This is a genomic window from Enterococcus sp. DIV1682a (assembly GCF_051711005.1).
GTDB classification, from domain to species: Bacteria; Bacillota; Bacilli; order Lactobacillales; family Enterococcaceae; genus Enterococcus_B; species Enterococcus_B hirae.
In genome coordinates this window covers 1,629,388-1,687,058 of record NZ_JBIOLT010000001.1, presented here as the reverse complement: position 1 = coordinate 1,687,058, position 57,671 = coordinate 1,629,388, and the positions used below count along the sequence as shown (strand labels likewise).

The following is a 57,671-nucleotide window of genomic DNA, read 5'->3' as shown; positions in this document are numbered from 1 at the left end:
AGTTACTATGAAGAAATTGCAGCTAAGTGTTATGTAGCTTATCAAAAAGAATTACAATATAACCAATGTATGGATTTTGATGACTTGATTATGAATACCATTCGGTTATTTGAAGAGCATCCTGATTCTTTGACTTATTATCAAAATAAATTCCATTACATCCATGTGGATGAATACCAAGACACGAACCATGCACAATATACTTTAGTTAATCTACTCGCCCAAAGATTTCAAAATTTATGTGTTGTGGGGGATGCTGATCAAAGTATTTACGGTTGGCGTGGCGCTGATATGCAAAATATTTTGGATTTTGAAAAAGATTATCCGAATGCCACAGTCATTTTATTAGAGCAAAACTACCGTTCGACTAAAACAATTTTAAGTGCTGCCAACCAAGTGATCGAAAATAATAGCAATCGAAAGCCGAAAAATCTTTGGACAGAAAACCGGGAAGGAAATAAAATCACTTACTACCGTGCAGATAACGAGCGAGATGAAACACGTTTCATCGTGGATCGTATGCAAGAGCAAATTCGTGAAAATCAACGGAATTATGGCGACTTTGCGATTTTGTATCGAACTAATGCTCAGTCTCGTGTGATGGAAGAAACCTTACTAAAAGCGAATATTCCTTATAAAATGGTGGGCGGACATAAGTTCTACGACCGTAAAGAAATTAAGGATATTTTAGCGTATTTGAATGTGATTGCGAATCCTCAAGACTCAATCAGTTTTGAACGGATCGTTAATTCGCCTAAACGCGGGATCGGACCTGGCTCAATCGAGAAATTAAGAAGTTTTGCGACGATCCACCAATGGCCACTCCTTGAAGCGGCGCAAAATGTTGATTTAACTAACATTGGTGGAAAAGCCGGTCAACAATTAGCAGTTTTTGGCGACATGATCAATGACGTCACACAAATGGTTCCCTATCTAACAGTGACCGAACTGACAAAAGAAATCTTAGAACGTAGTGGGTATCTAGAGGACTTAAAAATTCAAAATACTTTAGAATCACAAGCAAGAATCGAAAACTTGGAAGAATTTTTAACCGTTACTCAAGAATTTGATAAACAATTTGAAAAACAAAATGAAGAAAATGCGGATGCACCAGAAGAAAAATTAACTGTATTTTTAAATGACTTGGCCTTAGTTTCTGACATCGATAATTTAGAAGAAGAAACCACCCAAGTGACATTGATGACTTTGCATGCCGCAAAAGGTCTTGAATTTCCAGTCGTCTTTCTGATTGGTTTGGAAGAAGGGGTTTTCCCATTGTCACGAGCCTTGATGGAAGAAAGCGAATTGGAAGAAGAACGAAGACTTGCTTATGTCGGGATCACGAGAGCAGAAGAAGCACTCTACCTGACCAATGCTTTTTCCCGTACCTTATATGGCAGGACACAATATAATCGACCTTCTCGCTTTGTAGAAGAAATCGATCAAGAATTATTAGAAGTCCAAGGCATGCGGCCAACGCCAAAACAAACGAGTCCTTTTACGAGCAGAACAGCTAAACCAGCCTACAAACAACCAGTAACAACTGTTGTTTCTTCAAAAACAGCAACTGGTGGAGAAAGCAATAGCTGGAAAGCAGGCGATAAAGTCAATCATAAAAAATGGGGGATCGGAACAGTGGTAAGGGTAAATGGTACTGCCAAAGATTTAGAATTGGACGTGGCATTTCCTAGTCAAGGTGTGAAACGGTTGTTAGCAGCATTTGCGCCAATTGAAAAAGTTTAAACAGGGGGGATAAACGATGGAACATGAAATGACAATTGATGAAGCTGCAAAACGAGCAGAAGAACTACGATCTCGGTTAAATCGTTGGTCCAGAGAATATTATGTTAATGATAAACCAACTGTCGAAGATTATGTTTATGATCAAGAATATGCTGAATTAGTAGCAATTGAAGAGCAATATCCTGATTTAATCACTTCGGATTCACCAACTCAGCGAGTAGGGGGGAAAGTTCTCAGTGGGTTTGAAAAAGTGACTCATGATATTCCGCTTTATAGTTTGAATGACGTATTTAGCAAAGACGAACTCTTTGCCTTTGATCAACGTGTCCAAAAAGCGATTGGTCGCCCTGTTGATTACTGCTGTGAGTTAAAAATTGATGGTTTATCGGTTTCCTTGCGCTATGAAAATGGCGAATTTGTTCGTGGTGCAACAAGAGGAGATGGGACGGTTGGCGAAAATATCACAGAAAATCTAAAAACAGTTCGTTCTGTCCCATTGAAGTTGAAAGATGCTATCAGTATCGAAGTCCGCGGCGAATGTTTTATGCCCAAAAAATCATTTGTGCAATTGAATCAAGCAAGAGAAGCAGAAGGAAAAGATATTTTTGCAAATCCTCGAAATGCAGCTGCAGGATCACTGAGACAACTGGACTCTAAAATTACTGCAAAACGTAATTTGGATACTTTTTTATATACGGTAGCGGATTTTGGACCGATGAAAGCAACAACCCAATATGATGCTTTAGAAGAATTAGAACAGATCGGTTTCCATACGAATCACGAAAAGCGTTTGTGTCATTCGATTGATGAAGTTTGGTCATTTATTGAAGAATACCATGAAAAACGAATGGACTTAACCTATGAAATTGATGGAATCGTCATCAAAGTGAATGAATTTTCTTTACAGGACCAATTAGGTTTTACTGTCAAAGCACCTCGTTGGGCAACAGCGTATAAATTCCCACCGGAAGAAGTAGAAACGAAGATCGAAGAAATCGAATGGACGGTTGGGCGGACTGGTGTTGTGACACCTACAGCGATTATGACTCCGGTACGAGTGGCTGGCACGACAGTTAGTCGAGCAAGTCTGCATAACGGTGATTACATCAAGTTAAAAGATATAAGGTTAAACGATATTGTTCGTATCTATAAAGCAGGAGATATTATCCCTGAAGTAGCACAAGTCGTGTTGGATCAACGACCTGCTGATAGCGAACCTTATGTTTTACCAACACATTGTCCGATCTGTCATAGTGAATTAGTTCATCTTGATGAAGAGGTTGCTCTTCGTTGTATCAATCCGAAGTGTCCAGCCCAAATCAAAGAAGGATTGAATCATTTTGTTTCACGTAACGCCATGAATATCGATGGCCTAGGACCAAGAGTATTGGCACAGATGTATGATAAACAACTAGTTACAGATGTGGCTGATCTTTACAAGCTAACGGAAGAGGAATTGCTGACGTTAGATAAAATCAAAGAAAAATCAGCCAATAATATACTGACAGCGATCCACGATAGTAAGGATAATTCGGTCGAAAGATTGATATTTGGCTTAGGGATTCGCCACGTCGGCTCCAAGGCAGCGAAGATATTAGCAGAGCATTTTGGCGATCTGGAAACATTAAGTAAAAGTGACTTTGAATCGATCATTGCGCTAGACACGATTGGCGATACAATTGCTGATAGCGTAGTGACTTATTTCAGTAATGAAGAGGTCCATGACTTGATGTCCGAACTAAAACAAGCAGGTGTCAACTTTGAGTATAAAGGGATTCGTTCTTCACAGATTGAAACGATCGACTCACCTTTTAAAGAAAAAACAGTGGTTTTAACAGGGAAATTGACTCGTTTTACGCGTGAAGAAGCAAAAGAAACCATTGAAAATCTTGGAGGTAAGGTTACTGGCAGTGTGTCTAAGAAAACCGACATCGTGGTAGCAGGTGAAGACGCTGGTAGTAAGCTGACCAAAGCACAAGAACTAGGAATCGACGTATGGTCAGAAGAAAAAATGGCAGAAGCATTAGCTGACAGTCATTTTAATTAAGAAAATCTGATTTTTTTCAGACAAATTTCAAGAAACAATTTCAGATGGGAATCACTTATGTTAAAATAGAGAGCAAAGTTTTTAACTCGTTTAGAAAGAAGGGGTAGTATGGCGATCAGTGAAGAACAAGTAAAACACGTTGCCAAATTAGCAAAACTTGCGTTCGCAGATGAAGAACTTGCAAGTTTTACTGATCAATTAGGGAAAATCATTGATATGGTGGAAATGCTTGAGGAAGTTGATACAGAAGGTGTTCCATTTACATCAAATGTGGTTGAAACAGTGAACGTTATGCGACAAGACCGAGCAAGTGCTGGTTGGGATCGCGATGAATTGTTGAGAAATGTACCAGAAAAAGAAGATGGCTTTATCAAAGTGCCAGCAATTATTGACAATGGGGAGGCTGGCGCATAATGACAAAACTATATGATCTTTCTTTAGAAGAATTGCACGCATTATTGGTTTCTAAAGAAATCACTGCACAAGATTTAACAAGAGCAACCTTTGAGCGAATCAAAGAAACTGAGCCAGAGATTGAAGCTTTTATTACATTGAATGAAGAAAAAGCTCTGGCACAAGCCAAGGCGTTAGATGAAAAAGGAATTGACGAAAATAATGTCTTAGCTGGGATTCCAATTGGGATCAAAGACAATATCGTTACCAAAGATCTGTTGACGACTGCAGCTTCCAAAATTCTTTATAATTTTGATCCTATCTATGATGCTACTGTCATGGACAAAGTGTATCAAGCAGATATGATTCCAGTTGGTAAATTGAACATGGATGAGTTTGCGATGGGAGGAAGTACAGAAACTTCTTACTTTAAGAAAACAAAAAATGCTTGGGACCATTCGAAAGTTCCTGGTGGTTCTTCTGGTGGTTCGGCTGCTGCAGTCGCTGCTGGACAAATCCCAGTTTCCTTAGGTAGTGATACAGGCGGAAGTATTCGCCAACCAGCTTCATTTAATGGAATCGTGGGAATGAAACCTACCTACGGACGTGTGTCACGTTTTGGTTTGATCGCCTTTGCCTCATCACTAGATCAAATCGGGCCAATGACTCGCAACGTCAAAGATAATGCATTAGCTTTAACAGCAATCAGTGGCTATGATGAAAAAGATGGCACATCTTCTGGTGTTTCTGTTCCTAATTTTGCCGAAGGATTAACTGGCGACATCAAGGGGATGAAGATTGCTTTACCAAAAGAATATCTTGGCGAAGGAGTCGCTCCTGGCGTAAAAGAAAACATTTTGAAAGCGGCAGAAACTTTCCGTTCATTAGGCGCAACTGTAGAAGAAGTAAGTTTGCCACATTCAAAATATGGGGTAGCAGTCTACTATATCATTGCCTCATCAGAAGCAAGTTCCAACTTACAACGTTTTGATGGTATTCGTTTCGGTTACCGTTCAGAAAATGTGAAGAACTTAGAAGATGTATATGTGAATTCACGTACTGAAGGTTTTGGCGAAGAAGTCAAACGTCGGATCATGTTGGGAACATTCTCATTAAGTGCTGGATATTATGATGCTTACTTTAAAAAAGCGGGTCAAGTTCGAACATTGATCAAACGTGATTTTGAAAAAGTCTTTGCAGACTACGATTTGATCATCGGCCCATCTTCTCCAACAGTGGCATTTGGTATCGGTGAAAACATTAACGATCCAATCACGATGTACATGAGTGACATCTTAACAATTCCTGTTAACTTAGCTGGTTTACCTGGAATGTCAGTTCCTGCGGGATTATCTGAGAATATGCCGGTTGGTTTACAAATCATTGGTAATTATTTTGATGAAAAAACAATGTACCAAGCAGCCTATGCTTTTGAGCAAGCAACACAATTCCATAATCAAAAACCAGCAATTTTAGGAGGGAAAGGCGAATGAACTTTGAAACAATCATTGGGCTTGAAGTCCACGTTGAGTTAAAGACCAACTCAAAAATTTTCTCTCCAGCTCCTGCACATTTTGGAGCTGAACCAAACAGCAATACAAATGTGATCGACTGGGGATATCCTGGTGTTTTACCAGTAATGAATAAAGCAGCATTAGAATTTGGTATGCGAGCAGCACTCGCTTTGAACTGTGAAATTTCTAAAGACACACATTTTGATCGTAAAAATTATTTTTACCCAGATAATCCAAAAGCTTACCAAATCTCACAATTTGATCAACCCATTGGGCATGACGGTTGGATCGAGATCGAAGTTGAAGGTAAGAAAAAGAAAATACGGATCGAACGAGTTCACTTAGAAGAAGATGCTGGTAAGAACATGCATGGTATTGGTGGCTATTCTTACGTTGACTTAAACCGTCAAGGGACACCATTGATCGAGATCGTTTCTGAAGCTGATATGCGTTCACCAGAAGAAGCCTATGCTTATCTAGAAGCATTGCGTTCAATCATCCAATTTACTGAAGTTAGTGATGTGAAAATGGAAGAAGGTTCTATGCGCTGTGATGCCAATATTTCTTTACGACCTTATGGACAAGAAGAATTTGGAACAAAAGCAGAGTTGAAAAACTTAAACTCCCTTTCATTTGTTAAAAAAGGTCTAGCCTTTGAAGAAAAACGTCAAGCAAAAGTCTTACTTTCTGGTGGAGAAATCCAACAAGAGACACGACGTTTTGACGAAACAACTAATAAAACGATTTTGATGCGTGTCAAAGAAGGTTCTAGCGATTATCGTTATTTCCCTGAACCTGATATTCCTAAATTTTTGATTGACGATGAATGGATCCAAAAAGTGAAAGCAAGCTTGCCGGAAATGCCTGCCTCTCGTCGTCAACGTTATATCCAAGAATTAGGGTTACCAGAGTATGATGCAATGGTTCTAACTCTATCAAAAGAAATGTCTGACTTCTTTGAAGCGACTTTAGAGAATGGTGCGGATGCAAAACAGGCATCTAACTGGTTAATGGGTGAAGTATCTGCTTACTTGAACAGTGAGAAACTAGAATTAGCTCAAACGAACTTGACTCCTGAAAATCTAGCAGGCATGATTCGTCTGATTGCAGATGGTACGATTAGTTCTAAGATTGCGAAAAAAGTATTCCGAGAATTGATCACAAATGGTGGCGACGCACAAGATGTTGTTGAAAAAAATGGTTGGGTTCAGTTGTCTGATCCAAGCAAACTATTACCAATTATTAACGAAATCTTAGATAATAACCAACAATCAGTAGATGACTTCAAAAACGGAAAAGATCGTGCGGTTGGTTTCTTAGTAGGACAAATCATGAAAGCAACTAAAGGTCAAGCCAATCCAGGTGTCGTTAATAAACTGTTGCAAGAAGAATTAGCAAAACGCTAGGAGTAGATCATGAAAAAAGCTCGTGTTATTTATAATCCAACTTCTGGCAAAGAATTGTTGAAAAAAAATCTAGCGGATATCCTCCAAGCTTTGGAGGATTCTGGCTATGAAGCAAGTGCGTATGCGACAACACCAGAAAAAAATTCTGCCAAAAATGAAGCAAGAAGAGCAGCAGAAAATGGATTTGATCTGGTGGTAGCTGCGGGAGGCGATGGGACAATCAATGAGGTTGTTAACGGTATTGCACCGCTTGAGCATCGTCCTAAAATGGCGATTATCCCAGCAGGTACTACTAACGATTACGCACGTGCGTTAAAGATTCCACGGGATGATATCAAAGCCGCAGCTGAAGTTATCAAGAAGAATCAGACGGTTAAGATGGATATCGGTCAAACGGAAGATAGCTACTTTATCAACATCGCTGCAGGTGGTTATTTAACGGAGTTAACTTATGAAGTTCCTTCAGAACTAAAGAGTATTTTCGGCTATTTGGCATATTTAGCTAAAGGAGCAGAGATGCTGCCTCGAGTGAAACCAATCAAAATGCGCTTGAAATATGATGAAGGAGAATACATCGGGAATGCCTCTATGTTCTTTTTAGGACTCACTAATTCAGTCGGCGGGTTCGAAAAGATTGCTCCTGATGCCAAGCTAGACGATGGTAAATTTTCATTAATTATTGTCAAAACAGCGAATATTTTTGAAATTTTGCATATCGCAGCCTTGATGTTGAATGGTGGGCGCCATGTAGATGATTCTCGAGTGATTTATACGAAAACCAGCAGTTTGTATGTCGAAACAGAAGACGATATCAACCGACCGGTCATGATCAACTTAGACGGCGAATATGGTGGAAATGCACCTATGCACTTCCAAAACCTTCATCAACATATTGAATTTTATGCAAACATCGACCAAATTCCAGATGAAGCAATTACTGGTTCCGAAGAGGAGTTAGAAGAGGTCAGCAAAGAATTTGTCAAAGAAGTTGAGCGTTTGACTGATGAAGACATAGACGGTGACGGCAAGATTGCAGATAAAGAAAAATGACGTAAAGGGTGGGACAAATGATCGTTCCACCCTTTCGTATGATAAAAATTAATTCTTATTCATTGAAGATCATTATGTAACAGTATGTTATTTTTCTTTGTTGAGTCTAAAGCAGGCGAACGAAAGATTGACAATTGGATCGTAAATGAAGTGAAGGCATCAAGTGAATAAATGGACTTGCCAAAAAAAGGCTCTATGTGCCTAAAAAAAATGTCCTGAAGCAACCCGGTACCAAGTCCCTATCCAATAAAACACAAATGATCGTTTTTTGGATATGACCGTAGTACTAAAAGCAAAATTGCTTCAGTTACAAACCTAAATGAGGAGTTATTATGAAAGAGAAACTATCAGTTAAAAAAAATGAACGTTACACATTAGATATTATCGATTTAAGTTATGAAGGTATGGGCGTAGCTAAAATCGATGGCTATCCTTTGTTTATTGAAAATGCATTACCAGGTGAACGAGTGGAAGTGCTAGTAGTAAAAGCTGGGAATAAATTTGGTTATGGAAAAGTAGAAAAATGGCTAACCGAATCACCAGACCGTCAACCATTAAAGGATAATCGCCTTCTACGGACAGGAATTGCTCCTTTAGCACATTTGAACTATGAGCAACAATTACTTTTTAAACAAAAGCAAGTGGAAAATGTCATGAGCAAGATCGCCAAGATGCCAGAGGTTGACATTTTACCTACCATCCCAATGGAGAATCCTGTTGGCTATCGTAACAAAGCACAGATTCCAGTGAGAAGAATAGATGGTCGTCTAGCAACTGGTTTTTATAAAAAGAATAGTCATGAACTAGTTGAAATCGAGGATTATTATATTCAAGATCCAGCAATCGATGAAGCCATCAAACGTGTGAGAGATATTTTGCAACGTTTCCAAGTACGTGGTTATAACGAGGCGAAAAATGAAGGACAGATCCGTCATATTATCATCAGAAGAGGTCATTACTCACATGAAATGATGGTCGTTTTAGTTACACGAAAAGAAAAATTCTTTAAAGGTAAGGAAATTGCGTCTATTATTCATGAAGAATTGCCAGAAGTCGTTTCAGTCGTTCAAAATATCAACGAAGAGAAAACAAACGTGATATTAGGCGATAAAGAGAAGGTTCTTTATGGTAGAAGTTATATTGAGGATCAACTATTGGGAAAAACTTACCGTATTTCCTCAAAATCATTCTATCAAGTGAATACTGAACAAACGGAAAAATTGTATCAAACAGCCATTGAATTTGCAGCGTTACAAAAAGAAGATACCGTCATTGATGCTTACTCTGGTATTGGAACGATCGGTTTATCTTTAGCTGATAAAGTTAAAGAGGTCTATGGAATGGAACTTGTTCCGGAAGCGATTGAAGATGCACAATTCAATGCATTAACAAACAAAATTGAAAATGCTCATTACGAAGTGGGTAAGGCAGAAACAGTCATGAAGAAATGGCAAGACAAAGGGATCAAACCATCTGTGATCGTTGTCGACCCGCCAAGAAAAGGATTAGATGCACGTTTTATTGCGTCAGCCATTGACATGGAACCTGCGAAATTAGTGTATATCTCTTGCAATCCAGCAACTTTTGCCAGAGATGCAAAGTTATTTGCTGAGTCAGGCTACGAAGTGAAAAAAGTACAACCAGTCGATTTATTCCCACAAACACATCATGTGGAATTAGTGGCGCTATTAGCACCTAAGGGATAATTCAAACTTAGTGAATCATGTAAAAGAATCAGAAAACTAGAAAATGATAACGTAGCTGACAATCATGAAGAAAGAGGTACAAGATGGATACAAAGGAAAAAATGCTTGAATTGATCAAAAAGAAACAAGGCGGCGGACGTTCAAAAAAAATGGCTGAGCCTAAAAATGATCGACGGAATATGCGAAAAGGACCAAAAATCTATAATAAATAATTAAAAAGAATCAACGCGAAACAGAATACGGCTCCTTGTCAATAAGGACTGATGAGTTGTGTAAAATCAAATCTGGGTTAGAAAGAACCTCATTCTGACTCAGATTTTTTTGTGTTTTGAAAACCACCTGCTATGCAGGTAGTTCCGGAAAGTTTCCAGCGAGGTATAAAAAAAGCCTCCTGAACTGATAAGATGAAGTAGGTTTCCCGACCACCACATCAAAAAATTTACGAGGTATCTTTTTATGAACAAGGCTACAGAAAGTTTATCACACACTGTTTGGAAATGTAAGTATCATATAGTGTTCGCTCCGAAATATCGCCGCCAACTCATTTATGGCAAATACAAAGCAAGTATTGGAGAGATTATACGTGAATTATGCGAAAGAAAGGGTGTGGAAATTTTAGAAGCAAATGCTTGTCCAGATCATATACATATGTTAGTCAGTATCCCGCCAAAAATAAGTGTCTCTCAATTTTTAGGTTACCTAAAAGGAAAAAGTAGTTTAATGATTTTTGATAGACATGCAGAACTCAAATATAGTTATGGAAATAGAAAGTTTTGATGTAGAGGATATTATGTGGACACAGTAGGACGAAATAAGAAAAAAATCGCAGAATATATTCGTAATCAATCACGAGAAGACCACGTAGCAGATCAGCTTACATTGTTTGAAGAAGTTGATCCATTTACTGGAGAAAAAAATCGTAAGAAACACTAAGAGCTTCTTTGAGAAGCAGCGAGTAAATGTGGTGCAAGAGGGAACCGATTCGGTAAGTCTTTTAGACTTAGGCCGGTAAAAGAGGCTTTCAGCCGCAAAACAAACCACCCGTTCACACGGGTGGTTTTGATTGTTATTAATGACTTTATTCATTAATGAAAATGGAACTGAAGAATCAATTCTGATTCATTAGTCCTATAAATTGTGGAACCAAAATTTTCAGTACGCTAATATGCTTTTGCAAGTGCCATTGATATAAATTTGTTATTTAACTCTTAATTATAATGTAATATACTTAGAATATATTAATATTAAGGAAAAAGGCAGAGAGGTATTCAATGAAAATTTCAAATCTTATAATTGAGAATTATAGAAACATTCAAAGTATAAATATTAAGTTAGAAGATAATACAGCTTTTGTAGGAAATAACAATAGTGGGAAAAGTAACATATTACGAGCTGTCACATTACCATTTTTATCAAATGATATTGGATATAACGGAAAGAATCTAACATGGTCAGATATAAACAATCAAGCAAAAAAAATCTATTATGAATATATTTTCGCAAATCATAAATCCATAATAGATGGTTCGGTTAACTTGGAAGAATTTACAAGAGTGTTGCCCAAAGTGATAGTTGAAGTTACTCTGAGACCTAAGAATAATCTTGAGCTATATTTTGTTAAGGATTTATCGTGTGATATAAATGAAAGTGATGAAATTCGTTACGGAATTCGTTATGAATTCTTTCCAAAGAGTATTAACGATGTACTCAAAAGAATAAAGGAAATTTTCATTTCACAAGGAATTGAAACTACTGAAACAAATAAAATAGATATTAGCATAATTGAATCCATAAAAATGAATTTATTACCAATTGATTTATATACTCACTCTATAAAAGTTCCTAACAAAGATACCAGTATCCCATATGATGTTTTGAAACTATTTAAGTACACATCATTAATTGCTGAGCGTGATGATTTTTCTCAATCTACAGAAAGAATAGGTTCAAAATCTTTAGTAAAACTATTGCATATGAAATTGGATACTGATTCAAAAATAACAGTAGAAAAAGAATATACCAAGTTTTTTGAAAAGCTAAAGAGTTTAAGTGAAATGGAAAATATTATCAATTGGCAAGAAAATTCAGAAATAGAGTATGCTAAAAATTTTTTTGAGAAAATTTCTATATTGCCTAATATGCCCAACATGAACTCTCTACTCAGTAGCGTTAAATTGGGGTATTCTAATGAACACTTATCGTCTCAAGGTTTGGGGCATAGGAACTTAATACTGCTATTAGTATTGCTTAATTCTTTCATTGAGAAGAAAGAGGATACGGCTTTTTCAGTGGTAACTTTAGAAGAACCAGAAGCACATTTATGTGTTAATAATAAGAAACTAATGTCGAGCTACATGAATGCCTTTGCTACAAAAGACAATTCAGTGCAATTATTATACTCTACACATAGCACTGAATTTATTAATAAGCTTCATTTTGATAGCGTTATAATAGTAAATGATGGTTGTGCATTTTCTTTATCTACAGAACTATCGAGTGAATGCAAAGACTACTTAACTAAGAATCCAAATCTCGATTTATATAAACTTTTCTTTTCAAGAAGGTGTATTTTGGTTGAGGGATTAACAGAGGAATTATTTATTCGTTCATACATTAATAGTCAACAATATCTTAGCGACATAGAAGTAATTTCATTTCATAAAGGTTTTAAAGATATAATGGATATTTGGGTGAAATTGAATTATGATAGCTCAAATCGTTTGGGAATTGTGCGAGATTTTGATAACCAGCCAAAGGCACAAAATGAACATGAGGAATATAATCAGTATAACAATATATGTGTAACCACTACTTCAGAATATACCCTAGAGCCAGAAATTGTAAACACTGGACAAAATTTTGAGTTGCTTAGTGATTATTTCAAGCGTAATTTCAACTGGGAAGTTGCAGATAAAACTGAGCTTTCTAAAAAATGGACAGATTCAAAATCATCCATTATGCTTCAAGTTTGTAAAGATATTTCAAGTGGCGAGCTTTTAAACTTACAAATGCCGGAACACATTAAAAAAATAATTGATTTTTTATTGCCAGTAAAAGAAATTTACTCTGAAACTATTATATCGGAGGAAAGTTGAAATGATAATTAAAATTGCAGGTGCTGGAGCGGGAAAAACTACTACAATGGCTGAACGGATTATTGTTAAGCAAAAAGAATTGCCCACAGATAAAAATATATACTGTATAACATTTACTAACAATGCGGTAAATTGTATCGCAGAAAAACTCAATGAATATTATGATACAATTCCTCGAAATATAAAGTTGAGTACAATACATTCTTTTTTGTATCAAGATATCATTAAACCGTATTACTACTTGTTATATGGCAAACAATATGAACAGATTTCGAGCATTGAGTTAGATCCCGTACCAAAATTTAAAAATTTTAAAATATCCGAATTAGAAAGAAGTAGCATTCTTCATGTAGAAGTTTTTACAGAAAGAGCAAAATGGATTATATGTAAAAAATCTACCGACAAGAAAAAAGAAAAAGAAAAAAGAAAAGTTTTATTGAATAATTTCTCCAAATATTGTGGGTATATTTTTATTGACGAAGCACAAGATATGGATAAGCATATGTTGGAAATAGTTAAAGGTTTGGATGTTTTTTCCATACCAATTGAACTAATGGGTGACCCTAAACAAGATTTGAAAGGTTGTGGTTCACTTCGTAAAATGGTTCTAGATTTTCCAGAAAAAACGAAGCATATCAATACTTGCTATAGATGTCCACAAAAACACTTAGATATTTCAAATACACTCGTTACTAAGTCAGAAAAACAAGAATCAAAAAAAGATAAAGGGATATTAAACATCTATTTTGAGTCTGATATTGATGTAAAAACACTCATTGCCAAAGAAAATTTTGATTTGATGTATATCTCTCAAAAAAATGAAAAGTATTCAACGACTCAACGATCCGAAAGTAATTACAAAATAGAAACTTTGTTTCATGAAATTGAACAGTTTTTATTAATCCATGATTTAACTAAGAATAAAAATGTCCTTTTAGTTAAGCAACTTGCCTACTATTTTACAATTGAAATGTTGGACACATACCTTAACACCCAAAATTCTACACTAGCTATGAAAAAGATAGGTGACACTTACACTATGGATACAAAGACTTATGCCAAAATAATAAATTCATTAAAAAGTAATGTGAAAGAGTCAAACGATAAAATATCGGTTAGTTCTATTGATAAAATCAAAGGGCGAGAGGGCGAAAATTGTTTGTTTATTTTAACAAATGATTTAGCACCTTATCTATTTGGAGATAAAAAAAATAACAATAAAACTAAAAATAGACTTTATGTAGCCTTAACAAGGTCTTTAGATAAGCTCTCGATTGTTGTTTCTAAAGGAGTAGAAGAATTATACTCAAAAGACTTTGTTTCTAATTATTTCAAACAATTCATTTAGCTTTATGTTTACGACGTTTCCTTTTAAGAAGCGTCTGTTCTATATAGTAATCTGATTACGTAAGGATTAATTATGAATAATGACTACCCTTTGCGTCTTTCGATTTAGAAAGCAAGTGATATATGAACCGTTATACGACTGTAAAAGGGATGTCATTAATTACTAACTACTACTAACAACTACAACAAATAGAAAAAAAGAGGTAACTAATTTATGTAACTAAAAAAAGTAATTCCCAACATGTAAAAGACATTTGAATAATTAGAATACGCCGGTGAGGACAAGTTGAACAATTAGTAAAATCAATCGTATGTTTGAACTGGTAATGGAATTAGAGAGGAACCGCTCCTCGATAAATTGAAAGAAATTTAAGGTATGTGGTTTGTCCTTTAGCAAAATTGCTAGAACACGTAGAGAATATGGACTGTTATAGTGGTTTTGATTCTCTAGAAGTTAGTTCTCGCTACTGCGTGGGAGAAACTAGATATCTTGAGGAAGTACCAGTACCACGCAATATTCAAATCTATATCGACTATCAATTTTTCGGACGTGACATGGAAATTTCGGACAACTATATAGTCATTTCGCATGGTGTTTTGGATACGTTTCTTAAAATATTCTTATAATTATGAGTTTTTTCTAGTATAATATTTGTATTATAATTACACATGAAAGGAATCCTCATAATGGACAAAGAAAAACTAATTAAAAAGATAGATATATTTATGAACCAAGCACGTCAAGCTAATTGCTATTTTTCAATTGTAAAACAAGTTGCAGAAAACAGAACCAATTATTACGAAGAAATGTCTTTATCGAGTGCATTTTATTCTTATACCTACAATGCTTTAGTTGTGGCAACATTTATGGAGCTTTCCAAGATATATGATTCTCATCGTTATTCATCAAATATTCAAAAATTAGTTAAGGAATGTAGGGATAATATTGATTATTTCCCAAAATTTAAACTTCAAGAAGAAATAAATGTAAATGGCAAGAATCATACGCAAACTTTTCCTTTTATACACACTGTAATGGAAGACGAAAGAGATTTTTTCCAAGAGGAAATAGAACGTGAAAAACCAACTCAAGAATTACTTGGTGATAAAAATTTACCAATTTATGTAGAAATGACTATTGAAAGATACTTTGACCTTTATGAATGGCGTTTGAGTAAACTACATGAAAAAATCAAAAATTTATTAAAACAACGCAATAAAGTATATGCACATAATGATGAAGCTACTATGAAAGTAGACTTAGATATCATTATAAATAATTTTCCATTAGACTATAAGGATATTAATGATTTAATTGTATTTGCTTTAGATTTTTCAATATTTGCTAGTGCTATGCTAACAGGTATTAATAGAGCTAGCGAACCAGTTAATATTAATGATTGGGAAAATACCTTAAGAGCTGTAAGACTTGGGGAGAAATATAAAGAAGTAGACGTACAAAAAAAAGTTGAAGAATTAAATAAAAGTTTATAGGAATCATTGTAAAGAGCAATCAGCTATTATAGTAGATTGCTCTTTTTTTGTTACTTGTGGAACTAATGATCAATCATTGATTGGATAAGCTAATTTAAAAATGTATTGTTGTAAATCGAGCCATTCTTTTTTTGTAGGAAAATAAGAAAGTAAGAGTACTGGGCAAGGGAAGGTTGTATCTAGAAAATCATAATTGCAAACAACCAATGCAACCTCAGTTTCTAAAACCATCTTATGTGAAATAAATTTATTAGAGACAAAAAGAGGAACCACATTTTGTGGAAGCAATTGGCATACGAATCGAGTCAAATAGTCTTCTAATCCGGGTTCTCCTTGGAATGAAAATAAAATTGTCTGTTTTTTTTGGGTAGAGGAAGAGGTTAAATTGGCATAATGAATAATACTTAACGTTAAGGCGATATCTTGATAGTGGGTAACAGAAAAAGGTAATACATGTGTATACTTTTTTAAATAGTTCTGCCATTCTTTAAAAAGTTTTTTGACTTTCATAGGTACGCTGGTATGAAGTTCTAAAGTGATTCGCTCAAAATGAGAAGAGATTTTTGTCAGCAGACGCAGGTTGCTGAGATATCCTTTTAACTTTAGCAGGTCGACATTTGCGATAGTTGTAGAATTCTGTAATGGTCGTAAAAATGGTTCATACTGTTCTAAGGTTGGAATATCTTCTGGATAGCACAGATTCAAAGTTTTGTTAGCTGGGTAGTAAGAAACACAATGTAAGCGTATGAGGTAAGACCAAACAATTTCCTCCTCGGCTACTTGGGTAATACCAAATCTACTTTTAAAATACTTTTTAAAAACCGATTTAAACTGAATGAAACTTGTTCTTGCCTTAATTTCTTTACATAAGGACGGTTCGAGATGAATCATTTGTTTATTTAATAAGCGCTGTTTTAAAATATTCATCCATAAGTTGATGCGAAAATAATTTGTTGCGATTTGCGTTGTCGCTTCTTGGAGTTCTTCGTATGTATTGTTGATTGTTTGATAAGAATGATTGGTCGTAAATGTTTGTCTAAAACCATGGTAAAACTCAAATAAAAAGTAACGGATATCTGCTTCATTTCCTAATAAATCTAATTGTTTAGTCGATAAAGTAAGGCGATAAAATTTTAATTCTTTGTTAATATGGCGAATGGTCTTTCTCAAAACTGAATGCGAGAGATGAAACTGTTCGGTGGCAGTTTGGAATGAATGAATACGACCTCGGTAGATTTCGTCAATCAATTTATAAACAATTGTATCTTTAGCGATCTCCATGACAATGGAATCAATCGTTTTGAATGTAGACACCATCAATCGGTAACCGATCTTTTTATAATATTTGATGGTCATTCCCTTGGGAAGTAATTGTTGTAAAGAATCAATATCCGCGCGAAGTGTCGGTGCTGTTGTTTCAAGTTCTTTCACTAGTTTTTCAGTTGAAGAAATCGAATCACATTTATGTAAATAGTAAAGAATTCTTATCTGCCGCTGTAATTGCTTGTTATTTAATAATCTGAAAAATAGGTTATTCATTCTTATTCCTTCCCGACTTTAATTAAAAGCCGCGTAATTTATTTAGTGAAATCTTTTTTATTTTAACTTGAATAAACGATGAGCTCAATTTTTTTACTAATATTTTTTTTGAAAGAAAAAAATAGAAAACTTTTCCTTCAAGTAATCGTTGATTATATAAATAGCTTTTATTTTAAAAACATGGTGAATTTAGGGGGAAAATCAATGAACAAGAAAAAGTTAGTCAAATGTTCGTTAGCGATTTGGTTGGCGACACAATCTCTGCTTCATCCGTTTTCTTATTCTTATGCCGAAGAATGGAGTAAACCAGACGAAGAGCAAGTACAAACAGCAACTAGTTTAAACGAACCAGGAGGTAAAAACGATCTGGTCGAAAATCCATTAGAAACAATGATCCAGGAACCTGATGAAAATCAGCCAGAGTTAGAAGAGTCAATGACAGAAGTTCCGCAAGAAGAACTGGTAGAGGAATCAGAGAGCCTTGATCAACCAACTGAAAGTCAATCAGCTGTTGACTTAGATCAGGATCAATTGACGGAAAACACAGAGCAAGAGGAGACACTTCTCAACACTGCCACACCTACAGAAGAATCCACCGATATTGCCAGTGGTGTTTTCGGAACTTGTTCTTGGCGAATCGATGCAGAAGGTACATTATATATTGGAGGAGGCACATTGGGAGAAACACCGGTTACGTTTTTTCCTCCTTGGTTCAACAGCTATCGATTTAAAATAAAAAAAATGGTATTCACTGGACCAACGATTGCTCCTAAAGAAACTCATCGCTTATTTTATGGATATAGTAATCTTTTGTCCATTGAGAATTTAGCTTATTTAGACGTAAGTCAAGTAACGGATATGACTTCCTTTTTTTCTGACTGTCGTGTACTAAATGGCGTTGATTTGTCAGGATGGGATACGTCAAATGTCACGAATATGTCTAATATGTTTTTTGAAGCATTTGACCAAACAGAGAATCTCATTCATCTTGATCTTTCAAGTTTCGATACAAGTAATGTAGTTGATATGAGTGGCATGTTCAGTCGATGTACCAAAGTACAATCAATCGATCTTTCTAGTTTTGATACGAGTAATGTTGTCAACATGAACAGAATGTTTTTTGCTTGTAATGAATTAATTACCTTAGATATCGCTCACTTTGATACATCAAATGTGGTTTATATGTCACGTTTATTCGCTGAATGTAAGAAGTTGCGCTATGTGGATGTCTCAAATTTCGATACATCAAGTGCGATTGATCTTTCAGTGATGTTTCGTTTGAATTATGAATTAGAGAGTGTGGACGTTTCTAATTTTGATACATCAAAGGTTGTTCATTTGCATTACATGTTTGATCAATGTCGCAAATTGAAAACGATCGCAGTGGAAGGTTTTGATACAAGTCAAGTAACATCCATGAATTATATGTTCAATGGCTGTAATAGTTTAACCTCTTTGGACGTTTCTAATTTTGACACCAGTCTAGTCCAAGCAATGAGATACATGTTTGCTAATTGTGAGTTACTAGAGACGATCGATGTGTCTAATTTCAATACAGAGTCTGTGAATTATCTGACATATATGTTCTTAAATTGTTCGAAAGTAAAAAAATTAGATCTTTCTTATTTTCAGTTTGAGGATCCCGTAGAAATGGCAGAAATGCTGGCTGGAACAACGAGCCTCAATGAATTGACTCTTGGTAAAGGCTATCGTTTTGTAGATTCAGCCAATCTTCCTGCTATTCCAGTAGAAGATGGAAACACTGGTTATTGGCAAAACGTTGGTTCTGGAACGGTTACGAACCCTGCAGGGGAATACGTGCTAACTTCAGAAGAATTGATGGCGAACTATACAGGAGCGATGGCAGATACGTATGTTTGGCAGAAAGAGCCAAACTATGAATCAATTTTAGCCAAAGATTCGACGCTTTACCTTGGTGAAACCTGGGATCCACAGGATAATTTTATTTCAGCAACAGATAAGGAAGGAAATCCCCTTCCATTTGATATGAGTATGGTCAGTGGAACAGTGGATACCTCAGTAGTAGGAGTGACACCGATTACTTATACTAATGGTAGCGCTGCTCAAGTCATTCATGTAACAGTGAAAGAAAACCAGGAGAGCATTCAGGCCAAAGACTCAGTTATTTATGTGGGTGATCAATGGGATCCACAAGCTAATTTTGTTTCAGCTACTGATGAAGATGGGATGCCTCTAGCGTTCACTCCAAAAATGGTGGAAGGTTCGGTGGATAGCCAAAAAACGGGCGATTATTTTGTGACGTATACCAACGGAATAGCAAGTAAGACGATCAAAGTAACGGTCAAAGAGAACAAAGAAACACTCGTAGTTAAAGGTTCCACACTCTATGTAGGAGACAATTGGAATCCACAAGACAATTTTATTTCAGCCAATGATAAAGAAGGAAATCCCCTAACATTTGACCAGAAAATGGTTTCTGGTAAGGTGGATACGACAAAAGTTGGCGTTTATCCAGTGACCTATCAAAACGGTCATCAAAAGAAAACTGTTGAAATCCATGTGCTAGCTGAACCAACTAAAGAAAAACCAGATGCGGATACGAACCAATCGGGGGATAAAAAGCCAGTACCAGCAACGCCAAATGAGACAACGAATAACAACGATCAGAGAGATAAAAAAGACGAAGAAGATGAAAAAAATAAAAAAGATGAAAAAAATAAAAAAGATGAAAAAAATAAAAAAGATGAAAAAAATAAAAAAGATGAAAAAGATTATAAAGATGAAAAAGACGAACAAGAAGACAAAAAACTACCTACTACAGGTTATCAAAAATCAAGTCTTTCTATGATTGGCATGGCTTGCTTCTTACTTGGATTATACTTTGTTTACAAAAAAAAGATAAACGTTAAATAAAGCGTAAATCAACTAGTCAATCTCCTCGTTTTACGTCATAATGTAAAAAAAGGAGATTGGCAAGATGGATAAAGAATTATTGATTATTGAATTGATGTCAGCAAAAGCAAAGATGTTGTCTATCATCAATCAACGAACGAAAAAAATGACATGGAAAATTGGGATGTATTTAATCGCTAACCTGTTGTTCTTTGGCGGATGGGGAAACATCTACCATCATTTAAAGCAGAATCATCCACATTCATTTAAAATGGAGCGAATCACTAGTTTGTACCATTTTTCAAGTTATGTTGACTTTGCGATAGGACTATTCTTGTTTTTACTCGTTGCTGTGCTATGGTTCAAAAAGAGGAACATCTCTCGGCATTATGATCAATGGTTGGAAAAACAAGTGACGAATATGTTACATATTTCAGTTGGCTCTCAGGACGAAAATTATCTCTACTTGAGTGATCATAACAAAAAGGAGTTTACACTTGCGAAAAAGAGGCGTTATTTTCTGCTGCAAACGATGGAGGGTGTCTCACTTTTTCTAGGAGAACAACTTACTTGGTATGGCAGTAATCGATACTATGTTTTTATGCAAGTAAATGAACCGATAGACCGAAAAAACAAAAAAAGAATTGAGCCTTTTTACTCTCATTTAGCAATTGGAGTTGGAACACTCTTGTTGATTGGCGGGGGTGTTTATCAATTCATTAATGCAGGACCAGTAGCAACGAATGTACACTCTATGATGCAAAGCGAAGAAAAAGTAAGAAAAATGCCAACTTCGACTAATCAGGACGGTTTATTGAAACCTGTTCAAACATCCGTCAATTTGACCACTGAGCAAACGAATGACGTAAAAATAGACCCAGAAACACAAGCCTTGTATTTGACGACGAATCAAGGAAAAGACTGGCATTTCGTTCCAATTGCTGTGGACTGGTTGCGTTTTGGTGACTATACTTTGACTTCGGGTACTGTTGCAAAAGGGGAATGGATGGACAAAACATTTGATGTTTCTCCTACTTTTTCTTGGTTTATCTATTCACCTGATCAAAAAAACGTTTACCTATTATCATCAGCTGATAATGGGAAGACGTGGCAAAAAAGTCAGATTACAGATCAAGGCGGACAGGTTCGTTATCGTAAAGCAAACTTTTTCACAAACGATCAAGGCATCATGGTATTTTCATCCTCTACAGGAATGTCTGCGGAAAGTCTAAAAATTTATACGACCAACGATAAAGGGCAAAGCTGGCAAAAAAGCGGCAGTACCATCGTAAATCAACCGATTCAAAATGTTAGTTTTGTGACGAAGACATTGGGTTTCCTCTCTACAAGAGAAAACATCTATTATACGAATGATGGGGGACTAACATTCAAAGAATCCTTGGTAGCTATCCCGGGTGAGTATCAATTGGGAGGGATCGATTTGTTCCAGTCACCAAATGAAGTGGTACAAGTAAGTGCCAATAAATTGGAAACCAAGTTTTACCTCCTAAAAAATGGATCGATCGATGCAGGAAAAATGTTTGCTTGTCTTTTTTATTCGACTGATGGTGGAGAAACATGGCAATTCGAACAACAATTATCGCAAGTAGAGAATCGCTAAAAAAGTTTAGATGAATTTCAACACCAAAAAGAAAATGGCGTAAGGAGAGACATTGACAATTTATGTAAGTGAAAGTTCTCTATGTAACGATTGAACTTGTGAATAAGAGAGATTGAAAGAATAGACCCATAAAAAAGAGCCTTGGAAAAAAGTCCAGGCTCTTTTTTATGGGGTTTAAAATAGGTAAAAAGTGTTCAAAATTACTTAGGTCAAAGCGTACTTTTCACAACTTCTTGCTAAACGGCGTTCAAGAAGCAACTCCTCAACAATAAGCGATGATTTCCTAAAATATGAGGAGCTATTTTAAAAAATCCTCTCTTATTCGCTCGGAGCTAAACGCTTCTTTCACAGCCTCTTGCTAAACGGTGTTCAAAGTGCTGACCCTCGGTAATAAGTCTAAAAATCTCAAAACATGAGGAGCTGTTTCGAGATTTTCTTCCTTATTACTCAGGTCAAAGCGCACTTTTCACAACCTCTTTTATGTGATTTGAAATTGGCTATTATATAAACTAGCATAAAGTGTTGGTTTGCTTAATAGTGACTGATGAGTTCCTTGTTCAATAATATTTCCATTTTCCATCACTAAAATCAAGTCGGCATTTTCAATCGTAGATAACCGATGGGCGATAATAAAGCTGGTTCGGTTTTCTGTGACAGCATTCATTGCTTTTTGGATCATTGCTTCGGTGCGGGTATCCACGCTGGAGGTTGCTTCATCTAAAATAACTACGGAAGGATCCGCCAGCAATACCCGAGCAATGGTCAATAGCTGTTGTTGTCCTTGTGACAACGAACCATTTTCACTTGAAATAATCGTATCATATCCTTCAGGTAACGTACGGATGAAATGATCACATTGGGCAATTTTGGCAGCCGCAATGATTTCGTCTCTGGAAGCTTGCTGTTTCCCATAAGCAATATTATCTGCCACTGTGCCTTCAAAGAGCCACGTATTTTGCAAAACCATCCCAAAGTGTTTACGTAACTCACTACGAGAGAATTTCGTGATATCGATTCCGTCGAATTCGATTCTTCCATGGTTTAGCTCGTAAAATCGCATGAGTAAATTGACTAATGTCGTTTTTCCTGCCCCAGTTGGTCCCACGATTGCAATTGTTTGTTTTGGTTTAGCCGAAAAGTTGACATTTTCCATCAAGATCTTATCTGGACTATAACCAAATCGAACATCTTTGAACCTGATTGAACCAGCAGGCTGGTCAAGTGATGCTGTATTTTCGTGATCAGAACGCTCATTTGGTTCATCCATAATCTCAAAGATACGATCAATCGCCGCCATAGCAGATTGTAACGAATTGATGACATAAGAAGCGGTCGAGATCGGTTCAGAGATTTGATTGATGTACTGCAGATAAGCTTGTAACAATCCTAGTGTGAGTCCACCAGATATTACTAAGATCCCACCTAAGACAGCACTTAAAATGAACGCTGATTGATTGATCAAGCGAATCGCTGGATAGATGGCAAAGTTCATGAATTGCGCTTTTTTAAATGCTTGGTACTGTGAATGATTTACTTGACGGATCGACTCGATCGCTTGATCTTGTTGATTGAATGTTTTGATGACCAAGTTACCTGCAAGATATTCTTCCACTTTATTATTTAATGAACCTAGTTCTGTTTGATTGTCATCAGAAATCTTTTTGTTTTTATTCGCAAAGAGTTGAGTGACCCATGAACTACCAACGATCAATAAAAGAATCAGTAACGTCAATTTGCTGTCAATATAAAACAGCATCAAAATTGAAAATAAAATCGTTACGATGGAAGTGAAAAATTGATTGATCCCTGTTAGCAAGACTTGTGCTAGTTGATTCAAACCAGTCGTTGTTCGGCTGATGATATCTCCTACCTGATGCTGATCAAAGAAGGCCATTGGTAATGTTTTGAATTTCTTGGTCATTTCTTTTCTAACATTAAGTGTGATTTTTTCACTCAATGAAGCCATTGCGTATTCTTGAATGAAAGAAGTAATACTACTTAAAAAAGAAAAAACGAGTAATAAAACAACAGGGAACAAAAGGGCATCCTTGACATCATGAAATGTCATTTCAGCAATCCCGATCGTACGGATTCGACTTAAAAGCTGATCGATACCAACGCCCATGATCATCGGCATTGCAACGACCATCAGGTTACCGATTAAACTACATAATAGTAAGCCATAAAATGTTTTGTGATCAGATTGGATCATTTTCCAAAAGCGGATCAAACTATGTTTATTCATTTTTACATCAGTTGTTTTCATATATTCCCTTCTTTCAAAATCCCTTGTGATTTAGCAAATTCCTGATAAGAAAGACAAGTAGCAAGGAGTGTTTCGTGAGTTCCTTGTCCCACGATTCGGCCATTGTCTAAAACGATGATGTGATCAGCGTTCATGATTGTACTCAATCTTTGAGCCACAATGATCAATGTCTTATCAGCCATTTCTTCATGGAGGGCTGTTCTTAGTTTTGCATCCGTCTTGTAGTCCAAAGCAGAAAAGCTATCGTCGAAAACATAGATATCTGCTGGTTTGATGAGCGCTCGTGCAATACACATCCGTTGTTTTTGTCCGCCAGAATAATTATCTCCGCCTTGTGCAACAAAACTAGCTAATTTTTTGGGCAATTTATCCAAAACTTCCTCTAATTGTGAAATACGTATAGCTGAGGTCAATTCTTCTTCTGTTGCATGCTCATTGCCCATTTGCAGGTTTGATAAAATTGTTCCACTAAACAGAAACGCTTTTTGCGGAACATAGCTGATCTTCGAACGAATCGTTGCTTGTGTTAATTGTTGGAGTGGTTGCCCCCTAATGTAATCTGTCCACTGGTCACATCATTCAAACGAAGGAGCAATTTGGCAATTGTACTTTTACCAGAACCAGTTCCGCCAACGATGGCAGTTGTTTTGCCTTTAGGTACCTTAAAATGGATATCTTCCAATACAGGTTCCGAATCTTTGGTATAACTGAAAGAAACGTGTTCAAAAGATAACACATGCTCATCATCCATATTCAGCGAAGCTGTTGATGGATTTTCCGGATCAATGATCTCAATAGGTTGATTCAACACTTCTTCGATCCGCCGAAGAGAGGACATCGATTTTGGAACGACGACTAACACCATAGCTGCAGTCATTAGATAAGCCAACGTGAGCATCGAATATTCGACGATGGCAGTAACAGTCCCGATCTGTAGTGTACCTTCACTGACCAACGAACCACCAAACCAAAGAATGGCGCTGTATACGATCCCCATCAATAAAAAAGCAATCGGAGTGACCCAAGCAAATACGCGATTGACTCGGATCATCTGTGCGGCATATTTCTCAAATGTTTGATTGGTGCGCTTCTCCTCATAGTCTTGATTGTTGAAAGCTCGAATCATATTCACACCTGTAAAAAATTCCCTTAAAGTCACTGTGATACGATCCATTTTTGGTTGGATACTGAGAGATAGAGGGGTTCCTTTTTTCATTAAAATGTAAATAACGACAGCATAAATAAACACAGAAATCAATGTAATCAATGTCAATGTCATGGAATATTGAAGCATCATGACAATTGTAAACACCGCAATGATTGGTGCAGGTAAGATCATTTGACAAAAGAGTACAATCATTTGTTGGATATTATCTACATCATTAGTCATTCGAGTCAGGAGTGAGGCACTTCCAAATTCATCTGCATCTTTCATCGATAATTGTTGGAACTTATCAAAATAGTTTTCCCTTGTTTGGTAGCCAAATTTTGCAGACACTAGTGCAGAAAAATAGCTAGAAGCAATCGCTGAAAAAGTACCTAGCAAGGCTACGAATACCATTTGTAGACCAATGGTATAAATTTTACTGTTTTGACCAGTAACTATCCCTTCATCAATTAATGTTGCCACTAATTTAGGAACACCAAGAGTACCAATGATTTGTAAACAGACGAATAAAAAAGTCATGCCTACGATTTTTTTATTCTTCCATAGGAATTGTTTAAGTAATGTCATTTTGTTTCCTCCTTTTACTAGACAATAATGAATTTTACACCTTAAAGTTACTTGAAGGTCAATAGAAGAAGCGGTAAAATTAACCAGAGGTGAGCGGAAATGCCAAAACTTTACACAATCGGAGAAGTCTCGGAACTACTAAATGTACCAAAGTCAACGATTCGTTTTTGGGATGAGCAAGGGTTAATCCATTCTCTACGCCATGAAGAAAACGGGTATCGGATGTTTAATATTGATGATATTTTTCAGATCTATGACATCAATTTCTATCGAAAATTAGATGTTCCAATCAAACAGATGAAAAATTTATATGGAAAAACGATCGAAGAACATTATGCAACGATTGCAGAAACAGAGCAGCGGATTAAGCAAGAAAAAATAAGTCTGCAAAAAAAACATGAAGAAATCTTGGCTCGAAAAGAACAATTAAAACTTATGATTGACAATCGAGGCATTACCAAAGAAACAATTCCTTTTGCGGCAATCGTCATAGTGGATTCCGACGACATTTTAGATTCGAAAGCCTATCTTGAAAACTATGCCAGCTTCGGTGGGTATTTTGATTTTTCGCTGAGCGATGAAATGATTTATGGCTTCTGTACAGACCAAACATCAGCCACAATTCCACTGTCTAAAATTGTTTGGTACAATCAGCCTGGTAAAACTTATCATCGATTTTTATTACAAGTGGAAGTCAATCATACCGAAAAGAACAATATCGAAGAAGTAAGATTAACATTAGCTCAACGAGGGTATCAAACAGGAAATGTGATTGGACAGTATCTGCTAACGAAGCAAACGGAAGAAGGAGTCTATCATGAATATTATTTAGGATGGATCGAAAGCCAAAAAGTAGAAGCTGATTTAACAAATGAGGATAAGCAAAAGTAGACGAAGAAGGAGCGGGAAAGGATAGTTATCTCGCTCTTCTTCGTCTCTTTGGTTAGGATTTATCAGGGTTAAAACTTTCTCTAATGATTAGTCGTGTAGGATAAGTGACAATGATCGGTTCATCTCTCAAACCATCGATTCGCTCCACCGCTAATCGAACAGCAGACTGACCAATGGCTTTTGCATTGATCGCTACACTTGTTAAACTAGGAGATAAATCAGCAATCGCCTCGATGTTATCGAAGCTAACTAGAACGATCTCTTCTCCAATTTTTCGATTGTCTTTTTGTAATGCTCGATAAACACCTAATGCTAAAGGATCGCTACCGATCAAAATGGCCGTCGGTAAATCATGTTTTTGTTTTTCGAGAAGTTTGGTCGCTAACTGCTCTCCGGATTCCTCTGTCCATTCTCCTAAATAATAATTGATCTGTTTGGTCAAATGATGGTCTTGCATGAAATGGCGGTAGGCTCTGAGCCTTTTTTCATTCTCAGTTGTTGATTTCCGACCAGCTTCGTTAATATCGATTTGATAACCACCAATATAAGCAATGTTGGTGTGCCCATTGTCTAAAAAAAGTTCTAAAACAGATTTAGTCATTCGTTCGAGATCTCCATAGACCATATCCACTTCTTGTTGGATATCTGGATTATCTACTACAACTAATTGTCGGTTCTGTTTCAATAAATCGGCGATTGCACCTTTATCGATCGTACCGACTACGATTATAGCACCTAATTGATCCAAATCTTTCCACTCAGTCGGGTTATCCGACATATTATAAATTCGATTCATGCCGATATGGAGTCGGCTGGCTTCTTCTTCTAGACCTGCTCGTAATTCTCGATAATAAATATCTTTTTCTTCGCTGGCTTTACTGATTGCTGAAATGACACCGATGGAAGGACGGCGTTTTTTAATATATTTTCGCTTGTTGATATCATAATTTAATGTGGCAGCTGCAGTAAAAATCCGTTGACGAGTAGCAGCAGAGACACTGATCGTTTTGTCTTCATTCAAAACTCTTGAGACCGTAGCAGGTGAAACATTGGCTTTTCTTGCGACATCTCTAATTCCAACCATAAAATGGCACCCCTTACAAAAAAATAAAAATTTTTATTGACATATTTGTTTAGTAAACAGTATACAGGAAATGTAACAAAAGTAAACGGTTACTATTTATTTGAGAGGTGAAACAATGGAACAAGTGATGAAGAATCAAAGAGCAGCTTTAATCACATTTGACGAACAGGAAAAAGTATTTCATCTATCCAATTCAGAAATTTCCTATATTCTTCAAATTGAAGAAAGTGAAGTTCTGGCTCATGTTTATTTTGGTAAAAGAACGACCCATTATCATAATCATAAAAAATATCCTCGCAGAGATCGTGGCTTTTCTGGGAACGTCCCCTTAAATGAAGATCGAACGTATTCAAAAGATACATTACCACAAGAGTATTCAGGGCACGGAGGGATGGATTATCGATTACCTGCCTTGATGATTCGTCGAGAAAATGGATCAAATCTGCTTGATCTACGTTATGAAAGTTTTCAGCTCCAAGAAGGAAAGCCAAATTTATCTGGATTACCGCAAGCGTATATCAAGAATGATACAGAGGCAGAAACGTTGATCGTGACGTTGAAAGATCGTGAAGAAAAGATTTACGTGGATCTTTCCTATACGATTTATCGAGAAAGAGCAGTGATTACACGTTCGCTGAAGGTAAGAAATGAAACCAATGATCCAGTGATGATTGAAAAAGCAGCCTCTTTTCAACTTGATTTTACGAATTCAGGCCGGTTTGATGAAGTGATTGCCTTACCAGGAGCGCATGTCAAAGAACGGCAGATGTCTAGACAAAGCATAACAGATGGCATCAAATCATTTGAAAGCCGTCGTGGTTCAAGCAGTCATCAGATGAATTCATTCATTGCCTTGACAAATCATGCAACAACTGAATTTACAGGGGAAGCAGTTGGGATCCATCTTGTTTATTCGGGAAATCATTCCTTTGAGATTGAAAAAGATGCCATTCAACAATTTAGAGTGATCGGTGGGATCAATCCCTATAATTTTTCTTGGGAGTTACAACCATATGAAAGCTTCCAAACACCGGAAATACTCTTAACTTATTCTGATCAAGGGTTGAATGGGATGAGTCAAGTGACCCATCATTTATTACGGGAACGAGTAGCAAGAGGGCGATTCCAATACCAAGAACGTCCGATCCTAGTCAACAATTGGGAAGCGACTTATTTTGACTTTACGAGCAAAAAGATCGAAGCGATCGTTGATGAAGCAAACGAATTAGCGATAGAGATGTTTGTTTTAGATGATGGCTGGTTTGGGAAAAGAGATTCGGACCAATCTTCTCTAGGAGACTGGTTTGAATATCAAGGGAAATTGAAAAATGGCTTAAAAGGGATCGCTGACTATGTTCACCAAAAAGGACTAAAGTTTGGCTTGTGGGTTGAGCCTGAAATGGTTTCCAGCGACTCTCAATTAAATCGGGATCATCCCGAATTTATGATGAAAGAACCAGGTCGTCAACCATCAGCTTCTAGATCTCAACACGTCCTTGATTTTACCCGAAAAGAAGTCCGGCAGACGATTGAAACACAGTTACGGCATTTGTTAGACAGTGTGGAGATCGACTATATCAAATGGGATATGAATCGATCGCTATCTGATGTCTATTCGGTATCATTGGGCAAACAAAACCAAGGGGAAGTTTTGCATCGTTATCTATTAGGATTATATGAGATGATGGAAAACTTAACAAACGACTATCCTCATATCCTTTGGGAAGGATGTTCTGGTGGTGGTGGACGGTTCGATGCAGGGCTGCTTTATTATATGCCACAGTCTTGGACTAGTGACAATACAGATGCGGTTGAACGCATCAATATCCAATATGGGACGAGCTTAGCTTATCCTATTTCAGCTATGACTGCCCATGTATCAGCTGTTCCTAATCATCAAACGGGTCGAGTCACCAGTTTAAAAACACGTGGAGATGTGGCCATGGGCGGGGTGTTTGGATATGAACTCGATCTAACAAAATTATCTAGTGAGGAAAAGCAGGAAGTAGCGACACAGGTAGAATTTTATAAAAAAATCAGACAGACAGTCCAATATGGTGATTTCTATCGTTTACAAAATCCCTTTGAGCAAAATATTGCTTCCTGGGAATTTGTTTCAAAAAACCAACAGGAAGTCCTCTTATTTATAAATCGTCGGTTGGCAAATGCACAGCCCGAATTTCATGAGGTACGCCTTGTTGGACTAAGCGAAGAAAAACTATACCAGAACCAGATAGATGGCAAAGTATATTCAGGATCGGAATTAATGACAATAGGTCTTTATTTCCCGGATTTTTATGGCGATTTTCAAACAGAATTGATTCATTTTATGAGTATAGACGAAGGAGAATAGAAAAATGAATGCATTGATTGAATGGTTAGATGATCCGCAAGTGTATCGAGTAAATCAAAGGAAAGCCCATAGTGATCATGTTATTTATGGTGCTAAAGAAGAAGTGGAAACAGGAAACACCAGGATCCAATCGCTGAATGGAAAGTGGCAATTTTGCTATTCCCGTAATGCTTTAGAACGTCCAGTGAATTTTTTTGAAAAGGAATTTGATAACAGTGGCTTCGATCAGATTGATGTTCCTAGGCATATCGAACTAGCAGGATACGACAAGATCCACTACATCAATACGATGTATCCATGGGAAGGGCATGAGTTTAGACGTCCGGCTTATACAACCGCTGGTAAGGAAGAAGCCGAGGGGATGTTTTCTCAAGCCGAGTATAATCCAGTTGGCTCATATGTGACGAACTTTACTTTAAATGAAGAAATGAAAGAAAAGGCGATCACCATTCGATTTGAAGGTGTCGAACAGGCAATGTATGTCTGGTTAAATGGGCACTTTGTTGGCTATGCAGAAGATTCTTTCACGCCTTCTGAATTTGATTTAACTCCTTATCTGGAAGAAGAGAATCGTTTAGCGGTAGAAGTCCATAAAAGAAGTAGTGCCGCTTTTCTCGAAGACCAAGATTTTTTCCGTTTCTTTGGGATTTTTAGAGATGTTTCATTGATCGCCAGAGGGAAAAATCATATAGAGGATATGTGGATCAAACCTCAAGTTGATCCCTCTTTTCAAAGCGGTTGGGTAGATATCGACTTGACTATTGAAAATCTTACTTCAAACGGAAAGCTACGTGTCCGACTCCTCAATTGCAAAGGAGAAGAGATCCATCAAGAAGAAGTGGGAATCGAAGAACAAATCTCGTTGCATATTCCAGTAGATAAAATTACTTTATGGGATCATTTTCAACCCAATTTATACACCGTCGAATTTGAAACGTTTGATGATACTGGGGTGACGGAGTATAGTTACTATCCATTTGGTTTTAGAAAGATCGAGATCAAAGAGCGGATCATTTATTTGAATGACCGACGTTTGATCATCAACGGTGTCAATCGACATGAATGGCATCCTGAAAAAGGAAGAGCTATCGATTTGATGGATATGAAGAAAGATCTAGAAATCATTAAACATGCGAATATCAATGGGGTTAGAACCTCACATTATCCAAATCAAATCCCTTGGTATTATCTTTGTGATCAGGCAGGGATTCACTTGATGGCAGAGACCAATCTGGAATCTCATGGTTCTTGGCAAAAGATGGGCGCGTTTGAGCCGTCTTACAATGTACCGGGGAACGTTCCTCAATGGCGGGAGATCGTTCTTGACAGAGCACAGACAAATTTTGAGACATTCAAGAACCATACGAGTATTTTATTCTGGTCTTTAGGAAATGAATCTTACGCAGAAGAGAATATTCGTTTGATGAATGATTACTTTAAAGAAAAAGATCCCGATCGCCTTGTTCACTATGAAGGAAATTTCCCTAATCCTGCATTCGAAGATTCGATTTCTGATGTCAAGAGTTGCATGTATGCTACGCCAACAGATATCTGTGATTACCTTGAAAATGATGGGAAAAAGCCTTTCATTTTATGTGAATACATGCATGACATGGGGAATTCGTTGGGAGGATTGAATTCTTACATGGAATTATTAGATCGATACCCAATGTATCAAGGTGGCTATATTTGGGACTTTAAAGATCAAGCGATTCAAGTGATCGATCCATTGACGAAACAAAAAGTAATGAGATACGGTGGGGACTTTGATGATCGTCCAAGTGATTATGAATTTTCAGGTAACGGGATCGTCTTTTCTGATGGTCAAGAAAAACCGGCATTACAGGAGGTAAGGTATTATTATGGAAAATACAGCGATTAAAATGAAGATTATTTATGGAGATTGTACATTTGCTTTAAAAGGTGAAGGATTTCATTATATCTTTTCCTATACAAGAGGTGGGTTGGAATCCTTAAATAAAAATGGGAAAGAATGGTTGTATCGAGAAACGCTGCCGACGTTTTGGCGGGCTTTGACGGATAATGATCGAGGGAATGGGTTTGGCTATCGTTCGTCCATGTGGCTAGGGGCTGGGATGTACCCGAAAGTAAAAAATGTTCAAGTTTCCATTGATCAAAAACCAATCGAACAGCCAATTGCTCCGATCAATAATCGCTATTCCAATCATGAATATGCGCAATCGGCAGCGATCAAATTCACGTTAGAAATCAATACGGTGCCCAAAACAGAAGTCATAGTCAACTATGAAGTACAATCTGATGGGGAAATGAAAATTTCTGTCTTTTATCATGGACAGCAAGGACTGCCTGAATTACCTTTATTAGGTTTTCGCTTTATTATGCCAACCAAAGCGAAATATTTTGAATATGAAGGACTATCAGGAGAAACGTATCCAGATCGAATGGCAGGAGGAATCGAGGGTACTTATAAAGTAACTGGTTTACCAGTGACTCCCTATCTCGTGCCACAGGATTGTGGTGTCCATATGAAGACGAAATGGCTAGAAATCACTAGAGATTCTACGATGAATAATGCGGATCAAGGAAAGGAGGAATTTTCATTACGCTTTGAACAAGTGAACGGCGATTTTGCATTTTCAGCTCTCCCCTATAAAGCCGAAGAATTAGAAAATGCTACGCATCTTGAAGAGTTACCACCAGCTAGAAGAACCGTCTTAGTGATTCAAGGGAAGGTACGTGGTGTAGGAGGAATCAACAGCTGGGGAGCAGATGTTGAAGAAGCGTATCATATTTCAGCGGAAGAAGACCATGAATTTAGTTTTATCGTGAAGTAAAGGTCGTGAAAGAAGCGGTCAGCTCCGAGCAAATAAGAGGCAATTTTTTAAAACACCTTTTCAAGTTAAAAAAATTTAGGCTTATTTCAAGGAGCTGATGCTTGAATGCTGTCTATCTAGAGAAAGGAAGGATTGATAGCTAAGTATCGGTAAAGAACAATAGCTTTTCATATTATTAGCAGACATGAAAAATATAAAACCATAGACAAATAGACGTTGCTTTTCTAGGATCATCTATCCTAGAAGGGCAGCGTCTATTGCTTATAAGTATCAACTAACTGAATTGTTTATTTTTGAATTAACTGATTAATGGCAATGTGATTTTTACCGTTGTACCAACACCCATAATCGATTGGATCTGCAATCCATACTCTCTGCCGTAAAGCAATTTGATTCGTTCGTTCACATTCTTGACTCCGATTCCAGAAAAATAGTCCTTGTTTTTTTTCTTTTGATTTGTATCAAATCCATCACCGTTATCTACGATTTCAAAGATCAATTGTGTTTCATGAATTTTTCCGAATAAAGTAATAAACCCACTTTTTTTTGTTTGAAAAGCATGTAAAAAAGCATTTTCAATAATTGGCTGGATCATCATATTGGGCACTTTAAAAGGGTATAGTTCATCGGGGACCATGATCCGAGTGGCGATATCATCACCATATCTCAATGAAAGAATATGGATATAGCTTTGCACACTTTTTAATTCTTCTTCGACAGTGATTGTTTCTGCTTTTTTCCCAATGGTACTTCTCAACAAATCAATAAAATGATCGATTCCATGAATTGCTTTTTGATTTTCTTTTTGCCAGATCAAAAATTTTAGACTAGTTAACGTATTGTAGATAAAGTGAGGCTGGATTTGGGCTTGCATCGTTTGAATCTCTAATTGGCGTTTTTTCTTTTCGTTTTCAATTGAAGTAAAATAGTTCTCATCGATCGTTGTTAATAGTTGATTGATTGTAGTGCCTAAAGTCTTTGTTTCGTAGGTCCCTTGAACGTCTACTTGGGTATTATTAGGAATTTTTTTGATATGTTTTAAGGACTGAATCAAGGCATAAATCGACTTTGTCTGACGGTTCATATAGCGAAAGACAATAGCACCAACTACCATTAAAGTCATCAAATTAAAAAGGACGATCGGAACAATCAGTCCCATTTGATTGACTAGTGAACGAATATTTACTTTACTAATCAAAGCTAAGTTTTGTCGATATAATGGAACACGTGTTAAACGATTATAATCAACTGTTTTTGTTTCATTGGTATTTAAATCATTTAACAAGTTGGTTTTGGCACCAATCATGCCAGTTTCATTGGAGGTAATGATTTGATTTGCTTCATTGATGAGATAGATTTTGGAGACCTCCGAATGGATCGTTTCATTGAATAAATTCGCTAGCTCATCTGCAGTTATCGCAATGACAGCATACCCATAAATATGATTCAACGAGGAAGTCAATTTCTTAATGAATAGGATGCTGCTTTTTGTTTGGTCACGAGTAGTCAAACCAAAGTCGACAAAGAACATTTGGGTCGATGCTTTATGTGCCTTTGCTTTTTGTACGACATCAGATCTCATGAATGCCGCAGCATCCATACTGGCTAGCATCTCGTTTCCAACAAAGGTATGTCCACTATCACCATAGATCATCAGATCGTAATTGATGGAAGGAGAGATCGAAGTAAAGCTTCGGTTCATTTGTTGGATCGTTTTTACATTAGTGTAGTTATCTAACGAAGAGTGCTGATCGTTAGAGAAATAATTTTCGACTGCAGGGTTGTTAGCGACCATCGTTAAGGTATTTTCGATATTATCATTCAATCGTTCAAAATCACGTTGTATTTTGCCAAGCGTTAGTTCATTCGATTTATCAAATAGATGGATATAAGCGTTTTTGGATCGATCATAAATGAAAAAGGACAGAATAATCGCTTGAGTAAGAAGCGCAATGACTAGGACAACCAGTAGTTTTGTAACTAGTTCATACTCTTTGAATTTTTTCTTCATGTTTCAAACTTCCTTTTCGATATTGAGAAGGATTTAGCCCAGTTTCTTCCTTGAATACTCTTGAGAAGTAACCAAGTTCAGCAAATCCTACTTGGTAAGAGATTTGTGAAAGTGGCTCGGTTGTCTCAAGCAAAAGCCGTTTCGCATGTTGTATCCGGACTTTTTTTAGATATTTAGTGAAGCTAATCCCATATTTCTCGGTAAACATGGTAGATAAATAACTATAGGAAAAATGAAATTTTTCGGAGATGATTTGCAAGGAAATATCTTGATGATAATTTTCTTGAACATAATCATAGATCGCTGTCAGAATTTCTGAGTTTTCATTCTTTTCCGGCGTGCTCCAACGCATCAATTGAGTGATGATTTTAGTAAACGTAATGGAAAAATCTTCGATGGTGGCGACGTTCGTTATAAGTGTTGGTAACGTAATTTTTAATGTCGTCAATTCTTTCGTCCCTTGACCATCTTCTAAAGCATTGATGAGTGCGTAGAGACGATTGATTGTTTCGTGTTTTAAAAATAAAGGGTCAATTTTTAAAGCGATCAGAGTCTCAATCGCTGATTTCATTTCTCTGATAGCGGATACATAATCTTTGTTGACAATCTTTGTTAAGTAGCTTTTCGTGCTCTGATCAAAGTGTGGAATCAAAGGGACTAATTGTTCTTCCGATATAACACCAGCACTTTTCTGATAAAAACGTTGTCCTTTGCCTAATTTTTTTAATTTTTGAAAACAATCGAACAGCTCACTTAGCTCTAAACAAGGGGAAATAATCAATAATGCATCAGATTTTTGCGCATATTCACGCAAAGAAGTCTGAATTTGTTCGAAACAATCCATGGAAGAAACATTTAGTAAGCAACCATATTCATAGTCGAGAGTGGTAAAAGGCTGACAATCAATCCAGGGTTCAGCTCGTTCTTCGTTACTTTTTAGAGAAGCTAGTGGAGCTAAATCATCCATTTCGCTATAGACGATGTAAAATAACGGGAAACGAAAAGGATCGTTAGATATCGTTGTTTTTTGTCCAGAGAAATATTGTGTTAAAGCACTATCTAGAGAGAATTTAGAGTCTAGATTTTTTTGGCCTTTTTTAACCAAATGGTTCAAAGCAGAAAGCAGGTTTTCTGGATTCAATTTTGGTTTAAGTAAATAATCGGATACGCCTTCTTTAAAAGAGTCTTTCACTAGTTGAAAATCATCATGGCTTGATAACACTAATATTTGAATATCAGGCTTGCTTTTTTTTAGGAGGCGAGCAAGTTCAATCCCATCCAGTTCAGGCATGATAAGATCAGTAATGACAATATCAATATCATTAGAATGAATAGAGAAAAAATCAAGCGCTTCCAATGAGTTTGAAAAAGCGCCTTTAATTTGGAACCCGTGGTTTGACCAATCAACCAAATTGGCTATGCCATGTAAGATTGTTTTTTCATCGTCGATCAATAATAAATTAATCAAGCTTGTTCCCCCTTTTAAACAGTTTCTCTTTTTAAAATACGGTTTAATTGGCAGAAAAGCAAGATGAATTACTCAAAATAAAAAAATTTGAAATCTAAATTTGTGATTTTTTCTTATTTTGGGATATTTTTTGGAACTCTTTTAGAAACTAAGAAAACGATTACATTTTTTGGTATGATTCACATGTAAAGAATAAAAATGAAAAAGGCGGGTTGGATATGAAATTCAAAAAATTAGTAGCAAGTGCGACGCTTTTAGCTTCAGTAGCAGTTTTGTTTGCGGGATGTGGGAGTTCCTCAAATTCAGCAACGAAAGATGAAAATAAAATCAGTGTTTGGGCATGGGATGAAACGTTTAATATCAAAGCAGTCAATGAAGCAAAAAAAGTCTATGACAATAAAGATGTCGAAGTGGATGTCGTTACGATGTCACAAGATGATATCGTACAAAAGTTAAACACAGCATTAGCCAGTGGAAATACGGATGGATTACCGAATATCGTGTTGATTGAGGATTATCGTATTCAAGGTTATTTGAATTCTTATCCGGACGCATTTTCTGAGTTAACCGATATCGTAGATGAATCCAATTTTGCTTCGTATAAATTTGCGGTTAATAAGATCGATGATCAAATTTATGGCGTCCCATTTGATTCAGGTGTTACGGCTAATTTTTATCGAACAGATTTGTTAGAAGAAGCCGGTTACAGTCAAGCAGATATGCAGAATTTAAGTTGGGATGACTATTTACAAGTTGCTCGAGATGTTAAAGCAAAAACGGGTAAAAAAATTACTGAAGTGAATCCCTCAGATCTTGGACGTGTCCGTATGATCATGCAAGAAGCTGGTGAATGGTACACTTCGGAAGATGGAAAGACGGTTACGATCAAAGATAACCAATCATTGAAATATGGATTAAATCTATTTGCTACACTACTTAAAGAAGATCTAGTGGAACAAACTTCAGATTGGAATGCAGGTGTCACGGCCATTCAATCAGGGGCTGTTGCATCCAGTCCAATTGGTGCTTGGTATTCCTCAACGATCCAAGGTGCTGAAGATCAATCAGGTAAATGGGCAATTGCACCGACACCTTCATTACCTGCCAATATGCAAAAAGCACAAGCTTCTAATTTAGGCGGAGCTGGGTGGTATGTGATCAAAGGTGTTTCAGGCGAAGAAAATGCGAAAGACTTCTTGAAGAAGACCTTTGCGACTAACGAAGACTTGATGGGAACCTTAGCGAAAGAAATCGGGTTAGTTTCTACCATGTTAAGTGCAAAAGATCAACCAGCTTATCAAGAGTCTTCTGAATTCTATAGTGGTCAAAAGGTGTTTGAAGACTTTTCTAAATGGACAGCGGAAATTCCACAAGTTAATTATGGACAAGAAACCTATGCAATCGAAGCAGTTGTAGCAGAGTCATTACACCGAATCATCAATGGAGAAGATACTGATAAAGTCTTGGCAGATACGCAAAAACAAGTAGAAGCACAGTTAGCCAATTAAGCAGAGTGAAATGAATTGATTTAGAGTATCAAATTTGTGTTGGCTGGTGATTTTTGAATGGTCATCAGTCACACAATTTTGCTATCTATTAAAAATAGTTTCAATCAATACCGTAGAATTTTCGTGAGGACGCTGTCATTTACTCAGACAATTAGTTGAGAGGGAGGATTTGTGAGACGATCCTTAAATGACAGATAAAACGAAGATGAACGTAACGAAAGTGAGCAAAGCAGATGAAACAAAAAGATTTTTTCAAGAACGGAAATGCGTTTCTTGTTTTACCAGTTCTGATGATCTCGATCATGGTGTTTATTCCAATGATTTTAGCGCTGATCACTTCATTTCAAAGTGGTCCTCCAGTTAATATGAGCTTTAATGGTTTGGGGAATTATCAACGCATGTTGAATGATGCGACCTTCAAAAAGGCTTTTTTTAACACCTTTTTATATTTATTGGTACAAGTACCGATTATGTTGTTTTTAGCTTTATTTGTCTCTAATTTATTAAATGATAAAAAGCTTAAAATGAAAGGATTCTTCCGGACAGCGATTTTTTTACCTTGTATCACATCCATGGTTAGCTATTCGCTTATTATGAAAAGCTTGTTTTCTCAATCGGGATTAGTGAATAATTTTTTGATGACGATCGGCTTGATCGATATGCCAATTGGCTGGCTGACTCATCCAGTTTGGGCGAAAGTATTAATCATCATTTCGATTACATGGCGTTGGACAGGTTATAACATGATTTTCTTTTTATCAGGAATGCAAAATATTGATCCGGCAATTTATGAAGCAGCAGAAATCGATGGCGCATCTAAGTGGCAACAATTGATCAAAGTCACGATTCCTAACTTAAAACCAATTATTTTGTTTACGTCAATCACATCAACGATCGGTACGTTGCAACTCTTTGATGAAGTACAAAATATTACGGGTGGTGGACCAGCAAATGCAACAACTACGCTATCTCAGTATATTTACAATTTAAGTTATAAATTTACACCGAATTTTGGTTATGCTGCGGCGGTTTCATTTGTGATCGTAGTCTTTATTGTGCTGTTATCAATCATTCAAACGAAAGTCGGAGGTGAAAAAGCGTGATAGATCAAGCAGAAAACAAAGTACTTCTTAAAGAGAATGAAAAAAAAGCGACTAAAACATTCGATTGGTTAGCTGTTTTTAAATATGCCTCTTTGAGCGTGATTTCATTTATTTCGATTTTTCCTTTTGTTTGGATGATCTTAGGAATGACGAATACACCTATCGATATTACTGCCGGAAAATTAAAGATCGGTAGCCATTTAGTTGTCAACTTCCAGAATCTTTTTTCAAATGACTTAAACTTTGCACGCTCATTGTGGAATTCAGCTTTGATCGCTATTGTAACAACGGTCTTAGCTTTGCTGATTTCATCTATGGCTGGTTATGGGTTTGAGATCTATAAAAGTCGAAAAAAAGAACGATTATTTACGATTTTGCTTTTATCGATGATGGTTCCTTTTGCTGCATTGATGATTCCTTTGTACCGCATGTTTTCAAACTTAAACGGAACGATCTTAGGGATTAATAGCTTCTTAGTCGTCATTTTGCCTTCAGTAAGTACAGCTTTTTTGATCTTCTTCTTTCGACAAAACGTTAAAGCGTTTCCTAAAGATTTAGTAGAAGCTGCACGTTTAGATGGATTAAAAGAATTAAGTATATTTTTCCGTGTCTACCTACCCACTGCTAAAAATACGTATGCAGCTGCTGCAATCATTACTTTTATGAGTAGCTGGAATAACTATCTTTGGCCTTTAGTTGCATTACAATCACCAGATAAGCGTACGGTCCCATTAGTTTTATCTGCCATGGGAGCCTCTTATACACCAGATTACGGAATGATTATGGCCGGGCTTGTGATTGCAACATTGCCAACAGCTATCGTGTTCTTTGTTTTACAAAAACAATTTGTTCAAGGAATGATCGGTTCTGTCAAGTAAACGCGACTCGATGATAAAATTAGTTTGGTATAAACTTTAAATGTATAGGAAAAGCTGTCCCACTAAGGGAGAGCTTTTTTCTTTTTAAATAACATTTTATATTAAAAAAATATTTATGGTTAATTATTTAAATAACTGTAATTATTATAGGTTTTAAGGATAAAAATTTATAAATATTATATTGTTGCTATTTATTTAGTTGTTATTTATAATTAAATTGTACAAAAGATAACGTTTTCTTAATGAAAAGATAATTATTTTTTGTTCATAAAATAATTTTAAGGAGTGAAGTAAATGAAAAAATATGCGGTTAGTCTGTTGTTGTTTGTGTTTGGTATCTTTGTACTTTCAGCCAATGTTGGGGCGCAAGAAGTCACGTCAAAAGAGATTTTTAGTATTCCGGAGCCGACGTGGATCTTCAACTCAGGGATGAGTAAAGGGAAAAACCATGATCGTCAGGATCTAGGTTTTATCTTAAGCGAAAATACCGAATTGAGAATGAGACAGACAAATGCTCATTTCAAGAATAAGTTAAAATTGCGACTACTAGGAAACGATAAAAAGAATGAAAAAAGTATCGAAGTTGGATCAAATTGGGTAAGTATACGTGCAGATGAGCCCTTGGTTCCATTTATTGATACACCGTACGGAGAAGGATCAGCACAGATTGAATACGAAGTGGTGACTTCCAAAGAAATGAAAGCGTTACCTGTTTATAAATATCATGGGAATGAGACCATGTTTTTTTCAATGTGGGATACGGAGGATGCAGAGTATGCGCTAATTCAAGGAGTAGATTTTCAATTACTCGTACCCAAATTGGACAAAGAACTAGTGAGAAACTTAAAAGATTTTCCATCAATTGATGCGTTGATTGAGTATCATCACGGTATTTTTGCTTTATTTAACGGTATCGCTGGTTTTGATGGTTCCGCACCAGAAAATCAGAACGGCGCGAATCGTTACTTTTTAAAGGCAGATGATTCTGGCGCAGGTGCTGCTTATTATGGGGGTGATTGGACAGCTAATAGTGAACCTACGACAGATATGTGGTTGAAAGAACTAAGTTGGGCAACATTACATGAAATTGCTCACGGTTATCAAGCTGGTTTTGATGGGCAAGATATGTATACTGGCGAAGTGTCAAATAATTTATTTGGGGTCCAATATCAGTATGAAAAATATGGAAAAAAAGCAGATGACATCGGTTGGTTGTTTAATTTAGGTAAAAAAGAAGAAGTCGAAAACAAGCTGTATGATAAGTTGATCCGTGATGGAGACACTTACCATGATGTCGATGTGCGTGAACAACTGATTTTATTAACGATGTTCAAACAAAAAGCTGGAAATGACTCCTTCACTAAGATATATCAGGAATACCGTAAAATGGCTAATCAGAGTGATTTCAAAGATTGGGAATATACATTACCCAATTTAATGAATCGTATCTACAGTGAAAATAGTAAGCAGGATTTTTCTGCTGCCTTAAAAAAACGTGGGTTGTATCTTGATGAATTTCAAGCAGAAAAAAATCGTGTGGTAGGTTATCCAGCTGTGGCTTCATTGGCAGATATTGTCTCTGAAAATGAGTTGGTGCGTGCACGTCAATTGATTGATCCAAACTATTTGATCAATTCTAATTTTGAATTGGTTACTAACGAGGAAATCGCCTCTCTAGGGTTGGCTGGTGATTTGACCATTGAAATTCTTCCTAGCGATTTGAGTAACTTTGAAGGGCTCACAGTTGAATTAAAAGATGGAGCAACTATTATAGCGAGTCAACCAGTACAACAAAAAATGACATTCAAAAATATTCCTAACGGGGTCTATCATTTAGAATTTTCTGGTGAACAAATGAAGTATTATTTACCAAGCGAAAATTATGTTTATGTAAAGGAAACCCAAAACCATGCTTCTCTTTCATTAATCAAAGCTGATATCAGTAAGTTAGCCGATGAAGATCTTATCTTTTATGGCTTTAATGATCAATGGTCAGGTTCATTAAGAACGAATTTGAATTCAAGAGAAGCAACACTTACCTTAAATATGCCAAAACCTCATTATTTATTTAAAGATGAACTTTATGTAAAAGTGACTATCAAATCTCAGGATGGCAAAATTAGGTATGAAAAATCGATTAATGGAGACATACCTGAACGATTCACCGATGACCATTTGTTGCTTGAGATAGGAGATAGCATAGAAATCTACCATGCAGAAGCAAGAAATCGTTTGAAAGGTCCAGAAAATATTATTGATCGTGGACAAAATACTAACCACTGGCTAGTTACGGAACATGGGTTAAAACACCTTGGATTAAACAATAATCCAGAAAAAGATCTTATGAAAAAAATTGAAAAATTAGGGAATTCATTAGTAAAAGCTGAGGGTATTAAACCGATGGCGTGGGAAAGATCAATGGCTAAAAAACAATTATGGACAGCCATACAAACTCTATCTCCAAAAGATACAGAACATTATATGTCCCAATATTATGTTTTGTTTAAATAGCATATGATGAGAAGTCAAAATTATCGAATTGATCGTCTTTAGCAAAAAAACTTAGCACCTTAGAGATTGAGACGAAAGTGTTAACTATCAAGTACCAAAAAAAATACCGAAAATTGCCAAGAAACACAAACGCTAGTTTTTTCTGTCGATTGTTATCTACTTGGTGCTTCTCCAATTTTTGATTAATTTCGGCTTATTTTTCGAAAATGCTGCTTTTATCTCGTCGTGAACAAGAGCTCTTTAAACACCGTTTATTCATTTTTAGATATACTAGAAGATACTGGGACAAAAAAGTTGTCTCAGTCTCTTCTTTTGTTTTATCACAAGCGTTTGGTTTTAGTGATGTAATACAAATAAGACCAGTATAAAATATTAGCTAAATGGCTATGCTAGTATAAATGACTTGAATGATCCTAAGATTTACTCAAGAATTTTTTAAAAGAGCTTCTTTTATATAACAAACACTTCTTTTTTGATATAAAAATGGTTGCGTTTTCATTAAAATAGAAATATCAAATAAAGGAGTGAATAGAATGAAAAATAAATGTTGCATGATTACTTTGGCTTCTATTTTATTGTTAGGATGTGCTACACCAAGTGTCGTTTACGGAAAGGAACAAGAGGGGCTATTGGCAAGAACAAGCTTTCCATCTGTTTCTCAATCTCTCAACAAAGGAAACGAGGGGCAAGTAAAAACAACAACACTTGGATTATCTGACGATGAGCAAGCGATCATTCAAGCAATCGGTAAAGGCAAGAATTTCAAGGGAAAACTTTATTTAAATTATATCCGAGATAAAATAACTGAAGTTTTCAAAGAATATAATGGAAATATTTTTAAACTTCTAAGTGAATTCTCTTCGTTGATATCAGACCAAATTTCAGAAGTGAATGTAAAAGAACGCTTTGATGTTAGTCCAGAAGTAATCAAACGTTTGATTACAATCAGTGCGATGTATGACATTGCTTTTGCAAAAGACAGTTGTTTTATGAACTTGCTTGGTGCAGCGAATGATGGAACGGCACCTGCTGAGCCTACAGGTTTTTATCCTAATACCACTCAATTAGAAGGAACGACCGTAAATAAGCAAGATGGAAAATTAATGACGTTGAAATCTTATTATGTGGATCAAAAATCAGATGTAACGGTGATGATTCACGGTGGTTTTCGAGGAAATTGGAATTTAGGGACAGTAACGGATGAGTATAATATCTTTTACAATGCGGGCTATAATTTATTATTTGTAGACCCTCGTGCCACTGGAAACAGTGGGGGCGATTATGTCACTTATGGACAATATGAGTCAGACGATGTGCTCTATTGGATCAATCGAGAAGTAGGAACTAAGCCGACTCAAAAGATTTTACTTTATGGTGGCTCAATGGGGGCTTCAACTATGATGTCAACATTAGCTAAGGATATCCCAGCAAACGTAAAAGGAATCATCGAGAATTGCGGATTTAAATCAATTGATGAACAACTTAGATACACCTACAAAAATACCGTAGCGCCTTTATTAGGTTCAATATTTGGGGAAGAATTTGACATTGTAGCAGACGAAGAACATGAAGATCTATATATGGGATTGTTGAAAGAGTATTACTTTGACCAAGAAATAAAAATGAATGTGAATGAAAATCTACCTGAAATTGGTATGGCTACAACAATCCCCAAATTGATCATTCATGGAGATGCCGATCAAGTAGTTCCTCATGAAAATGCGGATGAGCTCTATGATCTTTCCGGGGGCTATAAAGTCAAGTTGATTGTAGCAGGAGCTGGACATGGGGAAGCCCAATCAGTCGATCCCGTAGCGTATCAAACATATGTCACTAATTTTCTAAATTATCTTTTTGGAAGTCAAAGACATTAAGAAAAAATGATTGATCTTTCTGAGGAATGGGACGAAGTTTGACACGATCGAGAGAGTAGCGCCACGCATAATTAGGTTGATGAAATAAGCCGAAGAATCTAAAATCATTTCCTTGATTTTAGTGTTCTTCGGCTTGTTTTTACTACATTTACTCAAACCACAAGCAGTTAAAAATACATACATGAAAGTATTGAACCTATCTGATCTCGATCAAGATAAATGGAGAACGACTTAGTAGTTAAGGCATTTTCAGACCAATGAATGGGCATAGTGGATACTTTTGTATTCTTTTGGGGTACAGCCGGCGACCTTTTTGAACACTTGAATAAAATGACTTTGACTAGAATAAGCAAGCAAGTGACTGATTTCATCGTAAGAATGATCTGTAAACAATAACAAATGTTTTGCTTCGGTTATCTTTTTTTCTTGAATGTATCCGTGAATGGTAATCCCCATTTCTTTTTTGAAGTGGCTGCAAATATGTGCCTTATGTTTTTCAGTGATGGCAGCTAACTCGTCGACGGTGATGCGTTCGTATAAATGATTATCAATGTGGTTGACAATCGTTTTTACTAACATGGATTTTTGAGCTAAAGGAAAATTATGAAGCAGTTCCATAAAACGGAAGGTTGCTTCTTTCATATATTGCAGACATTCTTTGACTGAGTGGATATAAATCAGTCCCTGAATCAAAGAGTCGGACAGACCAAAGGCTTGATTGATCGGTACACCTTCTTCAATACTCATTCTGGTAACGATGGCTACGAACGAGGCAAATTTAAGTTTCAACCCTTCCAATTCAAAGGGGGATAAAGAGACTTTATAGGTTTCTTTCATTTTATTAAAGACCCAAATGACTTTTTCAGGTTCGTTTCGTTTGATGTAATCTAGATAGCGTAATTCAAAATGATACGAATCGAAGGTTTCTTTGTGGATCCGTCGATCATAAAGATTATTTTCCAGGCTGTAATCAGTGGATAGATTTTTTTTATTTTTTTCTTGTTGAAAGTACCAAATAAATTCTTCCTTTTTGGTTGGCCGCTGAGTCAGAATCGTGTGTAATAGTTGGATATATTCTTCAAATGAATACTTGTCTTCTTTGGAATAATGAATATTATAATGGTACTCATGTCCCATAAAAAAACAAGAGGTTTCTTTTGAACCGATAATACCGCAAGGGCCAATGATCATCTGATATTCCTTTTGATCAGATTTAAAACAAAAATAGCCGTATAAATAGGATGTTGTATGGTAAAGCTGGATCTGCTCTGTTTTTTTAAATGGAAAATAGGTACTGATCGTGATTGGTAAGTCTTCTAAATTTTTTGGATGGATGAGATATCCGTTTTCATCAAATAATAGCATCGGAATCAGATATTTTCGGTACAATAAATCCATAGTTATTTTAATCGTATCGGTAGTCATAATGTAAATACTCCTTGTGACGAATTCTTTCTTTTTATTTTACACGAATAAATTTTGTATAGCGCGAATATTTTGGTATAAACGCTAATTTTTTTATATAAAAATCGTTTTTTATTCTTTATAATCTGTTCTATAAAGCGGTTACAAAGGAGGCGCCGATGGAAGCAGATCAGTTACAAGCTTTGTTTGATCGATTATCTGTTCAGGAAAAAATCGCACAAATGATCCAATTGAATGGAAGTATTCTATCAGAAAATGATGTGATGAATACTGGGCCAATGGAAGAATTAGGATTACCTCAAGAGTTAGACGTATTTGAGATTGGCTCTATTTATAATATCAACGATCATCAAAAATTAAAAGAACTACAAACAAAAGTTTTAGCAAAAAGTAAACACAAGATACCCATGTTGTTTATGTCAGATGTCATCTATGGGTTTCGGACAATTTTCCCCATACCTCTAGCTCAAGCTGGCTCTTACGATTTTGAGTTAATTCAACAAGCAGCTAAGTTAACAGCAGAAGAAAGTTATTTAAATGGCTTACATGTCTTGTTTTCACCAATGTTAGATTTAGCGCGTGATCCACGTTGGGGAAGGGTAATGGAATCTCCAGGCGAAGATGTTTATACGGCGAAAGAGTTTGCAAAAAGTATCGTCAATGGTTATCAGGGAGATAGTGAGACAAAAATTCCAGAAAAACATGTAGCCGCATGTCTGAAGCACTTTGCAGCTTATGGAGCACCGGAAGCAGGACGAGAATATCAAGCGGTAGATATGTCCCATCAACGGCTTTTCAATGAATATCTACAGCCTTATCAAGCAGCAATTGAAGCAAAATGTGAATTAGTAATGACTGCTTTTAATTTGTTGAATGGAGTTCCTGCAACTGGAAATGAATGGTTGAATCGAGAGATTTTACGTTCTCGCTTTGGTTTTGATGGCGTATTAGTTTCAGACTATGCAGCAATCAAAGAACTGATTCCTCACGGGTATGCCAAAGACGAAATAGATGCAGCCAAAAAAGCACTCATTGCAGGTGTTGATTTAGACATGATGACTTCGATTTATGCCAATCACCTGTCTGAATTAGTACAAGAGCCACGATTTATGCAACTTCTCGATGAAGCGGTGTGGCGTATTTTAATGCTCAAAAATAAATTGGGATTATTTGAAAATCCTTATCGTGGCTTGGAAGAAGTGAATACTGGAGAAATCTTAACCGAAAAAGCTAAAGAAGCAGCAGTCGAGTTGGTTGAAAAAAGTTGTGTTCTTTTAAAAAATAATGGCGCACTTCCATTAGTACCAAATCAAAAAATTGCTGTGATCGGTCCATACGGCGAAAGTCCTCTCACTTTAGGTTTTTGGGCTTCAGTCAGCGGAAAGCCACAAGATACGGTTACTTTGAAGGAAGGATTGAGTCGCCATTTTGCGACAGATCACTTAATGTTTGCTAAAGGATACAATTTATTCGATTCTTATGATGGGTTTGGACCTCTGAAAAAAGGAATGGAATTATTGAATGGGCCAATTGCAGAAGAGGAATCATTAATGGAAGAAGCTTACCAGATTTCTCAAAAGGCTGATGTGATTGTATTAACATTTGGCGAACAATTTCTCGAAAGTGGTGAAGGAGCTTCTAAAGCTCACTTACAGATTTCACAAAAACAACAACGTCTGATCAAAAAATTACATGAATTAAATAAACCAATTGTAGGCGTACTATACACCGGTCGGCCGCTAGTCTTAACGGATGTAGAAAAATATTTCGATAGTTTATTACTTGTCTGGTTTCCTGGAACGATGGGTGGGATCGGAATCGCTAATTTACTTGCTGGTAAAGTCAGTCCTTCTGCTCGTCTATCGATGACGTTTCCTAGAAGTGAAGGACAACTACCGATTTATTATGCTCAGACCTCCACAGGCAGACCAATATCAACAAGCAATCATTCTGAGCGTTTTGTCTCAAAATATATCGATGAATCCAATGATCCGCTATTCAAATTTGGAACGGGAATGAGTTACGCCTCATTCGAAAGTCAATTACTGAGAAGTGAGCAAAAAGACCAATTTATTGAGATCAATTATTTAGTGAAAAATCGATCGGATGTTTCAGCAGAAACTGTGACACATCTTTATCTTCATCAAGAATATGCTTCGATTGTCCAACCGGAAAAACGATTGGTCAGCAGTCAGCGAATCTATTTAGAAGCAAATCAAGAAAAGCAAGCAAGAATCAATATTCCAATTTCTGACTTAGCTATCTTTGATAATAATGGAAATAGTTGGATAGAAGAAGGTGTCTACCATTTTTATTTAAATGTCGACGGGTTAGAAAGTGTTACTACATGGGAATATAAACAATAGGGGGATTACGATGGAAAAATTAGAAGCGTTTTTAGGAAGTAAGTTATTACCATTATCGCAAAAATTACAACAAAATAAAGTGTTAGCTGCTTTGATGGAAGGGTTTATTCGTACGAGTCCAATCACTTTGGGGATTGCGCTGATTACGATTGTAGGGAACTTCCCAATTCCTGGTTGGATCGATTATTTGACTTCATTAGGTATTTACCCACATGTAGAAGCTATTACAAATGGTGCAACTGGAGTATTTTCATTGTATGTCGTTTATAGTCTGGCTTTTTCTTATGCAAAACAACTGGGGACGAATGAGCGAAACGCAGCAATTATTTCTTTAGCTAGTTTTGTGATGTTGATGCCTCAAACTGTCGCAACAATGGCTATGCAAAATGGAGAGGCTGTAGACTCTACGATTGCAGCATTACGCTTAGATTTCTTAGGCGGACAAGGCTTGTTTATTGGAATGATCGTTGCTTTAGTGGTTACTCAACTTTATGCTTATCTATCGAAAAAAAATATTGTGCTTAAATTACCAGATAGCGTACCTCCGATGGTTACGCAATCATTGGCACCGGTCTTTGTTGTAACAATCATCTTTGTCCTTGTATTTATTCTGCGTATCTTATTTGGTTTGACAAAATCTGGCTCGATTTTTCAATTCTTTATCGATGTGATCAATGCACCGCTTAACGCGTTGGTTGCTAGTCCATTATCAATTATTATTATCATGGAAGTATTAGCTGTCCTTTGGTTCTTTGGGATTCACAACGCAGTTTTACAAGGACCATTAGGAGCAATCAGTATGACGATGGTTGTCTCAAATATCGCAGCTTTCCAAAAAAATGAAGCTTTGCCTTACTTGATTCCTTCTGTGATCTACATGGGAATGTACGCTGCAGGCTTCATGGGATTTGTGACGTTCTTTATGATTCGTAGTAAATCTGCCAAAATGAAACAACTTGGGAAATTATCCGTGATTCCTGCCATTTTCAACATTACGGAACCCTTGATGTTTGGTATGCCGATTATTTTAAACCCATTGTTTTTCATTCCACAAGTCTTTACACAGTTGATCGCAGGCTTTGTGACGTGGGGATTAACCACAACCATTTTACCGATTTCATTGAACCCAATGATAAGTTTATTGCCTTGGACGACACCAACTTTTGTTAAGATGCCACTTTCTGGTGGGATAAATTATACAATCTTGATGGTTATTTGCATGGGTATCGGAATCTTGATGTGGTATCCATTTATCAAGATTGCTGACAAAAAAGAGTATGAATTAGAATTAAAAGCAGAAGCCGAAGCTAAGGAAGCAAAAGAAAAGATGGCTGGTGTGATTGCAGAAGAAGTTCAAGTATAATGGAGGAGAGCAAATGGTCGTTTTAGGGATTGATATTGGAGGGACGATGATCAAGACCGCTCTGATTTCTCAGAATGAAGTTTCTTTTAAAAAGCGTTTTCCAACACCTTCAGATAAAGAGCAATTTCAACGATTATTATCACAAATGATTCGTGACTATCAAGAAATCCAATCATTCCATAAAATTGCTTTTTCAGTACCTGGATCGGTTGATCAGTCTGGGACAGTTCGCTTCGGCGGTGCTGTTCCTTATCTGGATCAACTCCAATTGCAATCGTTTTTAGAGTTGGAGAATTTCGAAGTGTTCGTTGAAAATGATGCCAAAGCTGCTACTTCCTGTGAAATCAGATATGGCAATTTAAAAGGGATCCAACAAGGCGCAGCAATTATTTTGGGAACTGGAGTTGGCATGGGCATTTGTATCAATGGACAGCTTTATAAAGGAACGCACATGCAAGCCGGTGAAATTAGCTTTATGATCCGTGATCGTCAGATTACTGGTCAAGACTCGTTTGTAGGTATGGGACTGTCGGCTGTTTGGTTGATCAAACAATTAGCTGAATTATTAAAAGTAGACAACGAGGGCGAACAGGTCTTTGCTGCCTTAAAAGACAGTGAGAATGAGTCAGCCAAAGCTTTATTTCATGATTATTGTAAACAGGTTGCTTTTCTTTGTTTCAATGTTCAAACGCTGCTAGATGTTGAAAAGATCGTCATTGGTGGAGGAATCAGTCAACAAGAATATTTGGTCCAGACGATTCAACAAGCTTATCGAGGGCTGTTTACAGTAGCGCCAATCATCAAAAAAACATTACAACCAATGACGATTGAAGCAGCAAAATTTCAAGCAGACGCCAATTTAATTGGTGCGGCCATAAAGGAGAATGAAGATGAAAAATAAATTTCCAACAGATTTTTTATGGGGAGCTTCTACCAGTGCTTATCAAGTAGAAGGCGCTTGGAATGAAGAGGGGAAAGAACCATCTGTTCAGGATATCAAGTCTATCCAAGAAGGAACGACTGATTTTAAAGTTGCCTCTGACCACTACCATCGATTGGAAGAAGATGTCCGTTTATTTAAAGAGTTAGGACTAAAAGCTTATCGTTTTTCGATTTCATGGAGTCGTGTAATGCCTAATGGAAAAGTGAATCTAGCTGGTATTGCTTTTTACAAACGTTTGATTGAGTTATTGAAAGAAAATGATATCCAACCAATCGTAACTGTTTTCCATTTTGATTTGCCTGCGTCCATTGCCGAAAAAGGTGGTTGGGAAAATAGAGAAACGATTCAAGCTTTTGCGGATTATTGTCAGGTATTATTTGACCATTTTGGGCAAGATGTTCCACTTTGGCAAACAATCAATGAACAAAATGTCATGGCATTGGCTGGTTCTGTAATTGGGACAAGTAATAAAAGTATGAAAGAAAAATTCCAAGAAAACCATCATATGTTAGTCGCACAAGCCCTCGTGACCAGTAATTACCACAAAGGGAATTATAACGGCAAAATTGGACCAGCACCTAACATCGCTAGTGTGTATCCTGCTTCAGATAAACCAGAGGATCAGATGGCCGCTTTATATATGAGTGCGCTTAGAAATTGGCTCTTTTTAGATGTTGCTGTTTTTGGGAAGTACAATCATAATGCTTGGCATTTATTAGAGAAGATTGGTGCGGAACCAGTGATTACTGCAGAAGATCAAACGATTTTAGCAGAAGGAACAGGAGACTACATTGCTTTTAACTACTATAATACAATGACCGTCTCCAGTTATTTTGCCAAAGAACAAAAAATAGATCAGCAATCCGGTTTTGGGATTCCAGGATTCTTTCAAACAGTCGAAAATCCACATTTACCAATGACGGAATTTGGCTGGCCTATTGATCCAGAAGGGTTTCGTTTTACTTTAAATGAAATTTATTCTCGCTATCGCTTACCACTCTTGGTGACAGAAAATGGGATCGGTGCATCAGAACAACTCATTGACGGGAAAATCCATGATGATTATCGGATTGATTATTTACATCAACACATCCAGCAAATGGCTTTAGCGATTGAAGATGGCGTTGAGGTGATCGGTTATTGCCCATGGAGTGCGATTGATTTGATCAGTACCCATGAAGGAATCAATAAAAGGTACGGATTTATCTATGTCAATCGGACCGATGAAGAGTTACTCGATTTAGCACGGTATAAAAAGGATAGCTTTTATTGGTATCAACAAGTGATTGAGGAAAATGGCTTAGGAGAATGAAGCAATGAGAACAAAAGAAATTATTTTTGATCGCAAGGCAAATACCGGTCTCAAGCTTTACTTACAAGAAGAATTGTTTGAATCGCAGCCAATCGAAAAACGTCCGTTTATTTTAGTGATTCCTGGGGGTGGGTATTCTTTTTGTAGTGAAAGAGAAGGGGAACCGATCGCATTAAGCTTTCTGTCAAAGGGCTATCATGCAGGTGTTTTACATTATCATGTAGGAGAACATCGTCATTTTCAAAAAGCCTTGTCTGATGGACAAAAAGCAATGGAATTACTTCAAGAATGTGCGGAAGAATGGCAGATTGATCGTCATAAGATTGCGGTCATTGGCTTTTCAGCAGGTGGGCATTTAGCAGCAGCCATGTCGACAATGTTAGCGACTAAACCCGCTCTATGTTTATTAGGTTATCCAGCTATCCTCTCTTCTTTTTCAGAGGTCATGGGTATTTCTGCTCCTTCTTTGGAAGAATGCGTGACGAGTGATACGCCGCCGACGTTTTTATTCTCCACATTTGAAGATTCGATCGTTCCTATCGAAAATTCCTTACTATATTTACGTGCGTTAGAAGAAAATGATGTTCCTTTTGAATCGCATATTTTTCAAAAAGGACCTCATGGACTTTCTTTGGCAACTAAGTGGTACCGCACATCTGATGAAGTGACAGACGAACGTTTTGCTCGCTGGTTTCCATTTGCGATGGAATGGATGGAATCACAGTGGGAAGAACAAGAAAAAGGCAACGAATTATCGACCAGAGAGATCATCGACATACCAATTTTTCAACTCGTAAAAGAGGCAGAAAATCAGCAAGTTCTCCAACGATTTTTCCCTAGCTGGCAAGATCCTAGTCGTTTCAAATTGGTAAAAAGACTTAATTTAAAGCAATTACGGCGAATGATTCCAGATCAAATGACGAATGAACGATTTGAACAATTGATCGATGGATTGAATCGACCAAAGGAGGAGCATTGAATGCAAGCTTACCTTGTCCATGAAAGTTATAAAGCGACCAACCGTCTGACGGCTGAACCGCCTCAGGAACTTACGGAGTTAACTTTTTATAAGAACAGTAAAAATGCTTGTCAGTTACTACTTCATGACGGGCGAAAAAACCATTTCGTACTATCGGATGAATTTTCGATACCAGATGCTATTGAGATACCGATTTATCGTATCGCTATCGAATCCTCGTTACCAGTAAAAGCTCAATTTATTGACTATTATTTAGGCAACGAAGATATATTGTATGCTGATAAGTTGTTAGAACAAACAGTGAAAACTTATTCAGGCGATCGTTATGCGCCAATTTATCTGGAATTTCCTTTGGATACTGAAATCAAGTCTGGCAGCTATTCACTAGAAATAACAGTTTACCGTTCGCATTTGACAGCCGGTGACGAAGAAGTAGTGACGAAAAAATTAATGATTGACGTTTCAGATTATTGTTTTCCAGATAACGTGACTCAGAAATTTAATTTGGATATTTGGCAACAACCGTCTAATTTAGCGAGAAGTTTTCAAGTCCCGTTGTGGAGTGAGGCTCATTTTCGGTTGATTCGTGAAATGGCCGCCAGTTTAGCAGCTATTGGGCAAAAAGCGGTAACGGTGATCGCAGGCGAGATCCCTTGGAAAGGTTGGTTCAATTATATCGTCAAAGACTATCCAGCGAATCTCTATGAGTATTCAATGATCAAAGTCAAGAAGGATCTGAAAGGAGAATTGACGTGTGATTTCACCATTTTAGATCGCTATCTTCAAACGATGGCAGAAGCAGGTATCGATCAAGAAATCAACGTCTTTGGTTTGTTAGGTGTGTGGCAAGTACCATTCTTCCCATTGATCCAACAGTTAGATTACCCTGAAAAAATTGTGGTTCGCTATTTTGATGAAACCTTGCAAAAGATCGGATTCATCGAAAACAAAAATGAATTGAAGTCCTATTTCAACCAATTATTTGAGCATTTCAAAGAGATTGGGGTATGGGACAAAGTCAGGATTATCTCTGATGAGCCGAAGATTCACGAAATAGACACCTTTAAAGCTTCATTAGCAGAATTAAAGTCAGTGGATACTAGTGTTCAGATAAAAGTCGCTTTTGATAAAGAAAACGTCTTGGAACAATTGCTGCCAGATGTCGATTTTCCGGTCACTTCTTTTTATTGTACGTGCAACCATTATCAGCAGTTAACACAAAGCAATCCAGGAAAGACACAATATTATATTTGTAATTATCCTGATCGTCCGAATACCTTTTTACACAGCTCATTACTAGAGACTCGTATCCAAGGAATTTTAGCGCATTGCTTCAAAACAGATGGTATGCTGCGTTGGGCATATAATTGCTGGCCAGAAAATGTGCGAGAAGATATCCGCTATAATACTAGTTCGTTACCGATCGGTGATACTTGTCTCATTTATCCTAGCTATTCTGGACAGTTATTGTTGTCTTTACGTTACAAACAATTGCAAAGAGGAATTGAAGATTTTTACCTGGTCAAAGAAGCAGTGAATAAGAATCCGATTGTCACACAACAATTGTTAGATGCATTTTTAGGCAGCAGCGAACCAAAAGAATGGATGCAAGATAGCCATACAAGCAACCAACGTTTGTTTAATCAACAGGCAGACGAATACGAAGCATTTCGAAAACACTTGATTGCTTCCTTGTCTTAGAGCTGAGTACTTGTTTTATGGTTACTTCCCATAGGTGAAACAAGAAGAGACTCTTAGTTCCAGACGCTTTTTGATCACCTTGCTAAACAGTAGACCTTCCTTTTCAGAATCAAGCCCCAAAAATTGAAAGGCTCGTATGGTTTTTCATTCTTGATTTTGAAGTTGCAGGGTTGCTTATAACATAAAGAGAAGCCAAAGGAGCCGAAACCAAGTTTGATTTTCGCTCAATTTGGCTTCTTTTTACGGTAATGTCATATTTGAGTATTTTTTTATTGAAAAAAATAACAGCGTTTACCTGTTCTGCTCGTAACTTGTGAAGGAATCAGGTAAAATAGAGTAAAGGAGGAGGATATATGCTAAAAAATTTAAAAGAAGTTGTTATCGCCATTTTACCAATGACGCTTTTAATTGTTATTTTAACTTTTATTTTTGCACCGCTTGACTCAGATGAAATGATTTCTTTTTTGTTTGGGGCAGGGATTATGATGATTGGCATGACACTATTTTTATTTGGCGCTGATTATTCGATGATGGAAGTCGGGCGATTAGTGGGAAAATATATGATCAAAAAGAAAAGTCTCACAATTCTCATTGCTTTAGGATTTATGATTGGAATTGTAATCACGATCGCAGAACCTTCCGTTCAAGTGTTGGGACAACAAGTCAATCAGATTTCTGAAGGAAAGATTGGCCGAGTTTTGTTAATTGGAATTGTAAGCGTTGGCACAGGTGTCTTTTTAGCGTTTGCTCTGTTACGGGTTGTCTTCAAATTATCTTATTATCAATTGATGGCGATTGGTTATGTTGGTGTATTAGTCGCTTCATTTTTTACAAGTAATGAATTTATGCCGATTGCTTTTGATTCTGGAGGCGTTACGACTGGACCGATTACTGTTCCTTTTATTCTAGCATTAGCTGGCGGACTGACTAGTATGATTCGTCAAGAAACGAGTGCCAATGATAGCTTTGGGATGGTTGGGATTGCATCTTTAGGTCCAATTCTGGCAGTAATGATTTTAGGGGTGATTTTTCAATGAAGATAGTCCAAGAATTATTCTCGGGTATAGAAATCATTTCCTACGAGGTGTTAATCGCCATATCGCCGATCATACTATTATTCTTAGTCATGAACTTCCTGAGCTTTCAGATGAGTAAAGAACGTTTCTGGGCTATTATCAAGGGCTTTTTGATCACTACTGTCGGATTGATCTTATTCCTGCATGGTGTCGATCTGGCTTACGTTCCTGTTGGACAACATCTAGGTAGTGTACTTGCTAGTTTAGAACATAATCAGCTTTTGATACCTTTAGGGTTCTTGATGGGGTTTTTAGTTGGTTTCGCAGAACCAGCGATCCATGTCATGGTTAAACAAGTGGAAGAATTGAGTGAGGGAAGAATCAAAGCAAAAATCATGTTAGCAGTCATCTCTATTGGGATTGGCTTAGCAGTTGGGTTATCTATGTGGCGTTTATTAGTTGGGTTTTCTCTCTACTATTTTTTGATTCCAGGATATAGCTTAGCTTTCATTTTAGGACGCAAGGTTGATAAAATTTTTCTTGCTATGACATTTGATAACGGAGGGGTAGCGACTGGTCCCATGTGTTCCACGTTCATTTTATCGATGTGTGTGGCAATTGCCACGCAAATTGAAGGAAGAGATCCGATTATTGATGGATTTGGAGTGGTGGCTATGATTGCATTGACGCCCATATTATCGACATTGGTTCTAGGCTATATATACAAAAGGAAAGATGAAAAAGATAAACAAGCCAAACACAAATTACAACAGTTGGAGGGAAAAAAATGAAAGATCCTGTAGCGTTGAATCTGAATATGATCGTCACGATTGTTGATGGGGGAATGGGGTACGAAGTGATTAAGTTTTCAAAAACCGCCGGAGCAGCTGGAGGTACGATACTCCATGGGCGTGGATCAGGGATTCATGATTCTAGTAATTTTTTAGGTCTGGAAATCTCACCTGAAAAAGATATTGTGTTAACCCTCGTACCTGATAGTTTAACCAATCAAGTCATGGAGACGATTGGTCAGGGAATCAACATTGATGTTCCAGGAAATGGTATCTGTTTTAGTATTGATGTCGATAAAGTCATTGGGATCACTAAAATCCACCAATATCGGGAAGTGATCGAGATGAAAGAATTGATGGAAAAAGAGGAGTGAACCTGCAATCGCTCAGGTGGTTTCATTGTTTTAAGGAGAATTTGATGAATTACTAAATTTTTATGAAACCCTCCTCTTTTACCAGACAACTTTTTAAAAATATGCTATGTTAAAAATGATAAAGGGGGAGAAAAATGAATTTTTTAGTGGTGCTAAAGGATCAAGTCATCAACCGTTCGACCTTTCTTTATGTTCAGTTAAACAAGGGGAAAACTTTGTTGCATTTTTCGCCAGAGTTTCATTTAGAAGGTCAAACACTAGGAGAAATCTATCAATCAGAAGGGTTAACTGCACTTTTGCTCTTTTTTAATAGAGAACTTGATTTACCTGTGAAAGATTACCTTGAGCTTTCATTGACAAGTTGGGATCAGGCAGTAACAGAGCTATTTCCAAATGGCTTGATAATCAAGGAGAACGGCCGGTTGATACAGTTAACGGTCAGTGAACTTCAAAGACAAATGCGTTATAAAATTGATGAGAAAGATTCGTTTTCAATTTTTCAACGGCAACAAAAAATCTTAAAAAGTTTTTTAAGTGAAATTGGTAAAAAACGCCATTTATTAAAGACAACTCAATTATTAAAAAAATATCCTGATTTAGTTCATACATCGATTCAATTAACACAATTCTTAACGCTGATTCGCCGATTTGTTCGCTTGAAGGAAGTGCCTTCTAGAAAGCTCACGTTACCGTTAGCGGATACATTTCGTGTCGTCCAAAGAGCGCAGGAAAAGAAAGTCATCGTGATTGACTTTATGAAGAATCGGAATGCACTTCATCAATTAACAATGGAAAAAGCGAATTAAAGCTTTTTCTTTTTGCTTTTTTTTGCCATAATAAGAGCAACAGGAGGAGTTACGATGGCACAAATTTGGTTAAGACGCTTGATTGAATACAAAAGAAAATACAACCAAGTGATGCAAGGACGTTATGCAACATTTGATTCGTTGAACCGAGTATTGTTGATTCTGGCACTATTCTTTCGTCTGTTTCAATTTTTACTTCCTTTTTCAATCGGCTATTTCTTATTTTGGGGATTACTCGGTCTAATCGTATTTCGATTGTTATCGAAGA

Annotated in this window: 39 protein-coding genes and 3 pseudogenes (2 of these 42 only partly in view); 35 read left to right on the top strand and 7 right to left on the bottom strand. The window is 36.7% G+C overall.

All coding sequences use genetic code 11. The annotated features are described in order from the left end of the window. From pcrA to IGJ23_RS07570, 13 genes and pseudogenes are all read left to right on the top strand, one after another. On the top strand, nt 1-1,743 hold the 3' portion of the coding sequence (gene pcrA / locus IGJ23_RS07630; protein WP_438774809.1) for a DNA helicase PcrA. Its footprint begins 495 nt before the window's first position; only the last 1,743 of its 2,238 coding nucleotides appear in the window; the start codon falls outside the window, past its left edge; the stop codon is at nt 1,741-1,743. 16 nt (nt 1,744-1,759) lie between these two features. Continuing rightward, nucleotides 1,760-3,790 carry an NAD-dependent DNA ligase LigA gene (gene ligA, locus IGJ23_RS07625; RefSeq protein ID WP_438774808.1) on the top strand — a complete coding sequence of 677 codons (2,031 nt, stop codon included), beginning with the start codon at nt 1,760-1,762 and terminating at the stop codon, nt 3,788-3,790. 108 nt (nt 3,791-3,898) lie between these two features. Then, nucleotides 3,899-4,204 carry an Asp-tRNA(Asn)/Glu-tRNA(Gln) amidotransferase subunit GatC gene (gene gatC / locus IGJ23_RS07620; protein ID WP_010718983.1) on the top strand — a complete coding sequence of 102 codons (306 nt, stop codon included), beginning with the start codon at nt 3,899-3,901 and terminating at the stop codon, nt 4,202-4,204. Then, nucleotides 4,204-5,676 (top strand): Asp-tRNA(Asn)/Glu-tRNA(Gln) amidotransferase subunit GatA, encoded by a 1,473-nt coding sequence (gene gatA / locus IGJ23_RS07615; protein ID WP_010718984.1) that lies wholly within the window; start codon nt 4,204-4,206, stop codon nt 5,674-5,676. Before gatC ends, gatA begins: the two co-directional genes overlap by 1 nt. Next, on the top strand, nt 5,673-7,103 hold the full coding sequence (gene gatB, locus IGJ23_RS07610) for an Asp-tRNA(Asn)/Glu-tRNA(Gln) amidotransferase subunit GatB (RefSeq protein ID WP_438774807.1): 1,431 nt from the start codon (nt 5,673-5,675) through the stop codon (nt 7,101-7,103). Before gatA ends, gatB begins: the two co-directional genes overlap by 4 nt. A gap of 9 nt (nt 7,104-7,112) precedes the next feature. After that, nucleotides 7,113-8,153 (top strand): diacylglycerol kinase, encoded by a 1,041-nt coding sequence (locus IGJ23_RS07605; protein WP_010718986.1) that lies wholly within the window; start codon nt 7,113-7,115, stop codon nt 8,151-8,153. 332 nt (nt 8,154-8,485) lie between these two features. Then, nucleotides 8,486-9,859 carry a 23S rRNA (uracil(1939)-C(5))-methyltransferase RlmD gene (gene rlmD, locus IGJ23_RS07600; RefSeq protein ID WP_063627211.1) on the top strand — a complete coding sequence of 458 codons (1,374 nt, stop codon included), beginning with the start codon at nt 8,486-8,488 and terminating at the stop codon, nt 9,857-9,859. A gap of 83 nt (nt 9,860-9,942) precedes the next feature. Next, nucleotides 9,943-10,071: a hypothetical protein gene (locus IGJ23_RS07595; protein ID WP_010718988.1), complete on the top strand. Its 129-nt coding sequence runs from the start codon at nt 9,943-9,945 to the stop codon at nt 10,069-10,071. Nucleotides 10,072-10,315: 244 nt separating this feature from the next. Next, a pseudogene (tnpA, locus tag IGJ23_RS07590) lies at nt 10,316-10,792 on the top strand (IS200/IS605 family transposase). A gap of 338 nt (nt 10,793-11,130) precedes the next feature. Beyond that, nucleotides 11,131-12,954, top strand: a complete 1,824-nt coding sequence (locus IGJ23_RS07585; protein ID WP_438774806.1) for an AAA family ATPase — start codon at nt 11,131-11,133, stop codon at nt 12,952-12,954. Between the two features lies 1 nt (nt 12,955). Beyond that, entirely contained in the window at nt 12,956-14,302 is a 1,347-nt protein-coding gene (locus IGJ23_RS07580; RefSeq protein ID WP_438774805.1) for a UvrD-helicase domain-containing protein, read from the top strand. A gap of 377 nt (nt 14,303-14,679) precedes the next feature. Then, entirely contained in the window at nt 14,680-14,928 is a 249-nt protein-coding gene (locus tag IGJ23_RS07575; RefSeq protein ID WP_181918568.1) for an antirestriction protein ArdA, read from the top strand. Between the two features lie 60 nt (nt 14,929-14,988). After that, entirely contained in the window at nt 14,989-15,795 is an 807-nt protein-coding gene (locus IGJ23_RS07570) for a hypothetical protein (RefSeq protein WP_181915036.1), read from the top strand. A 69-nt stretch (nt 15,796-15,864) separates the two neighbouring features. Here IGJ23_RS07570 and IGJ23_RS07565 read toward each other — a convergent pair whose 3' ends face one another. Continuing rightward, the gene (locus tag IGJ23_RS07565) at nt 15,865-17,334 is read right to left on the bottom strand and encodes a helix-turn-helix domain-containing protein (RefSeq protein WP_438774804.1); all 1,470 of its coding nucleotides are present in this window, start codon (nt 17,332-17,334) and stop codon (nt 15,865-15,867) included. 204 nt (nt 17,335-17,538) lie between these two features. Between IGJ23_RS07565 and IGJ23_RS07560 the strand changes: the two genes are divergently transcribed. Further along, nucleotides 17,539-20,229, top strand: coding sequence for a BspA family leucine-rich repeat surface protein (locus tag IGJ23_RS07560; RefSeq protein WP_438774803.1), 2,691 nt, complete (start codon nt 17,539-17,541; stop codon nt 20,227-20,229). A 64-nt stretch (nt 20,230-20,293) separates the two neighbouring features. Beyond that, nucleotides 20,294-21,829: a WD40/YVTN/BNR-like repeat-containing protein gene (locus IGJ23_RS07555; RefSeq protein WP_438774802.1), complete on the top strand. Its 1,536-nt coding sequence runs from the start codon at nt 20,294-20,296 to the stop codon at nt 21,827-21,829. A gap of 478 nt (nt 21,830-22,307) precedes the next feature. Here IGJ23_RS07555 and IGJ23_RS07550 read toward each other — a convergent pair whose 3' ends face one another. Together IGJ23_RS07550 and IGJ23_RS07545 are read right to left on the bottom strand one after the other, a co-directional pair. Beyond that, nucleotides 22,308-24,095, bottom strand: a complete 1,788-nt coding sequence (locus tag IGJ23_RS07550) for an ABC transporter ATP-binding protein (protein ID WP_438774801.1) — start codon at nt 24,093-24,095, stop codon at nt 22,308-22,310. Continuing rightward, nucleotides 24,092-25,830: pseudogene (locus IGJ23_RS07545) on the bottom strand (ABC transporter ATP-binding protein). Before IGJ23_RS07545 ends, IGJ23_RS07550 begins: the two are co-directional and overlap by 4 nt. Before the next feature lie 99 nt (nt 25,831-25,929). On the opposite strand from IGJ23_RS07545, the gene IGJ23_RS07540 reads away from it, so the two are divergent. Then, nucleotides 25,930-26,721: a MerR family transcriptional regulator gene (locus tag IGJ23_RS07540; protein WP_010718996.1), complete on the top strand. Its 792-nt coding sequence runs from the start codon at nt 25,930-25,932 to the stop codon at nt 26,719-26,721. Between the two features lie 52 nt (nt 26,722-26,773). Here the strand turns inward: IGJ23_RS07540 and IGJ23_RS07535 are convergent, their stop codons facing one another. Then, the gene (locus IGJ23_RS07535; RefSeq protein ID WP_053766792.1) at nt 26,774-27,805 is read right to left on the bottom strand and encodes a LacI family DNA-binding transcriptional regulator; all 1,032 of its coding nucleotides are present in this window, start codon (nt 27,803-27,805) and stop codon (nt 26,774-26,776) included. Nucleotides 27,806-27,920: 115 nt separating this feature from the next. Here IGJ23_RS07535 and IGJ23_RS07530 point away from each other — a divergent pair, with 115 nt between their 5' ends. Genes IGJ23_RS07530 through IGJ23_RS07520 form a run of 3 tightly spaced genes read left to right on the top strand, consistent with a single transcriptional unit; the run spans nt 27,921 to nt 32,974 of the window. Then, on the top strand, nt 27,921-30,158 hold the full coding sequence (locus IGJ23_RS07530; protein ID WP_438774800.1) for an alpha-galactosidase: 2,238 nt from the start codon (nt 27,921-27,923) through the stop codon (nt 30,156-30,158). Nucleotides 30,159-30,162: 4 nt separating this feature from the next. Further along, a complete protein-coding gene (locus IGJ23_RS07525) occupies nt 30,163-32,040 on the top strand; it encodes a glycoside hydrolase family 2 protein (RefSeq protein WP_438774799.1) in 1,878 nt (625 codons plus the stop codon). Then, the gene (locus IGJ23_RS07520; protein WP_010719000.1) at nt 32,021-32,974 is read left to right on the top strand and encodes a beta-galactosidase small subunit; all 954 of its coding nucleotides are present in this window, start codon (nt 32,021-32,023) and stop codon (nt 32,972-32,974) included. Before IGJ23_RS07525 ends, IGJ23_RS07520 begins: the two co-directional genes overlap by 20 nt. Nucleotides 32,975-33,272: 298 nt before the next feature. On the opposite strand, the gene IGJ23_RS07515 is transcribed toward IGJ23_RS07520, so the two are convergent. Beyond that, nucleotides 33,273-34,985 carry a cache domain-containing sensor histidine kinase gene (locus IGJ23_RS07515; RefSeq protein WP_438774798.1) on the bottom strand — a complete coding sequence of 571 codons (1,713 nt, stop codon included), beginning with the start codon at nt 34,983-34,985 and terminating at the stop codon, nt 33,273-33,275. Next, nucleotides 34,960-36,453: a response regulator transcription factor gene (locus IGJ23_RS07510; protein ID WP_438774797.1), complete on the bottom strand. Its 1,494-nt coding sequence runs from the start codon at nt 36,451-36,453 to the stop codon at nt 34,960-34,962. Before IGJ23_RS07510 ends, IGJ23_RS07515 begins: the two co-directional genes overlap by 26 nt. 218 nt (nt 36,454-36,671) lie before the next feature. Here IGJ23_RS07510 and IGJ23_RS07505 point away from each other — a divergent pair, with 218 nt between their 5' ends. The 5 genes and pseudogenes from IGJ23_RS07505 to IGJ23_RS07485 form a co-directional block, all read left to right on the top strand. Then, a complete protein-coding gene (locus IGJ23_RS07505; protein ID WP_438774796.1) occupies nt 36,672-37,961 on the top strand; it encodes an ABC transporter substrate-binding protein in 1,290 nt (429 codons plus the stop codon). Between the two features lie 233 nt (nt 37,962-38,194). Beyond that, nucleotides 38,195-39,064 (top strand): carbohydrate ABC transporter permease, encoded by an 870-nt coding sequence (locus IGJ23_RS07500; protein WP_010719005.1) that lies wholly within the window; start codon nt 38,195-38,197, stop codon nt 39,062-39,064. After that, nucleotides 39,061-39,942 carry a carbohydrate ABC transporter permease gene (locus IGJ23_RS07495; protein WP_010719006.1) on the top strand — a complete coding sequence of 294 codons (882 nt, stop codon included), beginning with the start codon at nt 39,061-39,063 and terminating at the stop codon, nt 39,940-39,942. Before IGJ23_RS07500 ends, IGJ23_RS07495 begins: the two co-directional genes overlap by 4 nt. A 294-nt stretch (nt 39,943-40,236) precedes the next feature. Next, the gene (locus IGJ23_RS07490; RefSeq protein WP_438774795.1) at nt 40,237-42,453 is read left to right on the top strand and encodes a putative mucin/carbohydrate-binding domain-containing protein; all 2,217 of its coding nucleotides are present in this window, start codon (nt 40,237-40,239) and stop codon (nt 42,451-42,453) included. A 668-nt stretch (nt 42,454-43,121) separates the two neighbouring features. After that, nucleotides 43,122-44,318 (top strand): annotated as a pseudogene (locus IGJ23_RS07485) (alpha/beta hydrolase); the annotation flags it as partial. Nucleotides 44,319-44,576: 258 nt separating this feature from the next. On the opposite strand, the gene IGJ23_RS07480 reads toward IGJ23_RS07485, so the two are convergent. Then, nucleotides 44,577-45,752: a helix-turn-helix transcriptional regulator gene (locus tag IGJ23_RS07480; RefSeq protein ID WP_081127492.1), complete on the bottom strand. Its 1,176-nt coding sequence runs from the start codon at nt 45,750-45,752 to the stop codon at nt 44,577-44,579. Between the two features lie 158 nt (nt 45,753-45,910). Here IGJ23_RS07480 and IGJ23_RS07475 point away from each other — a divergent pair, with 158 nt between their 5' ends. From IGJ23_RS07475 to IGJ23_RS07425, 11 genes are all read left to right on the top strand, one after another. Further along, the gene (locus IGJ23_RS07475) at nt 45,911-48,118 is read left to right on the top strand and encodes a glycoside hydrolase family 3 N-terminal domain-containing protein (protein ID WP_438774794.1); all 2,208 of its coding nucleotides are present in this window, start codon (nt 45,911-45,913) and stop codon (nt 48,116-48,118) included. A 10-nt stretch (nt 48,119-48,128) separates the two neighbouring features. Next, nucleotides 48,129-49,481 (top strand): PTS sugar transporter subunit IIC, encoded by a 1,353-nt coding sequence (locus tag IGJ23_RS07470; RefSeq protein WP_438774793.1) that lies wholly within the window; start codon nt 48,129-48,131, stop codon nt 49,479-49,481. A 13-nt stretch (nt 49,482-49,494) separates the two neighbouring features. Further along, the gene (locus tag IGJ23_RS07465) at nt 49,495-50,382 is read left to right on the top strand and encodes an ROK family protein (protein ID WP_438774792.1); all 888 of its coding nucleotides are present in this window, start codon (nt 49,495-49,497) and stop codon (nt 50,380-50,382) included. After that, a complete protein-coding gene (locus IGJ23_RS07460) occupies nt 50,372-51,736 on the top strand; it encodes a glycoside hydrolase family 1 protein (RefSeq protein WP_438774791.1) in 1,365 nt (454 codons plus the stop codon). Before IGJ23_RS07465 ends, IGJ23_RS07460 begins: the two co-directional genes overlap by 11 nt. A gap of 4 nt (nt 51,737-51,740) precedes the next feature. After that, nucleotides 51,741-52,715 (top strand): alpha/beta hydrolase, encoded by a 975-nt coding sequence (locus tag IGJ23_RS07455; RefSeq protein ID WP_063627196.1) that lies wholly within the window; start codon nt 51,741-51,743, stop codon nt 52,713-52,715. Beyond that, entirely contained in the window at nt 52,716-54,416 is a 1,701-nt protein-coding gene (locus IGJ23_RS07450; protein WP_438774790.1) for a DUF4091 domain-containing protein, read from the top strand. A 353-nt stretch (nt 54,417-54,769) separates the two neighbouring features. Beyond that, complete coding sequence (locus tag IGJ23_RS07445) at nt 54,770-55,453, top strand: DUF1538 domain-containing protein (protein WP_010737694.1); 684 nt, start codon at nt 54,770-54,772, stop codon at nt 55,451-55,453. Beyond that, complete coding sequence (locus IGJ23_RS07440) at nt 55,450-56,223, top strand: DUF1538 domain-containing protein (RefSeq protein ID WP_438774789.1); 774 nt, start codon at nt 55,450-55,452, stop codon at nt 56,221-56,223. Before IGJ23_RS07445 ends, IGJ23_RS07440 begins: the two co-directional genes overlap by 4 nt. Then, nucleotides 56,220-56,597: a P-II family nitrogen regulator gene (locus IGJ23_RS07435; RefSeq protein WP_010719019.1), complete on the top strand. Its 378-nt coding sequence runs from the start codon at nt 56,220-56,222 to the stop codon at nt 56,595-56,597. Before IGJ23_RS07440 ends, IGJ23_RS07435 begins: the two co-directional genes overlap by 4 nt. 134 nt (nt 56,598-56,731) lie before the next feature. Next, entirely contained in the window at nt 56,732-57,403 is a 672-nt protein-coding gene (locus IGJ23_RS07430) for a hypothetical protein (RefSeq protein WP_438774788.1), read from the top strand. A gap of 54 nt (nt 57,404-57,457) precedes the next feature. Beyond that, on the top strand, nt 57,458-57,671 hold the 5' end (the start) of the coding sequence (locus IGJ23_RS07425) for a hypothetical protein (RefSeq protein WP_010719021.1). Its footprint extends 224 nt past the window's final position; 214 of the gene's 438 nt are visible here — the first part of the coding sequence; its start codon is at nt 57,458-57,460; its stop codon lies off the right edge, out of view.

Excerpts from the sequence above, each read along its gene's own strand:
- IGJ23_RS07430 (WP_438774788.1), top strand. The coding sequence starts at position 56,732 with ATGAATTTTTTAGTGGTGCTAAAGGATCAAGTCATCAACCGTTCGACC.
- IGJ23_RS07560 (WP_438774803.1), top strand. The coding sequence starts at position 17,539 with ATGAACAAGAAAAAGTTAGTCAAATGTTCGTTAGCGATTTGGTTGGCG.
- ligA (WP_438774808.1), top strand. The coding sequence starts at position 1,760 with ATGGAACATGAAATGACAATTGATGAAGCTGCAAAACGAGCAGAAGAA.
- IGJ23_RS07515 (WP_438774798.1), bottom strand. The coding sequence starts at position 34,985 with ATGAAGAAAAAATTCAAAGAGTATGAACTAGTTACAAAACTACTGGTT.
- IGJ23_RS07465 (WP_438774792.1), top strand. The coding sequence starts at position 49,495 with ATGGTCGTTTTAGGGATTGATATTGGAGGGACGATGATCAAGACCGCT.
- gatB (WP_438774807.1), top strand. The coding sequence starts at position 5,673 with ATGAACTTTGAAACAATCATTGGGCTTGAAGTCCACGTTGAGTTAAAG.
- IGJ23_RS07525 (WP_438774799.1), top strand. The coding sequence starts at position 30,163 with ATGAATGCATTGATTGAATGGTTAGATGATCCGCAAGTGTATCGAGTA.
- IGJ23_RS07595 (WP_010718988.1), top strand. The coding sequence starts at position 9,943 with ATGGATACAAAGGAAAAAATGCTTGAATTGATCAAAAAGAAACAAGGC.
- rlmD (WP_063627211.1), top strand. The coding sequence starts at position 8,486 with ATGAAAGAGAAACTATCAGTTAAAAAAAATGAACGTTACACATTAGAT.
- IGJ23_RS07520 (WP_010719000.1), top strand. The coding sequence starts at position 32,021 with ATGGAAAATACAGCGATTAAAATGAAGATTATTTATGGAGATTGTACA.
- IGJ23_RS07555 (WP_438774802.1), top strand. The coding sequence starts at position 20,294 with ATGGATAAAGAATTATTGATTATTGAATTGATGTCAGCAAAAGCAAAG.
- IGJ23_RS07470 (WP_438774793.1), top strand. The coding sequence starts at position 48,129 with ATGGAAAAATTAGAAGCGTTTTTAGGAAGTAAGTTATTACCATTATCG.
- IGJ23_RS07505 (WP_438774796.1), top strand. The coding sequence starts at position 36,672 with ATGAAATTCAAAAAATTAGTAGCAAGTGCGACGCTTTTAGCTTCAGTA.
- IGJ23_RS07530 (WP_438774800.1), top strand. The coding sequence starts at position 27,921 with ATGGAACAAGTGATGAAGAATCAAAGAGCAGCTTTAATCACATTTGAC.
- IGJ23_RS07490 (WP_438774795.1), top strand. The coding sequence starts at position 40,237 with ATGAAAAAATATGCGGTTAGTCTGTTGTTGTTTGTGTTTGGTATCTTT.
- IGJ23_RS07475 (WP_438774794.1), top strand. The coding sequence starts at position 45,911 with ATGGAAGCAGATCAGTTACAAGCTTTGTTTGATCGATTATCTGTTCAG.
- IGJ23_RS07565 (WP_438774804.1), bottom strand. The coding sequence starts at position 17,334 with ATGAATAACCTATTTTTCAGATTATTAAATAACAAGCAATTACAGCGG.
- IGJ23_RS07480 (WP_081127492.1), bottom strand. The coding sequence starts at position 45,752 with ATGACTACCGATACGATTAAAATAACTATGGATTTATTGTACCGAAAA.
- IGJ23_RS07445 (WP_010737694.1), top strand. The coding sequence starts at position 54,770 with ATGCTAAAAAATTTAAAAGAAGTTGTTATCGCCATTTTACCAATGACG.
- IGJ23_RS07580 (WP_438774805.1), top strand. The coding sequence starts at position 12,956 with ATGATAATTAAAATTGCAGGTGCTGGAGCGGGAAAAACTACTACAATG.
- IGJ23_RS07585 (WP_438774806.1), top strand. The coding sequence starts at position 11,131 with ATGAAAATTTCAAATCTTATAATTGAGAATTATAGAAACATTCAAAGT.
- IGJ23_RS07550 (WP_438774801.1), bottom strand. The coding sequence starts at position 24,095 with ATGAAAACAACTGATGTAAAAATGAATAAACATAGTTTGATCCGCTTT.
- IGJ23_RS07535 (WP_053766792.1), bottom strand. The coding sequence starts at position 27,805 with ATGGTTGGAATTAGAGATGTCGCAAGAAAAGCCAATGTTTCACCTGCT.
- IGJ23_RS07500 (WP_010719005.1), top strand. The coding sequence starts at position 38,195 with ATGAAACAAAAAGATTTTTTCAAGAACGGAAATGCGTTTCTTGTTTTA.
- IGJ23_RS07450 (WP_438774790.1), top strand. The coding sequence starts at position 52,716 with ATGCAAGCTTACCTTGTCCATGAAAGTTATAAAGCGACCAACCGTCTG.
- IGJ23_RS07540 (WP_010718996.1), top strand. The coding sequence starts at position 25,930 with ATGCCAAAACTTTACACAATCGGAGAAGTCTCGGAACTACTAAATGTA.
- IGJ23_RS07455 (WP_063627196.1), top strand. The coding sequence starts at position 51,741 with ATGAGAACAAAAGAAATTATTTTTGATCGCAAGGCAAATACCGGTCTC.
- gatA (WP_010718984.1), top strand. The coding sequence starts at position 4,204 with ATGACAAAACTATATGATCTTTCTTTAGAAGAATTGCACGCATTATTG.
- IGJ23_RS07435 (WP_010719019.1), top strand. The coding sequence starts at position 56,220 with ATGAAAGATCCTGTAGCGTTGAATCTGAATATGATCGTCACGATTGTT.
- IGJ23_RS07460 (WP_438774791.1), top strand. The coding sequence starts at position 50,372 with ATGAAAAATAAATTTCCAACAGATTTTTTATGGGGAGCTTCTACCAGT.
- IGJ23_RS07440 (WP_438774789.1), top strand. The coding sequence starts at position 55,450 with ATGAAGATAGTCCAAGAATTATTCTCGGGTATAGAAATCATTTCCTAC.
- IGJ23_RS07570 (WP_181915036.1), top strand. The coding sequence starts at position 14,989 with ATGGACAAAGAAAAACTAATTAAAAAGATAGATATATTTATGAACCAA.
- gatC (WP_010718983.1), top strand. The coding sequence starts at position 3,899 with ATGGCGATCAGTGAAGAACAAGTAAAACACGTTGCCAAATTAGCAAAA.
- IGJ23_RS07605 (WP_010718986.1), top strand. The coding sequence starts at position 7,113 with ATGAAAAAAGCTCGTGTTATTTATAATCCAACTTCTGGCAAAGAATTG.